This is a genomic window from Leptolyngbya sp. O-77 (assembly GCF_001548395.1).
Taxonomy (GTDB): Bacteria; Cyanobacteriota; Cyanobacteriia; order Elainellales; family Elainellaceae; genus Thermoleptolyngbya.
Window position 1 is genome coordinate 802,765 of record NZ_AP017367.1, and the last position, 56,926, is coordinate 859,690.

At 56.8% G+C, this 56,926-nt stretch carries 51 protein-coding genes (2 of these 51 running past the window's edge); 27 read left to right on the plus strand and 24 right to left on the minus strand.

Going from position 1 to position 56,926, the window contains the following annotated elements:
* The 3 genes from O77CONTIG1_RS03420 to O77CONTIG1_RS03430 form a co-directional block, all read left to right on the plus strand.
* Positions 1-471, plus strand: the final stretch of a protein-coding gene (locus O77CONTIG1_RS03420; protein WP_068508081.1) for a hypothetical protein. The gene continues 762 nt to the left of window position 1, outside the view; only the last 471 of its 1,233 coding nucleotides appear in the window; its start codon lies off the left edge, out of view; its stop codon occupies positions 469-471.
* A 15-nt stretch (positions 472-486) separates the two neighbouring features.
* On the plus strand, positions 487-1,539 hold the full coding sequence (locus O77CONTIG1_RS03425) for a bifunctional heptose 7-phosphate kinase/heptose 1-phosphate adenyltransferase (RefSeq protein ID WP_068508083.1): 1,053 nt from the start codon (positions 487-489) through the stop codon (positions 1,537-1,539).
* 254 nt (positions 1,540-1,793) lie between these two features.
* Positions 1,794-2,381, plus strand: coding sequence for a YdcF family protein (locus O77CONTIG1_RS03430; RefSeq protein ID WP_068508085.1), 588 nt, complete (start codon positions 1,794-1,796; stop codon positions 2,379-2,381).
* A 33-nt stretch (positions 2,382-2,414) separates the two neighbouring features.
* Here the strand turns inward: O77CONTIG1_RS03430 and O77CONTIG1_RS03435 are convergent, their stop codons facing one another.
* From O77CONTIG1_RS03435 to rpaB, 6 genes are all read right to left on the minus strand, one after another.
* Complete coding sequence (locus tag O77CONTIG1_RS03435; protein ID WP_068508087.1) at positions 2,415-2,708, minus strand: DUF2288 domain-containing protein; 294 nt, start codon at positions 2,706-2,708, stop codon at positions 2,415-2,417.
* Between the two features lie 329 nt (positions 2,709-3,037).
* A complete protein-coding gene (locus tag O77CONTIG1_RS03440; protein ID WP_068508089.1) occupies positions 3,038-3,670 on the minus strand; it encodes a lysophospholipid acyltransferase family protein in 633 nt (210 codons plus the stop codon).
* Between the two features lie 45 nt (positions 3,671-3,715).
* Complete coding sequence (gene fabD / locus O77CONTIG1_RS03445; protein ID WP_068508090.1) at positions 3,716-4,606, minus strand: ACP S-malonyltransferase; 891 nt, start codon at positions 4,604-4,606, stop codon at positions 3,716-3,718.
* Between the two features lie 49 nt (positions 4,607-4,655).
* Complete coding sequence (locus O77CONTIG1_RS03450; protein WP_068508091.1) at positions 4,656-5,669, minus strand: beta-ketoacyl-ACP synthase III; 1,014 nt, start codon at positions 5,667-5,669, stop codon at positions 4,656-4,658.
* On the minus strand, positions 5,669-6,742 hold the full coding sequence (gene plsX, locus O77CONTIG1_RS03455; protein WP_084782113.1) for a phosphate acyltransferase PlsX: 1,074 nt from the start codon (positions 6,740-6,742) through the stop codon (positions 5,669-5,671). Before plsX ends, O77CONTIG1_RS03450 begins: the two co-directional genes overlap by 1 nt.
* 199 nt (positions 6,743-6,941) lie before the next feature.
* Positions 6,942-7,673 carry a response regulator transcription factor RpaB gene (gene rpaB, locus O77CONTIG1_RS03460; protein WP_197673308.1) on the minus strand — a complete coding sequence of 244 codons (732 nt, stop codon included), beginning with the start codon at positions 7,671-7,673 and terminating at the stop codon, positions 6,942-6,944.
* A gap of 632 nt (positions 7,674-8,305) precedes the next feature.
* On the opposite strand from rpaB, the gene radA reads away from it, so the two are divergent.
* Both radA and O77CONTIG1_RS03470 read left to right on the plus strand, forming a co-directional pair.
* Positions 8,306-9,820, plus strand: coding sequence for a DNA repair protein RadA (gene radA / locus O77CONTIG1_RS03465; protein WP_068508096.1), 1,515 nt, complete (start codon positions 8,306-8,308; stop codon positions 9,818-9,820).
* Entirely contained in the window at positions 9,810-10,250 is a 441-nt protein-coding gene (locus tag O77CONTIG1_RS03470) for a hypothetical protein (RefSeq protein WP_156434896.1), read from the plus strand. Before radA ends, O77CONTIG1_RS03470 begins: the two co-directional genes overlap by 11 nt.
* A gap of 328 nt (positions 10,251-10,578) precedes the next feature.
* Here O77CONTIG1_RS03470 and O77CONTIG1_RS03480 read toward each other — a convergent pair whose 3' ends face one another.
* Positions 10,579-11,079 (minus strand): GNAT family N-acetyltransferase, encoded by a 501-nt coding sequence (locus tag O77CONTIG1_RS03480; protein WP_068508102.1) that lies wholly within the window; start codon positions 11,077-11,079, stop codon positions 10,579-10,581.
* A gap of 621 nt (positions 11,080-11,700) precedes the next feature.
* On the opposite strand from O77CONTIG1_RS03480, the gene O77CONTIG1_RS03485 reads away from it, so the two are divergent.
* Both O77CONTIG1_RS03485 and O77CONTIG1_RS03490 read left to right on the plus strand, forming a co-directional pair.
* Positions 11,701-12,210, plus strand: coding sequence for a diheme cytochrome c (locus tag O77CONTIG1_RS03485; protein ID WP_225894679.1), 510 nt, complete (start codon positions 11,701-11,703; stop codon positions 12,208-12,210).
* 202 nt (positions 12,211-12,412) lie between these two features.
* The gene (locus O77CONTIG1_RS03490) at positions 12,413-13,186 is read left to right on the plus strand and encodes an HAD family hydrolase (RefSeq protein WP_084782118.1); all 774 of its coding nucleotides are present in this window, start codon (positions 12,413-12,415) and stop codon (positions 13,184-13,186) included.
* On the opposite strand, the gene O77CONTIG1_RS03495 is transcribed toward O77CONTIG1_RS03490, so the two are convergent.
* Positions 13,183-13,788, minus strand: coding sequence for a CPP1-like family protein (locus O77CONTIG1_RS03495; RefSeq protein WP_068508104.1), 606 nt, complete (start codon positions 13,786-13,788; stop codon positions 13,183-13,185). The two genes, O77CONTIG1_RS03490 and O77CONTIG1_RS03495, sit on opposite strands and share 4 nt — an antisense overlap.
* Positions 13,789-14,953: 1,165 nt before the next feature.
* Here O77CONTIG1_RS03495 and O77CONTIG1_RS03500 point away from each other — a divergent pair.
* The 4 genes from O77CONTIG1_RS03500 to O77CONTIG1_RS03520 all read left to right on the plus strand — a co-directional run bounded on the left by O77CONTIG1_RS03500 (position 14,954) and on the right by O77CONTIG1_RS03520 (position 20,736).
* Entirely contained in the window at positions 14,954-15,670 is a 717-nt protein-coding gene (locus tag O77CONTIG1_RS03500) for a response regulator transcription factor (protein ID WP_068508106.1), read from the plus strand.
* 585 nt (positions 15,671-16,255) lie between these two features.
* Entirely contained in the window at positions 16,256-18,178 is a 1,923-nt protein-coding gene (locus tag O77CONTIG1_RS26580) for a PAS domain-containing protein (protein WP_068508109.1), read from the plus strand.
* A 39-nt stretch (positions 18,179-18,217) separates the two neighbouring features.
* A protein-coding gene (locus O77CONTIG1_RS23255; RefSeq protein ID WP_410503486.1) for an IS5 family transposase occupies positions 18,218-18,981 on the plus strand; the annotation gives its coding sequence in 2 pieces (ribosomal slippage) (positions 18,218-18,548 and positions 18,548-18,981; 765 coding nt in all).
* A 15-nt stretch (positions 18,982-18,996) separates the two neighbouring features.
* Positions 18,997-20,736 (plus strand): response regulator, encoded by a 1,740-nt coding sequence (locus O77CONTIG1_RS03520; protein ID WP_068508112.1) that lies wholly within the window; start codon positions 18,997-18,999, stop codon positions 20,734-20,736.
* On the opposite strand, the gene O77CONTIG1_RS03525 is transcribed toward O77CONTIG1_RS03520, so the two are convergent.
* The gene (locus O77CONTIG1_RS03525) at positions 20,690-21,658 is read right to left on the minus strand and encodes a helix-turn-helix domain-containing protein (protein ID WP_068508114.1); all 969 of its coding nucleotides are present in this window, start codon (positions 21,656-21,658) and stop codon (positions 20,690-20,692) included. The genes O77CONTIG1_RS03520 and O77CONTIG1_RS03525 overlap by 47 nt on opposite strands.
* A 312-nt stretch (positions 21,659-21,970) precedes the next feature.
* On the opposite strand from O77CONTIG1_RS03525, the gene O77CONTIG1_RS03530 reads away from it, so the two are divergent.
* The 3 genes from O77CONTIG1_RS03530 to O77CONTIG1_RS23260 all read left to right on the plus strand — a co-directional run bounded on the left by O77CONTIG1_RS03530 (position 21,971) and on the right by O77CONTIG1_RS23260 (position 27,326).
* Complete coding sequence (locus O77CONTIG1_RS03530) at positions 21,971-23,386, plus strand: TPR end-of-group domain-containing protein (RefSeq protein ID WP_068508116.1); 1,416 nt, start codon at positions 21,971-21,973, stop codon at positions 23,384-23,386.
* Positions 23,387-23,526: 140 nt separating this feature from the next.
* Entirely contained in the window at positions 23,527-26,274 is a 2,748-nt protein-coding gene (locus O77CONTIG1_RS03535; RefSeq protein ID WP_172799634.1) for a pre-peptidase C-terminal domain-containing protein, read from the plus strand.
* Between the two features lie 236 nt (positions 26,275-26,510).
* Positions 26,511-27,326, plus strand: a complete 816-nt coding sequence (locus O77CONTIG1_RS23260) for a CAP domain-containing protein (protein WP_225894680.1) — start codon at positions 26,511-26,513, stop codon at positions 27,324-27,326.
* Between the two features lie 49 nt (positions 27,327-27,375).
* Here O77CONTIG1_RS23260 and O77CONTIG1_RS03545 read toward each other — a convergent pair whose 3' ends face one another.
* From O77CONTIG1_RS03545 to O77CONTIG1_RS25340, 3 genes are all read right to left on the minus strand, one after another.
* Complete coding sequence (locus O77CONTIG1_RS03545) at positions 27,376-27,759, minus strand: hypothetical protein (protein ID WP_068508119.1); 384 nt, start codon at positions 27,757-27,759, stop codon at positions 27,376-27,378.
* Positions 27,760-28,039: 280 nt separating this feature from the next.
* Positions 28,040-29,167, minus strand: coding sequence for an AAA-like domain-containing protein (locus O77CONTIG1_RS03550; RefSeq protein ID WP_197673310.1), 1,128 nt, complete (start codon positions 29,165-29,167; stop codon positions 28,040-28,042).
* Entirely contained in the window at positions 29,049-29,507 is a 459-nt protein-coding gene (locus O77CONTIG1_RS25340; RefSeq protein ID WP_197673311.1) for a hypothetical protein, read from the minus strand. Before O77CONTIG1_RS25340 ends, O77CONTIG1_RS03550 begins: the two co-directional genes overlap by 119 nt.
* A 118-nt stretch (positions 29,508-29,625) precedes the next feature.
* Here O77CONTIG1_RS25340 and O77CONTIG1_RS03555 point away from each other — a divergent pair, with 118 nt between their 5' ends.
* Positions 29,626-30,543: a histone deacetylase gene (locus O77CONTIG1_RS03555; RefSeq protein WP_068508121.1), complete on the plus strand. Its 918-nt coding sequence runs from the start codon at positions 29,626-29,628 to the stop codon at positions 30,541-30,543.
* Positions 30,544-30,631: 88 nt separating this feature from the next.
* Here O77CONTIG1_RS03555 and O77CONTIG1_RS03560 read toward each other — a convergent pair whose 3' ends face one another.
* Positions 30,632-32,116 (minus strand): aminobutyraldehyde dehydrogenase, encoded by a 1,485-nt coding sequence (locus tag O77CONTIG1_RS03560; RefSeq protein ID WP_068515962.1) that lies wholly within the window; start codon positions 32,114-32,116, stop codon positions 30,632-30,634.
* Positions 32,117-32,496: 380 nt separating this feature from the next.
* Between O77CONTIG1_RS03560 and O77CONTIG1_RS03565 the strand changes: the two genes are divergently transcribed.
* Entirely contained in the window at positions 32,497-32,736 is a 240-nt protein-coding gene (locus O77CONTIG1_RS03565) for a hypothetical protein (protein ID WP_286132519.1), read from the plus strand.
* Positions 32,737-32,757: 21 nt separating this feature from the next.
* Here O77CONTIG1_RS03565 and O77CONTIG1_RS03570 read toward each other — a convergent pair whose 3' ends face one another.
* Positions 32,758-33,756 carry an ABC transporter ATP-binding protein gene (locus tag O77CONTIG1_RS03570; protein ID WP_068508123.1) on the minus strand — a complete coding sequence of 333 codons (999 nt, stop codon included), beginning with the start codon at positions 33,754-33,756 and terminating at the stop codon, positions 32,758-32,760.
* A 214-nt stretch (positions 33,757-33,970) separates the two neighbouring features.
* On the opposite strand from O77CONTIG1_RS03570, the gene O77CONTIG1_RS26585 reads away from it, so the two are divergent.
* The 3 genes from O77CONTIG1_RS26585 to leuB all read left to right on the plus strand — a co-directional run bounded on the left by O77CONTIG1_RS26585 (position 33,971) and on the right by leuB (position 37,266).
* Positions 33,971-34,105 (plus strand): hypothetical protein, encoded by a 135-nt coding sequence (locus tag O77CONTIG1_RS26585; RefSeq protein WP_286132520.1) that lies wholly within the window; start codon positions 33,971-33,973, stop codon positions 34,103-34,105.
* 54 nt (positions 34,106-34,159) lie between these two features.
* Positions 34,160-35,950 carry an MASE1 domain-containing protein gene (locus tag O77CONTIG1_RS03575; protein WP_068508124.1) on the plus strand — a complete coding sequence of 597 codons (1,791 nt, stop codon included), beginning with the start codon at positions 34,160-34,162 and terminating at the stop codon, positions 35,948-35,950.
* Positions 35,951-36,180: 230 nt separating this feature from the next.
* Positions 36,181-37,266 (plus strand): 3-isopropylmalate dehydrogenase, encoded by a 1,086-nt coding sequence (gene leuB / locus O77CONTIG1_RS03580; protein WP_068508126.1) that lies wholly within the window; start codon positions 36,181-36,183, stop codon positions 37,264-37,266.
* A 153-nt stretch (positions 37,267-37,419) separates the two neighbouring features.
* Here the strand turns inward: leuB and rsmI are convergent, their stop codons facing one another.
* From rsmI to O77CONTIG1_RS25105, 3 genes are all read right to left on the minus strand, one after another.
* Positions 37,420-38,361, minus strand: coding sequence for a 16S rRNA (cytidine(1402)-2'-O)-methyltransferase (rsmI, locus tag O77CONTIG1_RS03585; RefSeq protein ID WP_317134203.1), 942 nt, complete (start codon positions 38,359-38,361; stop codon positions 37,420-37,422).
* On the minus strand, positions 38,294-38,971 hold the full coding sequence (locus O77CONTIG1_RS03590) for a glutathione S-transferase family protein (RefSeq protein WP_068508130.1): 678 nt from the start codon (positions 38,969-38,971) through the stop codon (positions 38,294-38,296). Before O77CONTIG1_RS03590 ends, rsmI begins: the two co-directional genes overlap by 68 nt.
* 232 nt (positions 38,972-39,203) lie before the next feature.
* Positions 39,204-39,347 (minus strand): hypothetical protein, encoded by a 144-nt coding sequence (locus O77CONTIG1_RS25105; RefSeq protein ID WP_172355351.1) that lies wholly within the window; start codon positions 39,345-39,347, stop codon positions 39,204-39,206.
* Between the two features lie 460 nt (positions 39,348-39,807).
* Between O77CONTIG1_RS25105 and O77CONTIG1_RS03595 the strand changes: the two genes are divergently transcribed.
* Positions 39,808-42,882 carry a HEAT repeat domain-containing protein gene (locus O77CONTIG1_RS03595; protein WP_197673312.1) on the plus strand — a complete coding sequence of 1,025 codons (3,075 nt, stop codon included), beginning with the start codon at positions 39,808-39,810 and terminating at the stop codon, positions 42,880-42,882.
* 325 nt (positions 42,883-43,207) lie between these two features.
* A complete protein-coding gene (locus tag O77CONTIG1_RS03600; RefSeq protein WP_068508132.1) occupies positions 43,208-43,696 on the plus strand; it encodes a Crp/Fnr family transcriptional regulator in 489 nt (162 codons plus the stop codon).
* A gap of 224 nt (positions 43,697-43,920) precedes the next feature.
* Here O77CONTIG1_RS03600 and O77CONTIG1_RS26590 read toward each other — a convergent pair whose 3' ends face one another.
* From O77CONTIG1_RS26590 to tmk, 5 genes are all read right to left on the minus strand, one after another.
* Entirely contained in the window at positions 43,921-45,537 is a 1,617-nt protein-coding gene (locus O77CONTIG1_RS26590; RefSeq protein ID WP_084782125.1) for a calcium-binding protein, read from the minus strand.
* Positions 45,443-46,378, minus strand: a complete 936-nt coding sequence (locus O77CONTIG1_RS24140) for a hypothetical protein (protein WP_068508137.1) — start codon at positions 46,376-46,378, stop codon at positions 45,443-45,445. The genes O77CONTIG1_RS26590 and O77CONTIG1_RS24140 overlap by 95 nt, the downstream gene beginning before the upstream one ends.
* Positions 46,379-46,944: 566 nt before the next feature.
* Entirely contained in the window at positions 46,945-48,441 is a 1,497-nt protein-coding gene (locus O77CONTIG1_RS03615; RefSeq protein ID WP_068508139.1) for an MBOAT family O-acyltransferase, read from the minus strand.
* Positions 48,442-48,834: 393 nt separating this feature from the next.
* A complete protein-coding gene (gene holB, locus O77CONTIG1_RS03620) occupies positions 48,835-49,839 on the minus strand; it encodes a DNA polymerase III subunit delta' (protein WP_068508140.1) in 1,005 nt (334 codons plus the stop codon).
* Entirely contained in the window at positions 49,824-50,465 is a 642-nt protein-coding gene (tmk, locus tag O77CONTIG1_RS03625; protein ID WP_084782128.1) for a dTMP kinase, read from the minus strand. The genes holB and tmk overlap by 16 nt, the downstream gene beginning before the upstream one ends.
* 398 nt (positions 50,466-50,863) lie before the next feature.
* On the opposite strand from tmk, the gene O77CONTIG1_RS03630 reads away from it, so the two are divergent.
* The 4 genes from O77CONTIG1_RS03630 (at position 50,864) to O77CONTIG1_RS03645 (ending at position 53,754) form a co-directional block, all read left to right on the plus strand.
* Positions 50,864-51,217 (plus strand): hypothetical protein, encoded by a 354-nt coding sequence (locus O77CONTIG1_RS03630; protein ID WP_068508145.1) that lies wholly within the window; start codon positions 50,864-50,866, stop codon positions 51,215-51,217.
* Positions 51,218-51,220: 3 nt separating this feature from the next.
* Positions 51,221-51,895: a class I SAM-dependent methyltransferase gene (locus O77CONTIG1_RS03635; RefSeq protein ID WP_068508147.1), complete on the plus strand. Its 675-nt coding sequence runs from the start codon at positions 51,221-51,223 to the stop codon at positions 51,893-51,895.
* A 115-nt stretch (positions 51,896-52,010) separates the two neighbouring features.
* Entirely contained in the window at positions 52,011-53,033 is a 1,023-nt protein-coding gene (locus O77CONTIG1_RS03640) for a M42 family metallopeptidase (RefSeq protein ID WP_286132521.1), read from the plus strand.
* Between the two features lie 277 nt (positions 53,034-53,310).
* A complete protein-coding gene (locus O77CONTIG1_RS03645; RefSeq protein ID WP_068508151.1) occupies positions 53,311-53,754 on the plus strand; it encodes a pentapeptide repeat-containing protein in 444 nt (147 codons plus the stop codon).
* A 78-nt stretch (positions 53,755-53,832) separates the two neighbouring features.
* On the opposite strand, the gene O77CONTIG1_RS26595 is transcribed toward O77CONTIG1_RS03645, so the two are convergent.
* The gene (locus O77CONTIG1_RS26595) at positions 53,833-54,231 is read right to left on the minus strand and encodes a hypothetical protein (protein ID WP_286132522.1); all 399 of its coding nucleotides are present in this window, start codon (positions 54,229-54,231) and stop codon (positions 53,833-53,835) included.
* A gap of 294 nt (positions 54,232-54,525) precedes the next feature.
* Between O77CONTIG1_RS26595 and dcd the strand changes: the two genes are divergently transcribed.
* Together dcd and O77CONTIG1_RS03660 are read left to right on the plus strand one after the other, a co-directional pair.
* Positions 54,526-55,107 (plus strand): dCTP deaminase, encoded by a 582-nt coding sequence (gene dcd / locus O77CONTIG1_RS03655; RefSeq protein ID WP_068508153.1) that lies wholly within the window; start codon positions 54,526-54,528, stop codon positions 55,105-55,107.
* Positions 55,108-55,387: 280 nt separating this feature from the next.
* On the plus strand, positions 55,388-56,047 hold the full coding sequence (locus tag O77CONTIG1_RS03660) for a pre-peptidase C-terminal domain-containing protein (protein WP_068508154.1): 660 nt from the start codon (positions 55,388-55,390) through the stop codon (positions 56,045-56,047).
* A 151-nt stretch (positions 56,048-56,198) separates the two neighbouring features.
* Here the strand turns inward: O77CONTIG1_RS03660 and O77CONTIG1_RS03665 are convergent, their stop codons facing one another.
* Positions 56,199-56,926 carry the 3' portion of an NAD-dependent epimerase/dehydratase family protein gene (locus O77CONTIG1_RS03665; RefSeq protein WP_068508156.1) on the minus strand. The gene runs 220 nt beyond the window's last position, so 728 of the gene's 948 nt are visible here — the last part of the coding sequence; the start codon falls outside the window, past its right edge; it ends in the stop codon at positions 56,199-56,201.

The window sequence follows — 56,926 nt, forward strand, 5'->3', positions numbered from 1 at the left end:
CCTGCCCTGTCGCCTGCTCAGCAGCTCGCAGCCCTCCAGCGCGATCGCCCGGAACTGTTTGCCTACAATCCTCAGGGGACGAATCCTGATGAGGCGAATCTAGCCTACATTGCCTGGTTTGATCAGCTTGGTGTGGAAATTCCCGATCCCGACGCGGTGCGTCCCCGCGAGATTGCGGTCGAACTGCCGCTGAATGCCTGCCTGCTTCAGCTAGAGCTAGATGAAGACAAAGTGCCATCGGCAGTGGTTGGCGTGGTGGTAGATGCTGAAGGCAAACAGGTGCAACCGCCGACGCTGCTGCGGAGTTCTGGCTATGGCATCTTGAATGCCGATGCGATCGCCGTCGTGCGGACTCGCCAAATTGAAAACACCACAGGCGAAACTCGTCCCTATCTGTTTGAAGTGAAATACTCGCAGGAGAATGAGCGCTGCCCCGATCTGCCTGCGCCCACTCCGTCGCCTGCCAGCTAGAAGGGAGGCAAGTGCATGGTAGAGGCAGCGTTTTTGGAACACCTGCGGGCGATCGCCCCCCGGCTGAACGCGCTGATGGATCGGTTTACCGAGGCGCGGGTGCTGGTGGTAGGCGACCTGACGCTAGACGAGTTTCTGACGGGGCAGGTGGAGCGACTGTCGCGGGAGGCTCCGGTGCTGATCCTGCGGCATGAGGAAACGCGACAGATTCCGGGCGGCGGCGCAAATGCAGTCTATAACTTGGCGAAACTGGGGGCCCAGGTCAAGTCGGTGGGGCTGGTGGGCAAGGATGAGCAAGGGGCGGTGCTGCGGCGCATTTTTGAGGCGGCAGGTATTGACACAGCCGGTATTTTGCTGGATGGCGATCGCCCCACTGTCACCAAAACGCGCATTTCGGGACACGCCCGCCAGTCGGTGACGCAGCAGATTGTGCGGGTCGATCGCAAGTCCGATGCGCCTGTCGATTCTGACTTGCAGCTTGCGCTGGCGGACTATATTCGGCAGCACCTTAATACCGTAGATGCGGTGGTTTGTTCGGACTATGGCGATGGCGTGCTGAGTGCCCCGGTGATCGAAGCAGCCTTGCAGCACTCGCTCACAGTGGTAGACACCCAAATCGACCTGCACCGCTTTGCTGGAGCCACGGTTTTCACACCCAACCTGCCGGAAGCAGAAAAAGCTGTAGGCTATGGAATTACAGGGGGCGATTCGCGAAGCGCTCCCTCCAGCAATCGCCTTGCCCAGGCAGGAGCCGATCTGTTGCGTCTGACCCGTGCCCAGCACATGCTAATCACTCGCGGCGAGGAGGGCATGAGCCTATTTAGCCAGGACGGTTCCCAGCACCATATCCCTGCGTTTAACCGGACAGATGTGTTCGACGTGACGGGCGCGGGGGATACGGTGGTGGCGGCGCTGACGCTGGGGCTAATCGTCGGCGCAACGCCTGTAGAAGCGGCAATCCTGGGCAACCTGGCCGCCAGCATTGTCGTCCGTCAATTTGGTACAGCTACGACCAGCGTGGCGGAAATGAAAGCTGCCCTCCGGAGCTTGGTGGAAGCCAGCAAGTAACCCGCCGAGAATCGAAAGATTTCTGTAGCCTGTTGGGATCTGCCTTCAAGTGATGCGATAGAGTGTTAGCACTTGAGTCGCCGTCTGCGGAGTCGCCGTCTGCGGAGTCACCGTCTGCGGAGAGGCAATCGCACCCATGAAGTGCGGTGAGGCAAATTCCTGTGCCCATTGGGATTGCGGAAAAAGGTTTAGCTGGTTACCGTTTAAGGGGTTCTCTCAAGTAAGATTGCTTCGGATTCGCACTGCGCTGCATCATGTCTTCTATCTTTCCCACCACTCGTCGTCGCCAGCGGCAATTTGGGTTTGCCAAGCTGCTGGGTGTTGCCCTGGTGCTAGGGCTGGGCTACGTTGCGCTCAAGGAGGTTAGAGCTTTGTTGCGAGAGCCGGAGGCGGTGCTGGTGCTGGGCGGGTCAACAGCGAGAGAACGGTTTGCGGCAGAGTTTGCCCGCAAGCACCCCGACCTGCCCGTTTGGATTTCGTCGGGCAGCAACCCAGAATATGCAGAATGGGTGTTTGAGGAAGCTGGAATTGGGCGCGATCGCCTCCGGTTGGACTATCGAGCAGTCGATACTCTGACCAACTTCACGACGCTGGTAGATGAGTTTGAGTCGCAGGGCATCAGCAGCATTTACCTAATTACGTCTGACTATCATATGCGCCGTGCCTGGGTAATTGGCAAAATCGTTTTGGGCAGCCGGGGCATCGAGTTTAAGCCTGTGGAAGTGCCTTCGACGCAGCCCACCGAGACTACCGATAAGGTGGTGCGCGATGCCGCCAGAGCCGTGCTATGGGTAACAACCGGGCACACAGGCGCTACCCTGGGCCGCTATTTTCGAGACTAGCCTTACTGCATCGCTCAGCCTTGCTGCCAGCGGCTACGCCAACACGTCCTGCACCAGCACGTAGGGCTGCAAAATCAGCGCGTTAAACCGCTTGTTGCGGCTGCTACTCCAGGCTTTGATTTGCTCAGAGCTGGGCTTTTGGATTAGCCCTTCGTCAATCCACCGCTGCACTAGTGTGGTGTGATCCGAGGCGATCGCCACGCCCACATCCAGCAAGTCTAGACCCGCGCCCACCAGCACCAGCGCATTTCGCTCGGCATGGGGCATCAGCCAGTCCCATTCTGCCTCGCCCATCGTGCCCGCCAGTTCTGCCCGCAAATCCTGCATTCCGACAACCCTCGCTACTCAACATGGTTGGTCTAGTCCTATAGACCGCAGTTCGATAAGATTCCCCTAAAATCAGGCGGTTCCCTTACAAAAACTCTATAGACCTTACCGAGATCTGCCGCAAAGTACAAATCATGTCACGTTCGTCGCGCAATATCCCGCAATACAAGGCCACTACACCCTAAAGCTGACGTGGACGCAGAGGCGCAAACCCGCAGCCGCAAGCCAGAAGCCGTTAGGTAATTTAAGCCTTAATTCCTAGCCCTTGATTCCCAGCCCTGACTAATTTTTAGTCCAGTCTAGGTTTATTTATAATTCTTAACATAAATTTACCGCCCCAGGTCATGCATCGCATGAATTGTGTCTACACAGTGCTGCGTGACCCGCTCTAGGGCAGAGCGATCGCCCGCGGGCGGCTGAATAGGCTGTCCTATTCGCACTGTAATGGGAACTGGGCGGGGAAATCGACTGCCCTTGGGGAGAATTGCCTCTGTACCCCAGAGGCTAACGGGCAGCAGGGGCGCCTGCATCTTAGACGCAATCATCGCTGCGCCTAATTTGGCTTCAGGGATTCGTCCGTCGGGGGTGCGCGTGCCAGATAGGAAAATTCCCACCGCCCAGCCCTGCTCAAGCTGACGCATTGCCGCTCGAATCGCGCTGCGGTCCGCCGAACCCCGCTTCACCGGATAGGCTCCGTAGAGGGCGATCGCCTGCTTTAGCACGGGCACGCGAAACAGTTCTTCCTTGGCCATGTAGGAGACGGGCCGCCGCACACAGCACGACAGCAGCGGCGGGTCAAAGTCGCTGGCATGGTTCGCCACCACAACCAGCGGCCCGTGTCGGGGCACGTTCTCTACACCATAGACCCGCCCGCGAAAGTAAAACCGCAGCATCGGGGCTACGACCGACCACTTGAACAGGTGGTAGAGAGCGAGGCTGGCCAGGGGTTCGCGATCGCGCATTTCAGGATGGTTGGGATGGTTGGGATGACGGAGGGTTTAACGGCATCATGCAGCCACGCGCTCGATATCGGCGATCGCCCCCACGTTTTCCAGCGCCACATCCGGGCAGGTGCGCTTGATAATACCCGTCAGCACCTTGCCAGGGCCGACTTCGACAACCCGCTCGATACCTGCCTGGGAAAGCTGGAGGGAGATTTCGCGCCAGCGGACGGAACCCGTCATCTGCCGATCGAGGCGGTCTTTTAGCACCGCAGCATCGGTGGCGGGCGTGGGGTCTACGTTGGACAAGACGGGGACTTGGGCCGTCTGAAACGCCACGCTATCCAGCACGGTGCGAAATTCTGCTGCTGCCTCTGCCATCAGGGGCGAGTGGAACGCGCCGCTGACGTTGAGCTTGATGGCCCGCTTGCACTTGACCCTAGACATAATGGATTCCACGGCGCTCGGCGTTCCCGAAATCACCACCTGACCCTCGTTGTTGTCGTTTGCCAGCACGACATCGGGCGTTTGGGCGATCGCTGCTTCGAGCTGCGCCCGGTCAAACCCCAGCAGCGCCGCCATCATCCCTTCGGACGCGCTATCCATGAGCGCAGCCCGGCGCTTCACCAGCCGCAAGCCCGACTCAAACTCAAACACCTGCGCCGCATACAGCGCCACATATTCACCCAAACTGTGACCCGCCACCAGCGAAGGTTGCAGACCTTTTTCCCGCAGCAAATCTACCAAGATGCTCTCAATTGTGTAGAGGCAGGGCTGGGTATAGAGCGTTTTAGACACCTTGTCGTCTTCGCTCTGACAAATCTCTGGCACCGACCAGCCCAAAATGTCTGCCGCCTGCTCAAACCGCTGCTGAGCGGCGGGCAAGTCAAATAGGTCAGCTCCCATCCCAATTGCCTGCGACCCCTGCCCAGGAAAGACCCACGCTGTCTTTGTCATATTTCAACGCCTAGTGATCAAGACCGTGATCCAAACTGTGATCAAAACTCTAATCGTCTAACCTTGCGCCCCAGCGAAACACCGCCGCGCCCCAGGTCAGTCCTGCGCCAAAGCCCGCTGTGGCGATAATGTCATCAGGCTTGATATCGCCCCGCCGCACGGCCTCATCTAGCGCTAGGGGAATAGACGCAGCGGAGGTGTTGCCGTAGCGGGCCATGTTGCTGATGACCTTTTCGCTAGGAATGCCCAAACGCTCCGCAACGGCATCGAGGATTCGCTGGTTTGCCTGATGCATCACCAGCCAGTCAATCTGATCGACCGTTAGCTCAGCCCGAAATAGCGCCTTCTCGATGACTTCAGGAACCCGCTTGACGGCAAAACGGTACACCTCCTGACCGTTCATCGTGATGGGCTGAAATGTGCCCTGGGCGATCGCCACTCCGTCCACCAGTTCTCTATCCTGACCCTGATAGGCCAGGTTCAGGCAGTGGTTCAGTGTGCCATCGCTGCGGAGTTCAAACCCCAACAGGCGATCGCGCTCACTGGCTTCCATCACCACCGCGCCCGCCCCATCGCCAAACAGAACACAAGTGCGGCGATCGCTCCAATCCACCCAGCGCGACAGCACATCTGCGCCAATAACCAGCGCCCTGCGATACACGCCATTCTGGATAAATTGTGCCGCCGTCACCAGACCAAACACAAAGCCCGAACAGGCCGCCGTCAGGTCAAAGGCTGTCGCCTGCGTTGCGCCCAAGTCGTGCTGAATCTGGCTGGCAGAGCCGAACAGATCATCGGGTGTAGAAGTCGCCAGCACAATCAGATCAATCTCTGAGGCAGAAACGCCTGCCATATCCAACGCATTTTGGGCGGACTGAGTGGCGATCGCCCGCAGAGAGCCTGCCGCATCTGCCAGTCGCCGCTGCCGAATGCCCGTGCGAGAGGCTATCCATTCATCCGAAGTGTCCACCACTCGGCTCAGGGCTTCGTTATCGAGGTAGCGCTCCGGCACAAAAGAGCCGCTGCCCGTAATTGCCACCCCCGCTCCAACTCGTTGCGCCATTATTCAACACTCTCTGGTTGTTCACCGCCGCGCAACAGCGACGATTGCCCATCTGCGACTGCCAGTTCTGGCGATTCATACTGCGCCCGAATCCGGCCCAAAACGCCATGATCGACCGCCTCCTTCGCCATCCGAATCGCATTGAAGATCGAAGGAGACTGAGAACTGCCGTGGCTGATAATGCAGATGCCCGCTACACCTAGCAGCAGTGCCCCCCCATGCTCAGCATGATCCATCCGCTGTTTAATGCGGCGCAGGTTCGGCTTGAGAATTGCAGTACCCAGCTTGCCGTTTAAACCCTGAGGCAATTCCTCGCGGACAATTTGCAGCATGACGCTGCCCACCGCCTCGGCAAACTTTAGCAGCACATTGCCCACAAAGCCGTCGCACACCACTACATCAAAATCGCCCGACAGCACATCGCGGCCTTCTGCGTTGCCAATAAAGGCAATGCGCGAATTTTCTTGCAGCATTTGATGGGCACGAACTGCCAGATCGTTGCCCTTAGAAGACTCTTCGCCAATATTTAGCAGTCCGACCTTGGGTTCTGGAATGCCGAGAACATACTTGGAATAAACCGACCCCATCACGGCAAACTGTTCCAAAAACTTGGGCCGACAGTCCACATTTGCGCCCACGTCCAGAATCAGCACGGGCTTAGCCGTCATCGTTGGCAGCACCGCCCCAATCGCTGGCCGATCAATCCCCGGCAGCCGCCCCAGCCGCAGCAGCGCTGCCGCCATCGCCGCACCCGAATGTCCCGCAGACACCACCGCATCGGCCCTGCCTTGACGCACCAAATCCATCGCCACGTTAATAGAAGCGTTGGGTTTGCGACGAATCGCCGTCAGCGGCTCCTCGTGCATTTCCACCATGTCTTCCGTTGGCACAATTTCCAAACCGGGAGGCACGCTATGGTGCTTGAGTGCTTCCTGAATCTGATCGGGCTTGCCGACCAGCAGAATATCTGCATCTAACTCTGCCTGGGCCCGCAGGGAACCCAAAACAATCTCCACCGGGGCAAAGTCCCCGCCCATTGCATCAACGGCAATCCGTGCTCGAGTTGAACCCATCGATCAACGTTATAGAAACCTCACAAATTTTATCAGATGGACTCTACCGGAAACCGGAGCGAGTCAGCGGAGTGCCCTGAATTCTTTGCCCTGAGTCTTCACACACCTGATCAGCGCATTGGGGTGCATTTAGGATGTGCATTAGTTTCAGGTGTATTAGCTCAAAGATGCGAGAGACAGGCGCAACGGAGACGCAAGATTACTCCACTTCACCCGGCGGCACGATCCGCTGGAACAGGTAGCCCGTTCCGCGTGCCGTGAGGATGAGTTCGGGGTTGCTGGGGTCGTCTTCGAGCTTAGCCCGCAGTCGAGAAATGTGAACATCGACCACGCGGGTATCGACATGGCGCTCTGGCGTGTAGCCCCACACTTCTTGCAGGATTTCAGAGCGGGAGAAGGGTTCGCCCGATCGCCCAACGAGCAGCTCCAACAGGCTGAACTCCATGCCGGTCAGCCGGATGCGCTCGTCGCCCTTGTAGACTTGGCGCTTGTTGGTGTCAATCCGAATCGTGTTGATTTGAATAACACCAGAGCTAGGAATACCCGTCGTACCCGTTTTTTCAACCCGGCGCAGCACCGAGCGGATGCGGGCCTCTAGCTCCTTGGGCGAGAAGGGTTTGACCACGTAGTCGTCTGCACCCAGCTCTAGCCCGGTGATGCGGTCAGCAACGTCGCCCAGGGCCGTCAGCATAATGATCGGTACGTCGGACTCTTTGCGAAGCTCCTGGCAAACCCCGTAGCCGTCGAGCTTGGGCATCATGACATCCAGCACAACCAGATCTGGATCGGAATGGCGGAAGGTTTCTAGCGCTTCTTCGCCATCGGCGGCCGTGACGACATCGTAGCCAATCATGGAGAGACGAGTTTCGAGAATGCGTCGGATGCTGGCTTCGTCGTCAACAACCAGAATTTTTTCTTTGTGATTCTCCAATTTAGTCAACACTCCTTGAAGCGATTATTTTTGATAGTTAATTCTTCCCAGACTATCATTAACAATAGTAGCCTATGCGCCTATCTTGAGCGCGTGAGATTCCCAATCTCCCTACATTTCAGGGTTTTTTAACATTTCTTGCGAATTCTAAGATAGTAATAAATCTATGGAAGATTTCGCCGCGTTTCATATTAAGAAACATTAATCTCAAACGGGTTCAAATTGCCTTTGTGGGGTTTGGGTTGCATCGAAAATTGCTGCATTGGAATGGGTCGGTTAAGATAGCCCCGCCCGGATACAGCGGTTTTGGAGCCAGTGAGGTGTGCGGATGGTTATGGTCAATAAGCCCTCGCCCTGTCAGGGCAGCGCGTGCGTCACCCCGCGAGAAGATGCTGTAAGGCCAAGACAGGAACTCCGATTCCTCTTAAAGATGTCGAGTTGAATGGAGGAGCTTTGATTAGTAGGGGGATTAGTAGGGGCTGGCGATCGCCCTTTTGAAGTAGCCAGAAGTAGCCGGAAGTAGTTCGGAAGTAGCCGGAAGCAAGCGGACAATCCGCTTTCTTCGCTGTATTGATCTAAGTAAATCACTGAATTCACTAAACTTTATTCTTGCGCTGCCTAGGTCTGCCGCTATGCCCAAGCCTCGAACGAGCTACGTCTGTAATGAGTGTGGCGCAGATTCGCCGCAGTATTTTGGCAAGTGTCCCTTTTGCGGAAGCTGGAATTCATTGGTGGAGCAGACGGTTGCACCAGCCAGCAGCGCTAAAACCGCGATGGGAGCCGTGAGCCGATCGCCCAAACGGGCCAGCGCCAATTCTAAAGGAGAGCCAAGGGCGATCGCCGCGCTCACCCTCCCCGAAATTTCCGACCATCCCCAGACCCGCATTGCCTCCGGCTATGGCGAACTGGATCGGGTGCTAGGCGGTGGCATTGTGCCCGGTTCCCTGGTGCTGGTGGGCGGCGACCCCGGCATCGGCAAATCAACGCTGCTGCTGCAAGTCGCCAATCAGCTTGCGACTCAGCACCGCGTACTCTACGTCTGCGCGGAGGAGTCGGGGCAGCAGGTGAAGCTGCGGGCGCAACGGCTGGGCGTGGGGAGCGGGGTGAAAATAGGAGAAGAAAGAAAAGAGAAAACTCAAGACCCTGTCACCCTGTCGCTCCAGCAGTCCAACGCCTCAACATCCCACTCCCTTTATCTTTTGCCGGAAATCGACCTGGAGACGATTCTGTCTGAACTGGAGTCGCTGCGGCCGACGGTGGCGGTGATCGACAGTATCCAGGCGCTCTATTTTGCTACGCTCAATTCGGCTCCGGGGTCGGTGTCGCAGGTGCGGGAGTGTACATCGGCGCTGATGCAACTGGCGAAACGGGAGCATATCACGCTGTTCATTGTGGGGCACGTCACCAAGGAAGGGGCGATCGCCGGGCCGAAGGTGCTGGAGCATCTGGTGGATACGGTGCTGTATTTTGAGGGCGATCGCTTTGCCAGCCACCGCCTGCTGCGCTCGGTGAAAAACCGCTTTGGCGCAACGAATGAGCTGGGCGTGTTTGAAATGGTGGATCGCGGGCTGGAGGAAGTGCAAAATCCCTCGGCGCTGTTTTTGAGCGATCGCGATGCAGAAACCCCCGGCACGGCCACCATTGTCGCCTGTGAGGGCACGCGCCCGCTGGTGGTGGAGCTACAAGCGCTAGCCAGCCCGACGAGCTATCCGTCACCCCGCCGCACCGCCACAGGCATTGAATACAACCGCCTGCTACAAATTCTCGCCGTGCTAGAAAAGCGCGTGGGCATTCCTCTGTCAAAGCTAGATGCCTACGTCGCCTCCTCCGGCGGCATCAACGTGGCCGAACCTGCGGCGGATTTGGGGGTGGCGATCGCCGTGGCCGCCAGTTTCCGCGATCGCGTGGTTGACCCCAGCACGGTGCTGATTGGCGAAGTGGGGCTGGGCGGCCAGGTGCGCCCCGTCTCGCAGATGGAGCTGCGGCTGAAGGAAGCGGCCAAGCTAGGCTTCAAACGGGCGATCGTGCCCGCCAGTCAGGCGGAGCATCCGGGACTGGGACTCGACATTATTCCCGTGGCGCGGGTGGTGGATGCGATCGCCGTAGCGCTGATGAGCGGCAATCGAGGGATGAGAGATGAGGGATGAATGGTTATTCCGCAGTCGATTCCGCCTTCATCCTTCCGCCTTCATCGAGCAATACATTCGCGTGATCGAGATGGAAGCCAAGCTGGTGATTAGCATGACCAAGACGCTGATTTATCCTGCTGTGCTGCGCCATTTGTCAGAGATTGCGGGGGCGATCGCCAGTCTGAAGACCATCGGGCTGCCCTTTGAAACCGCCAACGTCGAGCTAATCTCTGACCTGACCAGCAAAATGATGACCACCGTCGGTGAACTCAGCAGCGCCCTTGCTGTTCATGACTTCGCCACCACCGAGGAGCATATGCAGTATTGCGCTAAAACCCTGCGCCCGATTATGGATCGGGTGCGGAGCTATGCCGATGCGCTGGAGGACGAGGTCGCCGACGACCTGTGGCCCCTGCCCAAGTATCAGGAAATGCTGTTCATCAAGTAGCGCTTTCTCCTGCCCCTGCTGTGCCCGATTCAGCCAGGTGCGAGATGGGCAAGTTGTGGGCAATCCAAGTGCAAGGCGTTTGCCTAGACAACGCCTCCCAGGGGAACCGGGACTTCGACGAGAAGCGCGAGACGACTCCTGACCGAGACAACTCCCGATCGAAATTACTCCTAACAGTGACAAAAGGCGCACTTCTCTTCCAAGAATGTGCGCCTTTTCCCTGAATGTGGTCGAATTTAGTCGCCTACAGCGAGCTTTGGAGTCTCGAACCGCGATCGCCCGAATCCCTGGCTTCGGGAACGCTGGGGACACCTCCCTTAGGATGCCTCTAGGACTCCTCCTTTGAGGCTTCGGCCAGGTAGGCCACAGCAGGCAGCCCCTCCTGCGACACGGGCTGATTAAATAGCACCATCGTCGTCGTCTGGTTTTCCTCGAAACCGATGCGCGAGTAGAAGCGCTGCTCGTTGGTGGTCATTAGGTATACCCGCTCAGCGCGGTTGACGTGGGGATGCATCAGCACCGTTTCCACCATCTTGCGGCCCAGCCCTGCGCCCTGATAGTCGGGGTGAATCACCACGTCCCAAATGGTGGCGCGATATACACCGTCGGAGGTGGCGCGAGAGAACCCGATGAGGCGATCGCCATCCCAGGCCGTCACAACTGGGTTGCTGTGGGCGATCGCCGTGGCCAGGTCTTCGATGCGGCGGTTTTGCGCCCAAAATGCCGTCACGTTAAACAAATCCTGAAGCTGGTGCAGGTCGATTTCGCGGGCCGCAGCAGTCTGGGCAGAGGAGTCGTGTATACAAAACTGAACGTGGCTACAATCCATTTCGGCAAAACTCCTGGATTCCCTTAGGTCAAATTACGTCCAATAACATCCAATTACGTCAAACAGGTCGAGCAGGTGAAGAACGTTGGCAGCATGTCCGGCTGTCTCAAGGTTCCAATAGAACAGGTTAATCAACAGGCTGGCAAAATCAAATCCCAGACAAGTTTCGCAGCGCTTTCTTGCCGGAGTGACATTGCTGCCCATACATTACGGCATGTATCTCAAAACGTGCCTCACCCAGCCAGACGAATGCTACCCGGTAATCCGGTCGTGTAAATGGGCTGAAATGCTTGATAGAAGTGCGATCGCCCCCTTACTGCCCTCTCAAAAATCACCCCAAAAAAGCATCCATTCGTTGGGAATTCATGACAGAATGACCCGTCAGAGGCTTGGGTTCTAGGGATTTGCTTTAAAGATCTATTTTCAGGAATTCCGGTTTCGGGGAGCTATTTCCGCATTTCGTCCGTCTATCTCCACTCAAGTCATATCCCAGCCCTTGGCCAAAACTCCCAAACTTTCAGTTTCTAGTGTTCGAGAGACCTCATGGTAATCCAGCAGCTTCTTCAGTCGATCTCATCCCGCTCTCGCCGTTTCCTGAGCTGGGCCAGGCGGACATCGCTTGTGCTGGCGCTGGTCTTGGGCTGGAGCCTCAGCCTTGGCTGGGGATTGTCGCAGGTGGGTGAGGAAACGGAGCGGGCGATCGCCGCTACCCCTCCGGCAAACACGGTCGAAATTGGCACCGTCGATGTCGTGCCCACCCAACTCCAGCTTGGACAGCGACTCTATTTCCAGAACTGCTCCGGCTGCCATTTCGCCCCGCCGCCGGAGGTGATGCCGCTGCAATCCTGGGCGGCCATTCTGCAAACGCCCCAGCACTATGGCGTGGTGATTACCCCATTGCAAGACCCCGCCCGTCGCATCATGTGGAACTATGTGCGTGCATCTTCGCGCTCCATCGTGCAAAACGAAACCGTTCCCTCTCGGTTTGCCCAGTCCCGCTATATGAGAGCGCTCCATCCCGGCGTAGAGCTGCCCGAACCCCTCTCCTTTGGCTCATGCATCAGTTGCCATCCCGCCGCCATCGATTTCAACTTCCGTCGCCTCAGCCCAGAATGGCAGGCAAGGGAATAGTCCCCTGCTTTATCTGCCTTGATAACCAAGGGTGAACCTCTTACAAGAGCCTCTTACAAAAGGCCAGTCTCCAAACTACGCGAAGACTGACCCTTTTGATTGTTTTTGATTAGGATTGAGCAAGAGAGTATAAATACTCAAAAAGATTACCGATTCCCTCTTCTTCGGGCTAATCTGTAATTAAAGTTCATAAAACAGAGCAATGGTTCAAAAAAAATTACGAATCATCACAGATTTTGATGGGCCTATCATGGACGTGTCGGAGCGCTACTACCAGGTCTATCAGGTTTGCCTGGAGCAGGTGCGCCGTCCGGGGCAGACGGTCAAGCGATTGTCTAAGGCGGAGTTTTGGCAACTCAAGCGATCGCAGGTGCCAGAGCGCCAAATTGGTCAAATGTCTGGGCTGGACGAGCTACAGGCTCAAGACTTTGCCCGGATGCGGAGAAACACGGTTCACACGCCTCCCTACCTGAGTTACGACACGCCCATTCCAGGTGCAGTAGAAACTCTGGAGCGCATTCAGCAGGCGGGCATTGATCTGGCGGTGATGACCATGCGACGCACCAGCGAGCTAGACGAGGCGTTTCAGCGGTGCAATTTGGGACGATTCTTTGGGGGCGATCGCCGCTACTGTCTCAGCGATGATTACGTCAAAACGACCGATGTACAAGACAAGCCCCTGCTGATGCAGCGGGCCCTCAACGAGCTGCCTCCCGCAGAAAACTGGATGGTCGGCGATACAGAAGCCGACATTGCGGCTGCAAAATCCCACGGCATTCCCGTTGTGTCAGTCCTTAGCGGCATCCGCGATCGCACTCAGCTCAGCAAACACCAGCCCGACTGGATTGTCCACAACTTCGCCGAGGCACTCGAAATAATTTTGCAACATGCAGGTCGGGAAAGCGCGGGTCGGGAAAGTGCAGCCTGGCAAAATATAGGCAGTAGCGACACCTACTTTAATGCTGGAAATCGCTAGCGCAGGAAGCTGCTGATCAGCCAAAGGATAAGCAAGGCAATGAGCGCAGCGGCGCTGGACTCACCCAGGCTAATTTGGGCGAGCTGAGGGGCGATCGCCTGCACCAGCGCCATCCCCAGCAGCACGCCCAACAACAGCCCCGCCAGCGACAGCAGAAACGCCCGCCCAAACTTATGCTCTTTGCGGTTCAAAAAGAAAATACTAATGCCCACGCCCAGTGCCAGCGCCAGAGACGGTGAGCTCATGCCGAGCAGCCCTGCCCCTAGCAGCAATCCGCCTGGCCAAAGAATATCGGCGCGGCTGGGTGTGTCAATCCATTGCTGAAGCCAGTTGGGAGAAGGGTTGGGCGCAGCAGGCGCGAAATCTGGCGGTGGCTCTGCCGTCCGCTCAGGAAAGCGAATGCGATCGGGCACCTTGATCTTGCCCTCCTGTCGCTGTCGCAGCCGATCCATCAGGATTGCATCGTAGGATGCTTCAATCGCCTCTAGTGTGCGTGAGTCGCCCTCGTGCTCCTGGGTCAAACGCGCCTTTGCCGCCTGAATCTCTTCAAACGTCGCCGTCTCGTCTACGCCCAGTCTTTCGTAGTGGCTCATGTCCTCCATTCGTGCCCTCCAGCCGAATCCCCACGATAAATTGATTATGAATCGTCGTTTATGATGAATCGTATCAGTCGCAGCCTTAGTGCAAAAAATTGACGGAGCTTAATATTACAATCAGTTTCGTCTCAGAAATGATTAGCAACGAGGTTCAGGCAGCAGTCAACAGCAGACAAAAGGATCAAGTCGAGAACTTGCACTCAGCCAGTTCTTCTTCATCCAGTTTCCAAATCTCAGGCTGAGGTACAGTTCGATCATGATCGTTTGACCTTGAATACTGAACGCTAGGTTTAGTCAAGCACTCCTGCTGAGTCTATGCTGCTGACGAACACTTGGGTTGCTCCAGCGCTAACAATTCCCAGTCATCTATTCAGTTACCGATTACAGGCTGCCTGTCCCAGAGCCACTCGTTGAAGTCAAGCATCCAATAGTCAAACACACGAGTCAAACACACGAGTCAAACACAATGGTCAAACAATGGTCAAACAATTGTGGTCTACCACCTATGGTCTAACACTAGAGTTTCAGGATGTCACTGAACTTCGAGATGCCACTTAAATTACTTAAACTATAGCGCTTGAATCCACTGCTCCTGAGTTCACTAGTGCTAAACTCGCACTGCCTTCAGCTTCTGAGTTGAACACTTCTGATTCGAACAGCAGCGCTCCGACTGGCGATCGCCCCGATTTTTGTGCTTAAACTGATCAGGTCAGGTTTAAATTCTACCTGCATCTCCCTTCCCTCGTTCCACCCTCATGATTCCTCAGTGTAGCCACCCGGTTCTACCTGGCAAATGCATCTACAATACCAGCTCCTTCTAATACAAGCCCCTTCTCTCCGAGACAATCTCTAGCAAGCCCGCGCCTATCCAGAGCAGACCTTTGATGTCCTCACAATAATCCCTCACATAATCAACAAAATTTGTTTTACGCTTAAGTGCAACTATTTGCGACTATTACAGATTTCTATGCGGATACGGTTTTTGGGGTCTGCTTAATGTAAGTAGGGGCATGGCGGAGACTGGCGCTGGGGCTAGCCAGTAGGCTACCAGAATCTACCTACCCCCTCTGGCTTATTCTTTAATTCGCTCTTGATCCAAAAGTTCCAATCTAGAGTTTACATTTACAATTTCACTCAACGTCCCTCTATTCATCGACTCAAGGTTACAGTCATGGCTTCAGCCAAGATTCTTGTCGTTGACGATGACCGTCACATTCGTACGCTGGTGCATCGTTTTCTCTCCACCCACAGCTATCAGGTCGAATCCGCCGAAGATGGCAAAGGGGCAATGGCGATTTTTGAACAGTTCAATCCCGACCTGGTGATCTTGGATGTCAACCTGCCAGACGCAACAGGCTACACGCTTTGTCAGGAGATGCAGAGCCGGACGGGTGTGTTTGTGTTGATGCTGACGAGTCGCGCTGATGAGGCGGATAAAATCCACGGATTTTCTAAAGGCGCGGATGACTATCTCACCAAGCCGTTTGGTTTGGCGGAGCTAGAGGTGCGTGTAAAGGCGATTCTGAAACGACAGCGCCCGGTCACAGCGGCAGAGCAGCAGTGCCTCACGTTTAATGGGCTATCTATCGATCCAGTGCGGCGTGAAGTGACGCTCAACAACGAAATGGTGCCGCTGACGGCGCTGGAGTTTGATTTGCTGCATTTTTTAGCGAGTCATCCCGGTCGCGTATGGCGACGAGCGGAACTGATCCAAAAAGTGTGGGATTATGAGTATGTGGGTGATCAACGGGTGGTTGACGTTCACATCGGGCAAATCCGCAAGAAAATCGAAATTGACACTCAGCAACCCAATCTAATTCAAACTGTGCGTGGAGTGGGCTATAAGTTTGAGGCCCCTGACACCGCCGGGGAAGAGGCTGCTTCCTAGCCTTTGTCTGAGTCGCTTTTTTCGTGAAGTCGCAGAGTTAGAATTGCAGGGCTTGGGGAGAGTGTGGGGCGATCGCCCTACACTCTTCGCGCTTGCGTAGGGGATAGGGAAGAGGGAAGAATTCTACAGTATTTTCTGGACTGTGGAGGTATGGACTAGCTTGGGAAAGTTTAAGGGTTTCCTGGCTCCTATTCGTGTCTAAAATGCTGGATAGTCTTTACTTTCAGCTTTCTTTAATGAAGAAGCGATGAGTAGGAGTTAATCCGAAAGTGTTTTGTGGAACTCTAAAGAAGTCTAGAATTGTCTATCGTTAGCGGGATTCAGGGAAAATTGGCTGGTATTGGGGCAGGAACGTTAGTATTTACTTTTTTGACTTTTTTAGGGTCTTGTTTAACCCATGCCTAAACGTGTCTGGTTAAGGGTCGGATTATGAAAATCTCCGCTGGTGATAAGGCTGGAGATAGTCGAGGCGTATAATCACCAGCGGGTTTGAATGGCTGAGAAGTCATTGTGGATATTGCGTGAGGGCGATCGCCCCTGGCGTGCCGAAACTTTATGCAAAGGAGATGAGTGGTAAGGAACCGAATGCCAGACTATCCGGAACCCAGGAAGCCGCTGCCAGATGGGGATGTAGAGTCTCCTCAAGCTGATCCGGGGCTAACCGCACCTCAGCAAATGCATCAGCAAATGCATCAGCAAATGGCAGATCTGCTGGCCGAGAACAGACGGCTGCGGCAAGAGCTAGTCGAGCGGGAGTGCAGTTTGCGGCAGCGTCAGCAGGCCGATGCCACCCAACAGGAGAATCAGCGGTTTATTCAGCAGATTTTGGAAACTACGCCCAATCTGCTCTATCTCTACGCAGTAGACGCGCAACGGGTTCGATTTATCAACCGCCGGGTTTCCGAGATGCTGGGCTACCCTGCCCATCAGATTTATGAAATGGATTTGGAAGCATTGCGATCGCTCGTCCATCCATCAGACTTGCCCTTGCTCCGCAGCAGCATCCAGGAATTGCAGCAAGATTCTGTTGGACAAGGCGTAGAGGTGACATTTCGGCTGCGTCATGCCGGTGGCGAGTGGCGCTGGCTGCAATCTCGCCAGACCGTCTTTAGCCGAGATGAAGCGGGTAACCTGGTGCAACTGCTGGGCACGGCGCAGGATATTACCAGCCGCAAACAGACTCAGGAAGCGCTCGCCCAGAGCGAACAGCGGTTTCGCTCCCTGGTTTCGCATTTGCCGGGAGTGGTGTTTCGCTCCCGCTATGACCCTCAGCGCGAGGCAGAGTTTGGCTGGGTCATTGAGTTTATGAGCGAGGCGATCGCCGACTTGACGGGCTACCCCGCAGCAGATTTTTTGAACAACCAGAGGCGGCACTATGGTAGCATCGTGCATCCCGAAGACCGCGATCGCCTGTTTCAACTTGTATTCAACCATGCTCATGCAGGCCAGCCCTACACCCTGGAATATCGGCTAACTCACCGAGACGGCAGCCTTCGCTGGATCTACGAAAAAACGCAGGTGGTTGAAGAGGCTCAGGGACTAGTCATAGAAGGCGTACTGTTGGACATTACTGAGCGCCACCTGGCCGAAGCCGCGCTGGAGCGACAGCTCCAAAAAACCCTCTTGCTCCAGAAAATTACCGAGGAAATCCGCCAAAGTCTCGATCCGCAGCAGATTTTCCAGACTGCTGCTACCCAGGCAGGACAGACGTTTCGCGTCAGCCGGGTGCTAATTCATACCTATGTGGCAGCGCCAGAGCCAGAAATTCCCATCGTGGCCACCTATCTAGAGCCAGAGTATGAGTTTGAGCATGTGATGAAATCTGTACCTGTTACAGGCAACCTCCACGTTCAAACCATGATGGCGCAGGATCAGGCAGTGGCTTCTGGGGATGTATTGTGTGAACCGCTGCTGAGCAATCTGCATCCGCTGCTGCAAGCGCTGAAGATCCGCTCCATGCTGGCAGTTCGCACCTCCTACAAAGGCGAACCCAACGGCGCGATTTGCCTGCATCAGTGCGATCGCCTGCGCCGCTGGAGCGAAGACGAAATCGACCTGCTGGAGGCAGTTGCAGCCCAACTGGGCATTGCCTTGGCCCAAGCCCAGTTGTTGAAACAGGAAACCCAGCAGCGCCAGGAACTAATGCTGAAAAACAAGGCGCTAGATCAGGCCCGGCGCGATGCCGAAACCGCAAACCGCGCCAAGAGTGAGTTTCTAGCCACCATGAGTCATGAGATTCGCACGCCAATGAATGCAGTCATTGGTATGTCGTCCCTGCTACTGAGTACGCCTCTCACGCCGCAGCAAGAGGAATTTGCCCAGACCATTAGCAGCAGCGGTGAGACGCTTCTGAAAATCATCAACGACATCCTGGATTTTTCCAAGATTGAATCGGGTAGGCTGGAGCTAGAGCAAGAAGCCTTCAGCCTACGCCAGTGTGTAGAGTGTGCCATTGACTTGATCATGCCAAAGGCGCTGGAAAAAGACCTAGGGAGTGTAATCAATTAAGTAAGCTGTAATTAGCAGTGATTCAGCTATCTGATGATTATGACAACCCGCCGCTACGCCCTGCGCGATGACCAATGGGAACGGCTCCAAGATTTGCTCCCTGGACGAGCAGGGGCGGTGGGAGTCACAGCAAAGGATAATCGTCTGTTTGTCGAGGCAGTGCTATATCGATATCGAGCCGGCATTCCCTGGCGAGACTTGCCAGAGCGGTTTGGTCATTTTCGCAAGGTTCACACCCGCTTTCGGCGCTGGGCAAAGACGGGCGTATGGCAACGGGTGTTTCAGGTGCTGTCTAAAGATGCAGACAACGAATACGCCCTGATCGACACCACGATTGTGCGTGCTCATCAGCATAGTGCTGGGGCAAAGGGGGGGATGCCAATGCCCAAGCCATTGGTCGTCGTAAAGGGGGATTGAGCACCAAGATTCATGCGACTGTCGATGCACTGGGCAATCCGACAGGCTTTCACCTCACACCCGGGCAGACCTGTGACCTTGATGGGGCTGATGTGCTGCTAGAGAACATTCAAGCTGATACAGTCCTGGCTGACAAAGGATATGACGCAGACCAACGGGTGATTGAGCGACTCCAACAACAGGGCAAGGCTGCTGTGATTCCGCCCAAGCGAAACCGCAAGACACCGCGTGATTACGACAAGGAGCTATACAAAGCGCGGCATCTGATTGAGAACTTCTTTGCCAAACTCAAGCAGTATCGAGCGATTGCGACACGCTATGACAAGTTAGCCGAGACGTTTCTGAGTGCAATTTACATGGCGGCTGCCCTTATTTGGCTTAATTGATGACACGCCCTAGAGGTGGGCTGCCTGTTTGAGCCGGAGGTGCCCGATCTGGTGATTGGTGACTCGACCCGTGTGCAGCAAGTGCTGGTCAACCTGCTCAGCAATGCGGTGAAGTTTACGCCCCAGGGTGAGGTGACGGTGACGGTCAGTGCCCGCTGCATCCACCTGGACACCGCACCTGGAGATGCTGACCAGCCGACCTGCACGATTCGGCTGGCGGTTAGGGATACGGGCATTGGCGTTCCTGCCGACCGGCTCGATCGTCTATTTCAGCCCTTTTTGCAGGGTGATTCTTCTATCAACCGCACCTACGGCGGAACGGGGCTGGGGTTGGCTATCAGCCAGCGGCTTGCAGAACGGATGGGCGGTCGGCTGTGGCTGGAGAGCGAAGTAGGCGTTGGCTCGACGTTTTATTTTTCGTTTGCCACCCGAGCCTCTATCAGGGCTAGCGTGTCGGTTGACCATCGCAGCCCGTTTGAGGGGCGATCGCTCTTATTGGTAGACAGCCAGACCATTCACCGCGAAAATTTAGTTCATCAGGCAGAGTTTTTAGGGCTGCGGGTCGTGGCGGTGGGCAGCAGCGATGCAGCGCTCTATTATCTCCAGCAAAATGCACCGCAGGGCGATCGCCCAGACCTGATTGTGTTAGAAGCCCATCTTTCTACCGATTCTGGCAGGGCGCTGGCCGATGAGATCGCACAACTGCCGGGCTGCGAAACCATTCCACTTGTATTCCTGACTCGTCTCGACCGTTCTCTTCAGTTGGTTCCCTGTGTCCGGACTCATCCCACCGGGGCAATGGCTATCCCCCGTTTGGCCAAGCCCGTTAAACAGTCTCAGTTTTATGCCATGTTGAGCCACTATCTTGACACTCCGCCCTTTGACACTCCGCCCTTCGCCGCCTCAGCACATTCTGGCGATGATTCCAGCACCGCCAGCGCAACACCAAATGCCGCGTCAGAACCGAGTCTGGATCGTGGCCCTCATTCAGAAAAAACAGATGGACTGCGAATTCTCATTGCAGAAGACAATCTGGTCAACCAGAAAGTGCTGCTGAGAATGCTTCAGCAGTTGGGCCATAACGCAGATGTGGTGTCTAACGGAACCGAAGTGGTCGAAGCTGTTTTACGCCAAGCCTACGATGTCGTGCTGATGGATGTGCAAATGCCGGAAGTGGATGGCATTATGGCAACCCGCATGTTGCGCGATCGCCTCTCATCGCAGGAGTTGCCCTACATTGTGGCAGTGACGGCGAATGCCATGATGGGCGATCGCGAAGATTGTCTGATTGCTGGCATGGACGACTACATCAGTAAGCCGATTCGGCTCGATCAGCTCTCAGCCCTGCTGAAGAAATGTCCGCGACGGGCGATCGCCCGGCCCACGCCCCAGTCCACTCCGCTGGATGTACGCTTTATCAACAGCTTCATCGCAGACATGGGCGATCAAGCCGCTGCCATCTTTACAGAACTGATCGACTGCTACCTCACCGAAGCGCCCAAGATGGTCGCCAGCATTCAAAACGCAGGGGCAATGCTCGACACTGCCGCCATCATGCGGACGGCCCATACCCTCAAGTCTAGCAGCGCCGTTGTCGGAGCCACCCGACTTTCAAAGCTATGTCGCTATCTAGAAGACACCGCTCACCAAAGCAGCCCCAATGAACTCAATGCTCAGATCGACAAGCTGGTTGCAGAATATGAGCGGGTCAGCGCGGCGCTGCGGGCAGAACGTCAACGCCTAACACCGGGCTAAAGTGCGGGCCCACGTACATCCACGCCAGCCCGTCGGGGTCGAGGCTCTGCGTCCAAGCAGAGAAGTCTTCTTGATACTTGCGACGACTGAGGGTAGTGCGACTGGTGCCAAGTCGCCGGGCCAGCGCCGTTGCCGTCCAGCCCGATTTCTGGTTCGCTGGATCAGTCGTCAAATCTATGTAAAGTTGCCAGATAATTACCGCAATCAAATAGGCAACGAAAATGACTGCTTCCGGCCGCTGCCACAAATTAGATTGATTCTCCTCATCTGGAGGCACCGCTGAAGGCACTGCCACAGGGGACGCAGCGGGGGACGCACCCAAGTCTACTTCAACCCCCTCTTCAAATAGAGGTTCACCCGGCGGCGGAAAGATGTTCAAGCTTTCATCCAGATTGACGGAATCAGTTGAAGAGTCGGGATGCCCCTGAGAGTCAGGCGTTTGAATCGCAGACATGGGGGAAGGTACTGGGGAAAGAGCGGCGGGCTGGGGCGGAACATCAGCAGTGAATTCAGTCGTGAATTCAGCAATGGATTCAGGATTAGCAATGGATTCAGAGACAGATATTCCGTCCTCATCTTGCCTCCATGCTACCGAGTTATGGGTCGCAGGTTGCGTCCAATTTCTCTGCGCGTCCTGAGACAACATGGTTTCTGGCGAAGAATGCTGGGGCGAGGCCGGTGCAGGGGCGATCGCCACGGTTGGGATGTAGGGAATATTGAGCTGGCGGATCACCTGAAGCACCAACTGAGTCACGGTCGGTTCCTCCACAGGGCGCGATGCCACAAGCTGAATCTCCAGCCGAATTTCGTGCCGCACCACAGTTGCCGTCACGCCGTAAGGTTTCAGCACATGGTTGAGCAGACTGGTTAAGACGGTTGGGTCGCCAGATCGGGCTAATCGCAAGATTTCCTCAGAAGCCATAGGGAGGGGTGGGAGCGGGAAGGGGGAAGAGGGAAGAACGAAGAGGGAAAAGGAAAAAGGGAAAAGGGAAGGGGGAAGAGGGAAGAACGAAGAGGGAAAAGGGAAAAGGGAAGGGGGGATTTGCTGACGACTTCTAGATTTATCACATTCGGAGCGATGCTCAGTGTGTCCTGCGCTGACCCCAATGCCTGAGACCTCCTCTCGTCTGCGCTGTGATGCAGCAACCTCCGCTTTCTAAACTAGGGCATCCTAGATAGGGAGGCGATGCCGTTATACTCTATCCCCCTTACCACCTATACCCTGTAATTTCTCATGTTAATTGTCGCGCTATTCGTCTTTGTGGTGTGGATTGCGTCGGTGTGTCTGCATGAGTTTGGGCACGCGCTGGTGGCCTACTGGGGGGGCGATCGCTCGGTCAAAGACAAGGGCTATCTGACGCTCAACCCACTAAAGTATACCGACGTGGGCACCAGCTTGGTGATGCCGCTGATTTTTTTGATGCTGGGCGGCATTCCCCTCCCTGGCGCAGCGGTATATATCGACTCGTCCAAATTGCGGGGCCGGCTTTGGAAAAGTGCGGTATCGCTCGCGGGGCCGCTGATGACGGCGCTGGTAGCGCTGGTGCTGGCGACTCCATTTTGGCTGGACTGGGCACCCGCCAGCCCGACGGGTGGCTGGAGTCTGCCTGGCCTGCTGCGATCGCCCCTCCAATTCAGTTGGCTCTGGCCCGCTCTGGCGTTTTTGGTCACGCTAGAAGTTGCAGGGGTGCTGATCAACCTGCTGCCCGTACCGCCGCTGGATGGCTACGGCATTTTAGAACCCTGGCTGCCCGAAACCCTGCGTCACCAGGTCAATCGCTGGAGTCGATATAGCATGATTGCGCTGTTTGGGATTTTGTGGACCGTGCCAGCGGCAAACCGGGCGCTGTGGAGTGTTGTGGATGCGATCGCCATGACGCTCGGCGTGCCGTCGGATCTCTCCTGGCTGGGCTATTCGCTGTTTCGCCAGTGGGGCACGATTTTGCTGCTGGGGGCACTGGCTGTTGCTGCGATCGTCATGCGGCGATCGCCCCAGCTTCAAAATTCGGCTCAATATTGGGGCGGCGGCCTAGGAAAACGCGACCCCAGCCTGGATCGATTTCACGCCTCAGCCCAATATTTGAATTATTTGGTCGAGCAGCAGCGCTACGACTCGGCCATCGCCCTCTGCGACCAAGCTATCAAAAGTGCGCCCCACCGCTATGAACCGTGGCAGACCAAGGGCAATATCTTCCTAAAGGCAGAGCGCTACGCCGAAGCCCTCGCCGCCTACGACCAGGCGATCGCCCTAGAGCCGGACTTCTATGGCGGATACCACGGGCGGGCACTGGCCCTCAAACAGTTGCAACAGCCGCAAGACGCACTGGACTCTTTTGACGAAGCGCTGCGACGATACGAGGCTGACCCCAGCCTGTGGAGCGATCGCGGCTCTCTGCTCTACGAGCTTCAGCGCTATGAAGACACGATCGACTGCTATATTCACGCGATCGCCCTAGAGCCAGACAATGCCCTGTTTCACTACAATCTGGCCTGCTGCCATGCGCTGTTGGGACGCTCTGAAACGGCGTTGGACTGGTTAAAACAAGCGATCGCGCTGAATGACCTGTATCGGGCGATCGCCAAAACCGATCCCGACTTCAACACCCTCCACCAAAACCCAACCTTCCAAGCCCTGATGCTCGGCACCTAGCAAAACCACCCAAAAATCCAAAATCCAAACCCTAAAATCCAAAACCTCAACTTTTCTTGTTTTCACCTTTTAAGATTCAATGATGCATTCCGGGAATGATCTGGGCAACCTAGTGGCGTGTAATGCTAGCTGGAAAGACCATGGCAAGAGATGCAGGCAACACCCGGAGAACCGCTCGTCGAATTAACGTAGGGCCAAACCCCAGAGTCTTCCGAGATTCACTGAGCAGCAGCGATCGCAATGACTTCTTCCGCTTCGTGGTTCGAGCGCGAAGCAGCTTTGATGGCGAAGTCTTTAACATTCCCAGAAACGCCAACTTCAACTTTCAGCTTCAAAACGCCAACGGTCGAGTCATCGCCCGCTCAACCCGTCCCAATCGGCAGCCTGAAAACATCAACCTAAACCTCGATCCAGGCACCTACTTTGCCCGCGTCTTCTGGCGCAAGGGGCAGGGAGCCTATCGGATGCGCCTCAGCCTCACGCCCGATACAGCCGGAGAAACCCTGGACACCGCCCGCGACCTCGGCAACCTCACGAGTTCCACAGGCGTTGATGAATACATTGGACGCTCCGACCCTGCGGACATCTACCGCTTTACGATAGATGAGCGATTGACCGTCGGCGCAACCCTCACCCCCGTCAGCGCTGGGGCCGAAATTTCTCTGCTAGATGCCAGCGGCAACGTGCTTACGGGCACCTCTGGCAGCGGCACAGAAGCCCGCAGCCTCCAACGCGTGCTTGATCCAGGCACCTACTTTGTCCGAGCCACCCCCGTTCCAGGCGGTGACACCCGCTATAACCTGACGCTGAACGCCGGCCCCGCCCCCGACCAAGGCGGCAACGACTTTGGCAGCGCCTCGGCATTTCCTGGGTTTGGCTTCTTTCCAGCGTCGATTCAGGAGTATGTGGGCAACAGCGACCCGGTTGACTACTACACCTTTACAACGACCATTGCAGGCGATCTGAAGATCGACCTCACCAACCTTGCCCCGACCGCCAACCTCGACATTACCCTGTTTGACCAGTTTCAGCAGCCGCTTGCAGTTCAGGGCGGTGCTGGGCCCGGCGGCAACGAGCAGATTATCTTGAACGACGCTCTACCCGGTCAGTATTTTGTGTCGGTGCAGACCGCCGGGCCAGGCAATAACTCCACCTACAGGCTGACAGCCGTCCTCACGCCCGAAGACAAATTCGGCGACGACTTTGCGGATGCAACCTCCATTACCGACCCGCTCTCACCAGGCATCCTGACCCCGCTGAGTAATGACCTGGGAGATCCCAGCATCTATCAGGACTTTGTGGGGGCAGGCGATGTCGATGTGTTCCGGTTTACGCTGACTGAGCCAAAGAACTTCTTTGAGACCCGCCTCAAGGACTTTACCGGCAACATCATCTTGCAGCTTTTCCAGGCAGGAAACCCAACCCCGCTCTCCGGCGGCAGTTCGGCCCTGCGGGGGGCGCTTGGCCCAGGCACCTACTTCCTGCGCGTTTTGGCCGGTAGCCCCACCGATGCCTCGACCTACACCCTGGAGGCTGCCTTCGGCGAGCGTACGAGCGGTATTATCGTCCGCGACGTGAACCCAGGGGCGCTCGATGCCAATGCTAACTTCCTAACCGACGTGAATGGCGTGCTGTTCTTCGCGGGAACCGACGGGACTCCGGGCGCACCCGTCGGGCTATGGCGCAGTGAAGGCACGTTGAATACAACCGTCAAAGTTGGCTCGTTTACTAGCATTACTGGCATCGCAAACGTCAACGGTACAGTCTACATTGCAGGTAGCACAGTCCAGACAGGTAATGAATTGTGGAAGTGGCAGCCGACGGGCGGTCCGTTGGGTACGCTGTCGCTGGTGGCAGACATTGCTCCTGGTTCAGGGCTGTCGTCGTCTCCAACTAATCTGACCGCAGCTGGAAACAACCTCTTCTTCTTGGCGACTCCTACAGGTGACATCTTTGCTCAACAACTCTACTTCACCAATGGTGGTGCACCCGTGTCGCTTCCAAATTCAGGTGGCAGTCCTAGAGACTTGGTCTACGTACAGGCGACAGACACAATCTACTACACTGCGGATGTGCAAGGGGTTCCTGGCAGACTCTTGTTCCGTGTCAGCAATGCTTCGACGGCTAACCCTGTTGCAGAATCGCTTCAGACCTTGGGTAGTGGGTCTTCAGCTTTTGCCCCGCGCTTTGTACGCAGCCTGAAAGTAGTGGGCAGTGATGTATTCTTTGTTTCGAGTGAAGCTGCCAGCACTGATAACGTGGAACTGCGGAGGATTGCTGCGAATGGTAATGTATTTACGTATGACGTAGATGGTGATCCAAGCAATGGCTCGCTGGGTTCCGGAGACATAGATGTAGCAGTTGTAACATCTGGCGGGCAAAGCTACGCTTACTTCACTGCTTTTGATGTTGGTGCGGTTGCTGACCAGTTGCTCCGTGTGAACCTGGCTACTAGCGTTATTGAGCGAGTTTCAACCAACATTTCTGAGTCATTTGTTGCTAGCAACCTGACGGTGTTTAACGACAAGGTGTACTTCGTTGCAGAGACTTCCAGCGAAGGGACGGAACTGTGGGTGACTGACCCAGCAGCGACGTTACAGGTGACTGCGCTAGAGTTAGTTCCTGGAGCAGGTAGTTCGTCGCCTGCTAGCCTGGTAGTGGCTGGCGGTACGCTGTACTTTACGGCAGACGATGGCACGACGGGCACCGAACTCTATCGCCTGAACGAAACGACTGGCTTGCCAGAACTGGCGCTGGACATCAACCCTGGGCCTACATCGTCGAACCCCGACAACCTGATTGCAGCAGGAAGCTTGGCATCGGGTCTGGGGCAACTGTTCTTTGTGGCAGACGATGGCGTGAATGGACGGGAAGTGTGGACGGTGTAGGAACCTGGCTCGACCGTTTGCTTGATTTGCTGGGTCTGCTTGGTAACTAGAGACAAGGGGTTTCGGCCCCTTGTTTTTTTGTCTTTTTTGGTGGAAGCCAGTTGATGGGCCGGAATTCAGTCCGCACAAGCACCGAGCCGATTGTGAGCGGCTGATAAAGTTCAACAAAATCACCGAACACTCCAGGCTGTGCTGAAGGCAACACTGGTCGTTGGCAGTGCATCAGGAGTCTCGGAGTGACTAGCTACCCTCAACGAACGGACAGATTTCGTGAAGTCGGGCCGACTCCCTTTCGCAGTCGGGAGTCCGGTAGAACGGTGTATTCCGGGCGGCTGGGTGGCAGGAACCCGCTGGATATCATTCCGCTGCGGGTTGTTCATCGCAGCCGGGTGATGCTGGATCTGTCTGAACTGAGCGCGGGCGTGACTGCCCAGTGGTTAGATGGGAAAGGAAAAGCAGTGGGGCGATCGCACGTCCTATCCACCCCTGACTCGGTTGCGCCCAAAGTCACCTTCAAACCTGGAACCTATTACCTGAAGCTGTCGGTCAGATCGGGCGTTTCGTCCTATCGGCTGAGTCTGGCGATCGCCTCTCGTCCCCGTTCTGCCCAAAAGTCCCTGCGATCTTTTTCAGACCATGCGGGCGATCGCTTTGCGCTGAAAGTGTTGACGCTGACCAACGACTATCGCCGCCAATACGGGCTGCCTCCACTGCGGCTGAATCCGGTATTGAGTGCGATCGCCCAAGCCCACAGCCAGGACATGGCCAGCAACGACTTTTTTGACCATCGCGGGTCCAATGGCTCCACCGTTTTTGACCGCTTTTTGCAGGGGGGCTATGCCTACCGCAGCGGCGGCGAAAACATTGCCGCAGGTTTCAGCACACCAAAAAGCGTGGTGAACGCCTGGATCAAGAGTCCGGGCCACCGAGCCAATTTGCTCACGCCGTTCTTCCAGGAGATGGGTGTCGGCTTTGTGCATTTGCCCAGCGACCCCGGCAAGATCAAGCTGCGCTATTACTGGACGCAGGATTTTGGCGTGCCTGCAAACTGAGGATCAGCGATATGAACACTTCGAGCGCGTTGCGTAGAAACAGCCGACGCTACACTGTGCCATCGCCCTGGCTAGTAAAAATGGCAAACAGTCGATAGAACAGGTTCATGCTGACAATCAGCAGGGGAAACGCAACCCCTGCCAGCGCAACCCAGTTCACCAAACGCCCAGACAGCATTCCCGTCCAGCGCTTGGCCTTGCTGGTGCTAGCTCTGGAAGCTCCCACCAGGCGACTGGCAGAGGCAAGCAAGAACGAGCCACCCATTCCCAGGACGACGCTTGCCCAAAACCAGGGATTGGTGTGGGAGAAGGAGATGTGATTAAACCCAATGGCGGGCATCAGCCCAAAGGCAATGAGTTCCAGCGTCAGCCAGATGCCCAGACAGGTGAAAAAGTCGCGCCGTGCGCCTTCGCTCAGGGATAGGTGTTGCATAGGTCAAGTCGGGGAGGTCGGAACGGGCTTGATTTTGCAGGGAATTTTGGATGCCTAGATGGGGGGGTATGGGGTTGCCCAGCCGAGGTTGGTGACGCTGTTTCTGACTGTACGCCACTGCGAGAAAATAATCTAGTGCAGTGTCACGGTTTAGTTTTAGGGTGATGCCTTGGCTCGTAGTCAGCGCTTCAGCGCTAAAGCGCTGACTACCAACCTAAGTTCTAGCTGTGACATAAGCAGGGGAGCGTTGTGGAGGCCGATCTGGCTAACCTTGCTAACCTTATGGAGCTATATCGCCAAAATAGCGCCGATATATCCCGTAGCTCAGCGCCACCCGGTTGCCGTGTAAATGCACCAGTCCCATGCTGCGGAGCTTGAAGGCCTGCATCTGTTCCACTTCGATGGGCGCAGAGGCTCTGGTCACCTGATCGAACGTTGCCGCCAGGTCGGGATGTTCCTGCAACTGCCGCAGCAGGCGATGCAGGTGGTTGGCGTAAATGCCCGAATCGGTCGGAGCAGTTTGCCAAAACTCGTCCAGGGTCAAGTCTTGCCGCGCCAGGTGGTAGAGCGCGCGATGCACCAGATAGGGATGCCCACCGACCAGTTCTTGCAACTGTTGCAGGTCGGCTGCTGCAAGCGATAGCCCGTATCGCTGTGCCAAATCCATCACCTGCACCGGAGTGAATTCTTGTAGCTCCACCGCCAGCCCTACGTTGAAGGGCGACTGATTAATATCCAGCGGCAAATAGACCTCGGTGGAATGCACAATCACCAGCCGCAGGTGTTGCCAGAGGGGGTTGCCGCTGTCGCCGTAGGCCGCCTCTTCATACCAGGCCCGCAGCAGCGAAAAAAAGTCGTGGGCAATTTGCGGATGCAGAAACACATCATCCACCCGATCGAGCGCCAGCACCAGCGGCGCATTCAGGTCTGGCAGCAGGCAGTCTTCAAAATAGGCGGTGCAGTTGCCCTTGCTGCCAAAGGTGGGACTCCAGTATTCATCGACCCGATGGGGCAGGCGCAGCTTGCGGGTGATCAGCGCACAAAACCAGCGGAGAAATCCGTCCAGGTCGTTCAGCGCCTGACTGTCGGCCTGCTGCAAGCTGAGGGCGACAGTGTGAATCGGGCTGTTGCCCCCTTCCGACAAGCGCCGTGCCTGATCTAGCAGGCGCACCATGAGCGAGGTTTTGCCCATCTGGCTGGGGGCTTTAATGCGAATTAGGGCACCGGGCCGGGCGATCTCGTCGTAGCAGCGGGTTTCCGACGGGGGGCGATCGACATAGACGGGGGAATTAAGCGCGACGAGGCCGACGGGCGGGTCGAGGTCTTGCGCGGGCGGACGGTGGCAGGGTGATTGGCAGGGGGCGATCGCCCCGCTGTTCTGTCGTGCCTGTGTTGGGAGTCGCGCCATTTCGCGACGGGGACGAACTGGGCGGCTGAGCAGCCCGCTGCGACAGCACCGCCACCAGATTCGTCTTGCTGACCCGCTCTCCCAGGCTAGAGGACAGCAATTGCCACAGCTTTGGGCCAACGTCGTGTTTGATGTATTCAGGCGTATAGCCCGTTTCTTCGGCAATTTCGTCATATTTGAATCCGTGCCACGCACCTTTTAGCACCGCCACCTCAATATTTTTGAGATGGCGAGCCGCGGTCGCCAACACTGCCGCATCGGCAGCCTGAAGCGCCGCCTCAAAGAGTATCGGCTGATCGCCGCTGGATGCTCGGCTGGCATCTGGCAATGGCTCATTCATGGGCGTTTTGGTTCACGGCTTCCCGGCTCTGAGCCTAGCCTAATGCAAGAATAGAAACTCAGAGGCTCACGATTGAGATCGTCTACACAAGTTCGTTTATTTTACTCTTTCCCGCTGCGTGGATTTGCCCCTGGTATACCATCCGGATTACGTCGCGCCGCTGCCCGACAGCCATCGCTTTCCGATGGAGAAGTTTCGGCGGCTTTCTGAAATTTTGGTAGAAGATGGCGTGGCGCATCCCAGCCAGTTTCACACGCCAGAACTGCCGCCTGTGGACTGGCTGGAGCTGGTGCATACGCCGGACTATGTGCAGCAGTATCGCGCGGGCACGCTGGAGGCGCGGGCGCAGCGGCGGATCGGGCTGCCCTGGAGTCCGGCGCTGGCCCATCGCACCTGCATTGCTGTGGGCGGCACCGTGCTGACGGCAAAGCTGGCGCTGGAGTGTGGGCTGGCGTGTAATACGGCCGGTGGCACGCACCATGCCTTTCCCAGCTTTGGGTCGGGGTTTTGCATTTTCAACGATATGGCGATCGCCACTCGCGTCTTGCAACACCTGGGGCTAGTGAAAAAGGTGCTGATCGTCGATCTAGACGTGCATCAGGGCGACGGCACGGCGGTCATTTTTCAAAACGACCCCAGCGTGTTCACCTTTTCCATGCACTGCGAAGTGAACTTTCCTGGCACCAAGCAGCAGAGCGACCTGGACGTGCCGCTGCCGGAGGGCATGGAAGACGGCGACTATCTGCGGACGCTGGCAGAATACCTGCCCGATTTGCTGTCGCAGGTGCGGCCTGATCTGGTGCTGTTTGACGCAGGCGTGGATACCCATGTGGGCGATCGCCTCGGCAAGCTAGCCCTGACGGATAGCGGCCTCTATCGCCGCGAAATGCAGGTACTCAGCACTTGCGTCGCCCAGGGCTATCCGGTCGCCTGCGTCATCGGCGGCGGCTATGCCAATGATTTCAACGCGCTGGTGTATCGCCACTCGCTGGTGCATCGCGCCGCTAGCGAGGTGTTTCGGCAATATCGGCTGTGATCCCCCTAAATCCCCCTTAGTAAGGGGGACTTCCGGAGAGCGGATCGTTTTCCCCCTTGCTAAGGGGGGGCGAGGGGGGGATCGACCGTTACGCCTCGCCAAAGGTGGTGAAGTGCCATCCCTTGCGCTGGTCGCCTGTGATGTCAAACACGACATGCTTGACGATGGTGTATTCCTCCAGGGCGTAGTGCGACATGTCTTTGCCAAAGCCGCTCTGCTTGAAGCCGCCGTGGGGCATTTCGCTGGCGATGGGCAGGTGGTCGTTAATCCATACGGTTCCGGCTTGCAGCGCCTTGGCCATTCGCATGGCTCGCTGCACGTTCAGCGTCCAGCAGCTTGCGGCCAGTCCATAGGGCGTGTCGTTGGCCAGGGCGATCGCCTCTTCCTCTGTCGAAAAGCGCTTCACCACCGCCACCGGGCCAAAGATTTCCTCACAGACGCAGTTGGCAGTTTGCGGCGGGTCAACAATAATCGTCGGCGGAAAGTAGAACCCTTTGTCAGGCACGTCGCCGCAGGTGATTACCTCAAAGCCCTGCTGCTTGGCCTCTTCGACATAGCCCTTCACTTTGCTGAGCTGGGCCTGGCTAGAGAGCGGGCCAATGTCCGTTCCCTCGGCAAACGGATCGCCGACTTTGACCTGCTTCGACAGTTCCGTAAACCGCGCCAGGAATGCGTCGAAGACCGACTCGTGGACATACATCCGGGTGGCGGCGGTGCAGTCTTGCCCGGAGTTGACGTAGGCTCCGACGACCGCGCCGTGGGCGGCGGCTTCGATGTCGGCATCGTCAAATACGACAAACGGCGCTTTGCCGCCGAGTTCCAGGGTGACGCGCTTGATCATGGGGCTGGCCAGTTCCGCGATGCGCTTGCCGGTGCGGGTGCTGCCCGTAAAGCTGATCATGCCGATATCGGGGTGGGTGCAGATGGCTTCGCCGACCTCTACGCCGCCTGTGACGATGTTGATCAGTCCGGCGGGCAGTCCCGCTTCCAGGGCGATTTTGGCCAGTTCAATGGTGGTCGTGGGCGTGTTGGGGGCGGGCTTGAGGACGATCGCATTGCCAGCGGCGATCGCCGGAGCAATTTTCCACACCGCCATCATCAGCGGATAGTTCCACGGGGTGATCGCGCCTACCACGCCGATCGGCTCCCGCCGCAGCAGGCTGGTGTAGCCGCCGACGTATTCCCCAGCGGCCGCACCCTCTTGCCGCCGCACCACTGACGCAAAATAGCGAATATTGTCAATCGAGAAGGGAATATCGCCGTTGATCGTCAGCTTCAGCGCCTTGCCTGCATTTTTGCTTTCCAGGTGGGAGAGTTCTTCGCTTTTGGCTTCCAGCAGGTCGGCAAATTTCATCATGGCGGCGCAGCGCTCACCATAGGACAGCGCGGCCCAACCCGGTTGGGCGGCTTTGGCCGCTGCCACCGCCCGGTCTACGTCTGCGGCGGTGCCCATCGCCACGGTTGCAAAGGCTTCGCCCGTGGCGGGGTCAATCAAGTCCTGTCTGCCGCTGCCGACCAGCTCATTGCCAATCACCATCGGGTAGTGGATTAACTTTTCTGTCGTAGAAACCATAAAAACCTCGGTTCGGGGTAAAAATCCCACAAGCTTGTCAATTGCGTTGCGTTGGCCATCTTGCGCGATCGGGACAGGGCGCGATCGCCCCCTTGGTCGAGCAATCGCCCCATTGAATCCTTCCGCCAGCTTCGCCAATCTGTTCTGCCAATCTGTTCTGCCAATCTGTACAGATAAACGATTGCGACTCGCGGCGGAGTCTAGCTGTATACCACCCTAATATTTGTGGGCAAAAGTGGGGGGCGAACGTCATATTTTTTGAGGCGCTGATTTCATCCCAGAGCAGTTCCTTTGCTTGTGTTCTTTGAAGCAGGCTCCTGATTTCGTCCCGCGATAGAATGCGCTGACATCTTTGAACGTGCAGGAGCCGATCAAGCAGTATGGCAGCCAACCCTTCAAAAGCTGAATCCCAGCGGCTAGAGGCGGCAAACGCAAAAACCGCTGCCTGGAAAAAATGGGGCCCCTATCTCAGCGAGCGGCAGTGGGGCACGGTCCGCGAAGACTATAGCCAGACGGGCGATGCTTGGGGCTACTTTAGCCACGACCCGGCGCGATCGCGGGCCTATCGCTGGGGCGAAGACGGGCTGGGCGGCATTTCCGACGATGCACTACTTGCATAGCACCACTTGGGAGATATGAGATTACGGCTTGAGCTGGGTTGACTCGCCATTGAGATTGCGCTGGCTCACCTGCTCGACGAAAAACTCTTCGAGCGATCGCCGCGCCAGGTTCATCCCCACCAACTGCCCGCGCATTAGCTCCAGGCTGGCGATAAAGTCCTGCGGGTGGCCGTGCAAATGTCCCTGCCACAGTCCTTCTTTGAATTCCAGGTCGGGAATCCACTGCTGCAAAACGTTGGGCGTGCTGCCGCTGACTTTGACGAAATAGCGGTCGGCGGTGCCCAGCAGTTCTGTCAGCGTGCCGATGGCAATGAGTTCGCCCTGGCACAGGATGGCAATGCGATCGCACACCTTTTCCACATCCGACAAGACGTGGCTATTGAAAAAGATCGTCTTGCCCTGGTCTTTGAGCAGTTGGATAATCTCGCGGATCTGGTATCGGCCGAGCGGGTCTAGCCCAGACATCGGCTCATCTAAAAACACCACTTCGGGATTGTTGATCAGCGCTTGGGCCATGCCGACACGCTGCAACATGCCCTTGGAATATTGCCGGAGTTGCTTTTTCTCCGCAGCAGCCCGCGATAGCCCCACCAGGTCAATCAGTTCGGGAATACGCTTGCGCTGCACGTCGGCGGGAATCTGGAATAGCCCGGCGGCATATTGCAAAAACTCGCGCCCGGTCAGGTAGTCATAGAAATAGGGATTTTCCGGCAGATAGCCGACTCGCTGCTTGACGGCGCGATCGCCCAGCGGCTTGCCCAACAGCAGCCCGCGCCCTGCCGTAGGGCGAATAATGCCCAGCAAAATTTTCAGCAGCGTGGTTTTGCCTGCGCCATTTTGCCCCAGCAGCCCAAAGGTCTCCCCTTCGTAAATTTGTAGCGAACAGTCTTTGAGCGTGGAGATTTTTTGGTTGAGCCAGAAGCCTGTGCGATAGACCTTTCGCAGATGAGAAGTCAGCACCACGGCGGGGCGCTCGGCAGCGGATGAAGGTAAGGCGGGAGGAGGTGGGGACGAGTCCATTGGGAGAGCTGAAGCGCAAAATCCAGCAGAGGCTGTACACAATCTTAGAACAGGACAGGGCTTAAAGACGGCTGAAAGTGCTGATCTTTCGTATGCGCCTGGCGAAAAAATTTTGCCGGGTGGCTGTGCGTCTTCATGGAATTTGAGGCATTTTCCACAATTTTTGCGAAAAAGCTTGTAGCTTAAGCAGATTTAAATCCCTCCCTGGAGTATCTTGCAAACATCGACGCTACTGGCCAAGTCAACGTGGCGATGGATAGCGACCGATGGCGACGGAGGGCGATCGCCCTTATCTCCCTTCGAGTCTGCGGCTGATCTGCCCCTTGCTCATCTGCGGCTTGCGGAATAAGCAACAAACGACAAAGTCTATATTTTAATCTGCGACTTTTTTTCTGCCCGATCGGTGATTTCCCCCCGCCCTCTCCGACTTGCACTGCCCAGCCTCGCTCAACTTTGGAAGCAGGCTGCGGTTGCCCTGGCGTACTATGCTGCGGCTCAGTTTTCGATTGCCTATGCCACGCTGCCCGAAGCCGCTTCCACGCCCGTCTGGTTTGCAGGTGGTGTGGCGGTGGGGGCGATGCTGTCCTTTGGGGTAGACCTCTGGCTGGCAGTTTTTATCAGCATTCTGGTGCTGGAGTTTGTCTTTTTTAAGGGCTGGCTGGGGCTGGAAAACCTGATGCTGGCGATCGCCATCACGTTTATGGCCACGCTGGGAAAGGTGCTGGCGGCGGTGTGGAGCGATCGCCTCACCCAGTCCCGCTCTCCGCTCGATTCTCCGGGTGACGTGGTGCGCTTTATCCTGGCGGCGTTTCTTAGCCACCTGCCTATCGGGATGCTCTGCGCCGCGCTGGTTTGCACCTTTGGCAAAGCGCCCTGGGTAGCCTATCGTCAGGTGTTTATCACCTGGTGGCTGAGCGATGCCTTTGGCATTGTGCTGGTGGCTCCGCTACTGCTGGCCTGGAGCAGCACGCGATCGCTCGATCTGTTCCAGTTTCGTACTGCCATTCGGCAGCACTGGCTAGAGGCAGCGGCAATGGTGGCGTTGGTGATTGGCATCAGCGAGGTGGCGCTGGTGGGCGACTATCCGGTGGAATATCTGCTGATTCCAGTCATTGTGTGGGCAGCGTTTCGGTTTCGCTCACCGGGGGCGACGCTGATAATGGTGCTGCTGTCGCTGCTGGCAGTGATCAGCACGGCACAGGGTCGGGGTTCTTTTGCCCGCGCCTCGATGAATGAGTCGCTGCTGCTGCTCCAGTCTTGCATTGCGGTCATTGCTCTAACTACGCTGCTGCTCTGCGCCGTGTTGCACCAAAACGACCAATCCAAACAAGCCCTGCGAGACGCGAATCAAAGCCTAGAAGACCGTGTACAGCAGCGCACCGCAGAGCTGGCCGAGGCCAATGCAGCAATTGTGGACTTGAACGAACGGCTGAAGCAAGAAAATCTGCGAATGGCCGCCGAACTGGACGTAGTGCGCCAGATCCAAGACATGATCCTGCCTACGCCGGAGGATCTGAGCGCGATTCAAACGCTAGATGTGTCCGCCTTTAGTGACCTGGCCGATGAAGACAGTACCGACTACTTTGACGTGCTGGAAACCGATGGCATTATCACGCTCAGCGTGGGTATCGTGGGCGGGCGCGGGCTGGAAAGTGGCGTGCTGATGCTGATGGTGCAAACGGCCGTGCGGACGCTGGCAGAACTGCGCGATCGCAACTCGGTGCGCTTTTTGCAAACCCTCAACCGCACGCTGTACAAGAACATCGAGCGCATGAGTACCCAGCAGCGCCTGACCCTGGCCGTGCTGAATTATCTCAATGGCAGCCTCAGCATCAGCGGACAGCATGAGGATCTGGTCGTGGTGCGGGCATCGGGGCGCGTGGAGCGGGTCAGCATGACGGATCTAATCCTGCCGCTGGGGCTGGAGTTTGACATCACCGCTTTCACCAAACGCGCCTCCGTCGAGTTGCAACCTGGCGACGGCATCGTGCTGTATACCAGCAGCCTGCCCAGCGCCGTGGATGAAAACGGCATCATGTATGGGCTAGATCGGCTGTATAAAGTCATCGCCCAAACCTGGACACAGCCAGCAGTCTTCGTCCGTCGGGCGGTGATTCAAGACGTGCGCCAGCACATGGGCCAGGAAAACGTCCTGGACAACCTCTCGCTGCTCGTCCTCAAGCGCCGTCTGTGAAGTTAACGCAATGCCCCTTCAACGGTAAAATAGGCGATCGCTCAAGAATATTGTCAATCCTAAGTAGGTAGACCAAATTAAAAACCAGATCTTAAACCCTGCGCCGCCTGCTGCGCGGGCAGCGCAGGGTTTATAGTTTTATGTTTATTCACGTCTATCCACTCATCAATGGTTTTGGGTTTGTTCTAACCCCTAACCCCCAACCCCTAACCCCTGATCCTTAGCACGCTATGACCAAAACCTACCGCATCACCCTCCTCCCTGGCGACGGCATTGGCCCCGAAATCATTGCCGTATCCGTTGATCTGTTGAAAAAAGTGGGGCAGCAGTTGGATCTCAGCTTCGAGTTTCAGGAGGCGCTGCTGGGCGGGGCGGCGATCGACGCGACGGGTAGCCCGCTGCCCGCCGACACGCTGGAACTCTGCAAAAACAGCGATGCGGTTCTCCTGGCGGCGATTGGCGGCTACAAATGGGACACCCTGCCCAACGACCAGCGGCCAGAGCGCGGCTTGCTGGGGCTGCGGGCCGGGCTGGAGCTATTTGCCAACCTGCGCCCCGCCAGCATTTTGCCGCAGTTGGTCGATTCTTCCAGCCTCAAGCGCGAGGTGGTGGACGGCGTGGATATTATGGTAGTGCGCGAGCTGACAGGCGGCATTTACTTTGGGCAGCCACGCGGCATCTTCACCAGCGAAACGGGCGAACGGCGCGGCGTGAACACGATGGTCTACACCGAGTCGGAAGTGGAGCGGATTGGGCGCGTCGCCTTTGAAGCTGCCCGCAAGCGTCGCAAAAAACTCTGCTCCGTAGATAAATCCAACGTGCTGGAGGTGTCGCAATTGTGGCGCGACTCTATGACCAAACTCGCGGCCGATTATCCCGATGTGGAGCTGACCCACATGTACGTGGACAACGCCGCCATGCAGCTTTTGCGAAATCCCAAGCAGTTCGACACGATCGTCACGGGCAACCTGTTTGGCGACATTCTCTCCGACGCAGCGGCTATGTTGACGGGCAGCATCGGTATGTTGCCCTCCGCCAGCCTTGGCTCCTCCGGGCCAGGCCTGTTTGAACCCGTCCACGGCTCTGCCCCCGACATTGCGGGCCAAGACAAAGCCAATCCGCTGGCGCAAGTGCTGAGCGCGGCGATGATGCTGCGCTATGGGCTGAACGAACCCGAAGCGGGCGATCGCCTCGAACGGGCCGTCCTCAAAGTCCTCGACCAGGGCTACCGCACAGGCGATATCATGTCCGACGGGATGACCCTGGTGGGCTGCAAAGCGATGGGCGAGGCGCTGCTGGCGGCGCTGGAAGACTAGCAGGTTGCCCTCATCCCCCAACCCCTTTTCCCAAGTCGGGAGCAGGGGAGCAAGAGAGGCTTGAAGTCCCTCTCCTAGAGCGGGAGAAGGCTTAAAGCCTTCGGGATACCAGAAAAGGGTGAGGGGAATCAGCAACGTTGCACATCCCGTCGCTTAATCTGGCAGCGTCAGGGCCAACTGGTAGAGGTCGCGGCGGGGGAGTTGGGTCTGCTGGGCAAGCTGGCGGCTGGCCTGGGAGCGGGAGAGTCCCTGCTTGAGAAGCGCGGTCAGTTCAGCTTTCAGGGCAGATTCCGACAACACCACAGGGGCGGCTATGCTGCCTGCCAGCAGGACAGTGTATTCGCCCTGGGGGTCGCGGGTTTCGTAGTGGGCGATCGCCTCCTGCACGGTGCCGCGCCAAAATTCTTCGTGCAGCTTGGTCAGTTCCCGTGCCAGCACAATAGGGCGATCGCCGCCAAAGGTGTCCGAAAAATCCGCCAGAGTCTGCCGCAGGCGGTGGGGTGATTCGTAAAACACCAGCGTCCGCGATTCAGCCTGGAGCGCATCGAGGCGATCGCGCCGCTCTTTGCCCTTGGCGGGGAGAAATCCTTCAAACACAAAGCGGTCGGTGGGCAGACCAGCGGCGCTGAGGGCCGTCACCACGGCGCTGGCTCCCGGAATCGGCACGACGGGAATCCCCGCCTCGACGCAAGCCTGCACCAGCTCATAGCCCGGATCAGAAATTCCGGGCATTCCCGCATCGCTGACCAGCGCAATGGACTGTCCCTGCGTTAGGCGGGCAAGCAGTTCCGGCAGGCGACTGGTGCGGTTGTGGTCGTGATAGCTGATCTGAGGCGTGGTGATCTGAAAATGCTGGAGTAGCTTGCCCGTGTGGCGCGTGTCCTCAGCGGCGATCGCCTCCACCTCCCGCAAAATCCGCACTGCCCGAAAGGTCATGTCTTCCAGATTACCGATGGGCGTAGCGACGACGTAGAGCATTTTAGAAATTTCAAAGGCAATCTGGGTCAGCGACTCGCACTTGGCTAGCTTAAATGTAAGCCAACCCCGGCGGCAGGGGTTCTCCACAGCGCTGATGCACAGCGGCGATTTTTTCAAGTAGCCAGGGATGCGCGTCTCGATAGTGGGGCAGCAGCGCCAGCGGGCTGAGCAGGGCGGCGGCGGCGAGGTCGGCGGCGGTGAACTGGGTTCCCACGAGATATTCGCAGTCTTTCCAGTGCTGCTGGAGGTAGGTGAGCGCGTCAGTCAGGCGATCGCCCGCCAGCTTGACCCGCGCCGCGTTCATGCCGTATTGTCGGCGCACGATGGCAATCACAGCCTGGCTCATCAGCGAGGGGTCGATAGCTTTGCCCTCGCCAGCGCGATAGTCGTAGTAAACAAAGCGCGTAGCAACACCAACGCTCTCGTCGAGCCAGTCTTCAAGCTGTTTCACCTGGCTGCGCTGAACCGGATCGGCAGGATAGAGCGGTGGGTCGGGCTGGTGCTGGTCGAGAAATTCAAAAATGTGGCTAGAGTCGGCGATCGCCCCTGGCTGCCCCTCTAGCTCTGGCAGCAGCACAGGCACGGTGGTAGTCCCCGTCAGCGGCTTCAGCTTCAGGGCGTGCAGCCCCGGGGTCAGATTTTCCACCGTGAATGGCAGTTGCTTATAGCCCAGCGCCAACCGAGCTTTGCGGCAATAGTGGGAGGTGCTGAATTGCAGCAGGTGCATGGGTCTTGACCAATAAAAATCCACGGCAGAGGCCTCTCTCAGCATACGCGCATTGGAATACCCGTATTGCCAGAATTCCAGAGGGGCGATCGCCGTGGATAGCTGATCGAGATGAAACGTCAGGTGAATGAAGCTAGAACACGAGAATGAACTGAGTTAGCCAATACCAGCGATAGGCAGACAAGCGATGAGTAGACGGTGAATGCGAAACGGCAGGCTAACTCCCAACAAACTACGGCGTGGTCGTGGGCGAAGGAGCGGGCGACTCGGTGCCAGCGGGCGACTCGGTGCCAGCAGGCTCACTGCCACCACCGCAAGCGCCCAGCATGGCTGCCAAACCCAGCGTGCAGACCAAAGCAACTAGCTTCTTGTACATTCTTAGATCCTCATTTCGTAGGGGTTAGGTGTAAAGAAAAGCATCCGAGATGCTCGAAAGCAAGGCACTGCCTACGTTTCAGACAGTCGGCACTTTACCACAGGTAAATGAACAAAAACGAACCAAATCAGTTCTATCAGATCCCGTGAATAATGTGTCTCAGCCAACAATCAGAGGTTTTAATCGGTCGCAGGGTGTAACTTTGGGTTGCCCCATCACTAGAAAATTTCAGGTTGTGTTTTGCTGGATCGGTTCCAGCCCGTTTTGGGAACGCTGAAGGCAGTCCCTAGCAACCGAGTGACCCATGTTCAAATTCTGCTTCAAGCTTTTTCTGTCTGGCCAGCCAGACTCCAGCAAACAAGCTTCAGAAAATGGGGAAAACGGCTCCAGACTTTCCCAGCTTGCATAAGATGTAAGGCAGATATCAGGCATCGCTTCTTTCACAAGTTCCCTGGGCAGCATGGCAAGGACGGGTGGATCATCGCGCACAACCTCAGCAAAGAAATCCCGGCTTCCCTCCGGACGGATGCTGCTGCAATGGCTCAACCTGCGGCCAGAGGAAAGCGAACGCACCTTTTTGATGTTCGCCTTCTACACCGCTACGTCGATTGGCGTGCTGTGGCTAGAGGTCAGCATTGCCGCTCTATTTTTGGATGAATATGGTGCAAACTCGCTGCCGTGGATCTATATCGTCAGCGCGGGCATTGGCACAGTTCTGGGCTTCTTTTACTCGCTGTTGCAAAAGTTTTTGCCCCTGCGCCAGGTGATCGTGGTGATTGCGGTGCTGATGGCGCTGCCGCTGCCGCTGTTTCGGCTGGGGCTGGCAATGCCGCTGATGATGGGCTACAGCGTGTTTCTGATGCGGCTGTGGATGGAGGCGATTTATGTCCTGAATGAGCTGACGACTTCAATTACTGCCAATCAGCTTTTTAATATCCGTGAGATCAAACGGGCCTATCCCATGATTAGCAGCGGCGTGCTGCTGGCAGATGTACTGAGCGGACTGTCGCTACCATTGCTGCGATCGCTCGTCGGGCTAAATAACGTGGTGCTGCTGGCAGGGGTCATGCTGATGATCGGCGCAGGCATTCTCTTTCGCCTCAGCCGCTCCTACAGCCAGTTTTTCCCTGATTCACCTCGGCGACTGCTGCAAGAGCGCCAGCCTGACTTCACTACGCGCCGACTGCGGCGACCGCTCCAGCGTTATGTGATTTTGCTGGTGGCGTTTTTTGTAATGGCGCAGGTGCTGTGGCTGCTGCTGGATTTTCAATATCTGGCGCAGCTAGAGCGGCGGGTTAGCGGCGAGGAGCTTGCCGACTTTTTGGCATTTTTTAGCGCGATTTTGGGGACGTTTGAGCTACTCGTGCAGTGGTTTGTCTCCAGTCGGGCGATCGAGCGGCTGGGCGTGTTCGTGGTGACGATGGCCCTGCCTGCACTGATCTTCATTATCAGCCTGGTGTCGATGATGGGCTGGCTCAGCCTGTTTATCGGCATGGTGATTTTGAAATTTGCCGATGAACTGCTGCGCTATACCGTGCTGGCCAGTACCGGCCCAATTCTGTTTCAGCCTGTGCCGGATAACGTTCGCAGCCGTGTGCAGTCCATTGTGCGGGGCATTGCCGAGCCGTTTTCCTCTGGGCTGACGGGCGTGGGTATGTTGACGACGCTGTGGCTGTGTCAGCGCATTTTTAACGGCAGCGACGCGGCTGCGCTGCAAGATGCCGAAAGTCTGGTGTTCATGTTCCAGATTATGCTGTGCGGGGCGCTGTGGTTTTTGACGGTGTGGCTGCTGCGATCGCGCTATGTCGATCTGCTCGTCATTAGCGCTGATCGGGGCGAACTCAGCCTGTCAGATGTAGATCTGCGGACGTTTAAGCGGGCGGTGATCGATGCGCTGGGCAGAGGAACCGATGCCGACAAGCAATCCTGCATTGAGCTACTTGCCCATATTGATCCCAAGGGCGTGGGCGAGGTGCTGGCTCCCATGCTGTCCGACTTTTCGCCCGCGCTCCAGCGCCAGAGTCTGCTGGTGATGACGGAAAATCCCAACCCACTGTTTTTGCCGCTGGTGCGATCGCTGATTGAGCAACCATTGCCACCAGACGTACTTTCCATCGCCCTGCGCTATATCTGGCTGACCGACCCTGAGCCTGATATCGAGCGGCTACGTCCCTACCTCAACCCGTCTGCTGATCCTGAAGTGCGGGGCACGGCGGCATCGCTGATGCTGCGGCGCGGCACCCCCGAACAGCGGGCCGAGGCCACCGACACGCTGCGGCGAATGCTGACCCACAAACGCGAACGAGAGCGGGTAATGGGCTGTCGGGCGCTGGGCGAGGCATTGTACCTGCAAGCGCTGCGGATCTACATCGAGCCGCTATTGCGGGATGAGTCGCTGCGGGTGCGCTGTGCCCTGCTAGAGGCGATCGCCGCCACGCGCACCGAGGAATACTACCCTTCGCTGCTGCGGGCCCTGCAATTCAAGTCCACCCGCGAAGCCGCGATGCAGGCGCTGACTCGCCTGGGCGACGACGCGATTCCCCTGCTAGTAACCCTGGGCAAAGATACCTACAAACCCGAAATCATTCGCACTTGTGCCTGGAAAACTCTGGGGCGTATTGGCACCCCCGACGCGGTTCTCGCTCTGGTTCGCAACCTGGAAACCGCTTGGGGGCCTAGCCGCCGCACGATTCTACGAACCCTGCTAAAAATTCCCAATGAAATTGGCATTGACGCAGTCGCCGACGAATTGGGGCGGAGCGGCGTAGAGGAACTGATCAACCTGGAGCTAATGCTGATTGGGCAGGTTTATGCCTGTCTGCTGGATATGCCGCCGGAGCGGGTGCCAGGGCAAGCGGCCAATCTGCTGCGCCGCGCCCTCAGCGATTTGCAAGAAGATGCCCGACAGCGCCTTTTTTTGTTGATGCGGCTGCTGTATCCCTCCAGTGCAATTCAGGCCGCCGCGTTTAATCTACAATCCCATTCCTCGGAAAGCGTGGCGCGGGGGCTAGAAATTCTGGATAACACGCTCGACATCCAGAGCAAACGGGCGCTGCTGAGCATTCTTGATAGCCGCCCTGATCTGGAAAAGCTGGAAAGCCTGGATGAGTTTGTGGACTATCAACCCCTGTCGCCGAGCGATCGCCTCCGACACCTGCTCGATCTGCGGCATTTTCTGTCCGACTGGGGGTTGGCTTGCAGCGTCCACGTGGCCCGCGAACAGCGGTGGAGTCTCACGCCCGCTCAGATTATTGCCTGTTTGCACCATCCTACGGGGTTTGTGCGGGAGGCGGCAGTGGCTTACTTAGAAGTCGCTTCGCCGCGCACCCTGCGGGAGTTGCTGCCCATGCTCCGCCGTGACCCCAATCGACTCGTCGCTGCCCAAGTCGAGCAACTGCTGCAGAAGTACAGTGCTGCTTCAACTCACAACGGCAACGGCAAGATCCTCGCCCATCCTGCAAAACCGCCCGACCCGCCGCCGCGTTTCAACCCACCCCGCCCGCCAGATTTGCCGATGGGCTGGGAGCCAACGTGATCCCTTTTTTAGGCAGACTTCATTCGTAAACTCAGCGAGTTCAGCGAATTCAGCGAGTGCAACATCGGTTCAATGCGGTTCGATAGACGTTCACATCGATCTTCCTTCAATGGACAACTCAGCCGGGAACCACTCCGGCTGGTGTCGGCTGTAAATTTTCCTTTCGGTCGTGATTCAGCGAAATTTCTGGACAAAAGATGAATAGAATTCTCTGCATGGGCAACCTACGGATGGAACAGACAACACGCAGCAGCCCACCCACAGAGTATGGGGCATTTCTGAATGGATGCTAGGTGGTTTGGGTTGATGCAGGGTTTAAGTTGGTATGCTGACGAGCGTTGATCGCCTCCTGTTTGTGCGCGGGGTCCCCATTTTCAAAGAACTGCGGGACGATTTTTTGGTGCGCCTGGCTTCCATTATGGATGAGCAGGAATTTCCGCCGCAGCATACTATTGTCAGCCAGGGGCAGGAAGGGCGATCGCTCTACATTCTGGTCAAAGGCAGCGTGCGCGTTCACCTGGCTGATCGGGAAATTACCCGACTCGAAAAGGGCGCGTGCTTTGGGGAAATGTCAGTGTTTGATGCGGAGCCGCGCTCTGCCTCTGTCACTACGATCGACCGCTGCGAGTGTCTGACGCTGACCCAGCAGCAGCTTTATGAGGCGATCGAAGAAACTCCCAGCATTGCCGTCAACATCATTCGCCTCCTGTCGCGCCGCATCCGTGAACAAAATAAAAAAATCGACGAACTCCAGAATGGCAGCGGGAACCGTCGCCTGCCGACCGCGATTTATCAACGGTTGACAGGCGTATGAGACGCGACCCATGATGGCCCCATGATTCTGGGATGGAAGTTCCGCCCCTGGCTTATAATGCAGGCTTTGTTTGTAGTGCAGGCTTTAGCCTGCTTCTGAGGGGCTAGCCGTGAATAGGGCGACTGAAGTCGCCACTACAAACGTCCGTGAATAGGGCGACTGAAGTCGCTACAAACGGCTAGCTTATTTAAGCAGCCTTGCATTAGACCGACGTTAAATGACCGTCAGATTACAAAGTTCAGCGTGCTGAGGCTGTTGATCGACGTGTTGTTGAGTTGGGCGATCGCCACGAAATCTTTGTTAGCACCATTGCCGTCTGAGTCGATTAGCACCTGAGTCGTGGTGCCGACCTGCGCCAGCTTCACAAACTCGCGCAGCCGCTGGAACGGCGTGCCGCTGCCGCCAAATGCAGGCTGTTTGAAAATGCCGCGCAGGTCGATCACATCCAGTTGGCTAAAGCCCAGAATCGTGTCGATGCCTTCGCTGAGGTTGTTAAACACGTACATATTCTTGCCGCCGCCGCCGCTCAACGTGTCATTGCCCACCCCACCAATCAGCACATCGTCGCCAGCCTGCCCAAAGAGGCGATCGTTGCCCACGCCACCCACAAGCTGATCGCCGCCGTTGCCGCCGCGCAGCAGATCATTCCCTGCGCCCCCGCTGATTAAGTCGTTGCCGCCCAGCGCCTTGGCGGTATCGTTGCCGCCACGAGCCAAAATGCGATCGCTCTTATTGGTTCCCTTAAGGCGATCGGCGCGGTTTGTCCCCTTAATTTGCTGTGGCCGCTTGCCCAGTCGGAACAGGACGGGCGTGCCTAATTCCCCATTCGGCGCGGGTGGAATATCCTCAGGTTGAGGAATGTTCGGGTCATCGAAGGACATTTGCCAGGTGTCGAAGGCGGACTGAGCCAGCGGATTGCCCACCAGGTCGGTAATGTCGTTGACATCCAGCGTCAGTTGATAGCTGCCTGTGCGCCCCGTTGAAAACTGTAGCCCGCGCAGGGTAAAGGTCTGGTTGTCGATGGTGGATAGGGTTGCGGCGACCAGTGGGGCGATCGCCCCATTGCGGCTGAGCAGCAGGTCAGACAGGTCAAAATTGCGGACGACTTCACTAAACCGGATCGTGATGGTATCCACTGCAATGCCGGGGCGTGGATCGGGCGTAACGTCAACAATATCGGCTGTTGGTGCAGTTTTATCAATGGTGTAGACGGTCGTTCCGGTAAACGGAGCCAGCAGCACGCCATCGTCTGCATCTTTGATTGTCTTGTCGTTTAGCACTGTCAGCCCTAGCGTGCCGCTGCCGGTGCCCGTGCTGACGGCAACGGTGAATGTATTGCCACCGCCCGTCACGCTGGTAATGGACGCATTGGCGATCGCCCCTGTTGTCACCAGTTCAAAGTCCGTCACATCTACGCCAGTTACAGGCTTGCTGAACGTCACAGTGAATGAGACGCTGCTGGCGTTGGTCAGCGCGGGTGGGGCGATCGCCACCGACAGCACCTCCGGCGGCACTCGAAAGACCACGTCGCTGTTGCCGTAAATATTATTGGTGCTGGGGTTACTGCTGGCGCTATTGCCCCGTGCAAACAGTCCCGACGCAGTAATGGTGGGTAGTGTGCTGGGCATATTGGCGTTGTTGCCGTTGGCGTTTGTCGTTTGATCCAGCGCAAAAATTGCGCCGCCCAGTCCGCTGCCGTTGCCACCGGGCCCGGTGCCGCCCTGAGCGCGGTTATCCAAAAACAGGCTATCGGTAATCGTGAGCGAACCAGAGCGAATGAAGATCGCGCCGCCAAAGCCGGCCCCGCCGCCACCGCCCCCCAAACCCGCCGCCGCCGCCAAAGCCGCCTGCGCTATTCAACGAACCGCCGCCGCCTGCCGCAAAGCCGCCCGCGCCGCCCTGACTGCTGTTGTTGCCGCTTGCCGGAGAAGCCGCGCCGCCGCCCCCGCCAAAGCCGCCGCTGCCGCCGTTGCCGCCGTTGTTGGTAGTGGAGCCGCCGCCGCCGCCACCCCCCGCGCCGAAGCCGCCATTAGCTCCTGAGCCACCGCCCCCGCCCGTCAAGCCTGCACTGTCGCCGCCACGTCCGCCGCTAGCGCTGCTGAGGGAACCACTGGCTCCGGTGCTGGGGCCACCTTCACCGCCTTCGCCCGCTGCACCGCCATTGCCACCGGGGCCGCCAAAGCCGCCGCCGCCCCCCGCGCCGCCAGCCGCCGACGCAATGCCACCATTGCCGCCCATGCCGCCGCCGCCGCGCCCAGCGCCCGCCAGCCCGTTGCCGCCGATCGCCTGGTTGTTGCTAAAGGTGACATTGTTGACTGTGACATTGCCGTCATAAATCAGCAGTGCGCCGCCCAGTCCTGCGCCGCCGCCGCCCCCATCGCCGCCCTGGGCCCGGCCATTTGTCAGTGTTAAGTTTGCCAGCGTTATCTGACCGCTTTCGATGAAGAAAATGCGGACATCGCCTTCATCGTTAATGCCGTTGCCATTGGCATCGCCGCTAAGCGTAATGCCCTCGCCGATGCCTCGAATCGTCAGGCTGACATCTTCTCGAATAAAAGGCAGGGCGCTGGTTAAAACAATGTTTTGCGTAATTTTGATTTCGTCTGCCTGGCCGTTGGAATTGGTGGAGTTAATGGCGGCAAGCAGTTTCTCAAAGGTGTCTACGTTATCAATAACAGCCATGACTACTCTTAATTCCCAAAAATGAGTTGACGTGGAAGGGGTGAGAAAATTGCAGATATGGGTAGATACCGTCGATGCTCTAAGTCCGTCAATCAGGGTCAAATAATTGCCCACACGCACTTTTTAATAAGGTATTTGTGAGCCTTAATAAGGCGTTTGTAAGGCTTTTCCAAGATTTATCCATGAGAAATAACCCCTCTATCTTGAAGATGGATGGGGCTATTTCATTTCAAGTGTTCAGCGCTGGATTTTCGTCAGAAACTAACGCCGAGAAAGGCGATCGCCCCTCGAAAACGAGCGGATCTTAAAAATTAGAATTGGCAGGAGGCATCAACAGGGAGAAACCTTTACACGTTCTGATCTGTGAAGCATTTTCTTACGTCTAAGCGTAAGCCGAAGCGCTCAACAGATTTACCGAAATCACTGCCAATTCATACTGTCTAGAATGGCAGGGGCGATCGCCCTTTTTCTAGCGGAAACCCCTAGCTTTTACAAAGCCTTTAGATTTTTGATAAAAAGTATGCGGCTTTTGACTTTTCTCAAAAACTATCCGGATTTTCTAAACGTTAAAAATCGAAATAAATGTAAGGCGGGCTTTCGTTGGGAGCCAGCAGCCAGGCCGCAAGCAGGCACAGCGGCACCAGCAGCAACTTAACAGGCCAGTTGAGCCGCAGCTTGAGCCAGCGGTTGACGGCATACACCAGCGTCATTCCGCCGAATAGCGCCAGCAGGAGCAGAGAGAGATGGAGGCGATCGCTCTGAAAGGTTTCGACGTAAATCTTTTGGGCAAACTGCACATCGGCGGGATGTCCCCACAGCCGCTGCACCACCAGCAGCGACTCTTGCAGGTTAGGAAGCCGGAAGAAAATCCAGGCAAAAAACACCGAAAACTGCGTCAGCACCCAGCCCAGCAGCGTTCCTGGTACACTCTTCCAACCTGCCCTCAGCCAACCCCACCGCTCGCTCAGCGCGTCTGTCAGGCGATGCACCACCAGAAATAGCCCGTGCAGCGCCCCCCACACGATGAAGCCCCAGCCCGCATCGTGCCACAGTCCGGCAATGATCATCACCATCATTAGATTCAGGCAGGTTCGCATCAGGCCCTGACGCGACCCGCCCAGCGGAAAGTAGAGATAATTTCGCAGCCAGTCGCCCAGCGTCATGTGCCAGCGTCGCCAAAAGTCCGCAATGCTGGCGCTGAAGTAGGGAAAGTTGAAATTTTGCGGCAGGGTGATGCCCAGCAGCGCAGAAAGGCCTCGCGCTACGTCTACGTAGCCGCTGAAGTCGAAATAAAGCTGGAACCCGTAGGCGGCGATCGCCAGCCACAGGTCGCCGCTACCCGCCCGCGCTATGTTGTCGAAACTGAGGTTGACCAGCGTGGCCAGATGGTCGGCAATCAGCAGCTTTTTCACTGCGCCACAGGCAATCAGCCACAGACCTTCGGCGACTTGGGGCGTAGTCAGCGACGGCTGCGCCTGAAACTGCGCCGCCAGCGGGTGAAACCGGGTAATCGGGCCCGACAGCAGCTTGGGAAAAAACAGCTTGTAGGTTGAAAACTTGAGCCAGTCAAAGGTTGCGGGCGCACCGCGATACACATCCACCAGATAGGCAATGCACTCAAAGCAAAAATAGCTGATGCCCAGCGGCGCGATGAGGGTTTGCCCAAGGGTGGCCGCCCCCGTCGTTAGCGCAGGCAGCTTGAGCCAGTTGCCCAACACTGCCCCAAAAAACGGAATGTACTTGAACCCCAGCAGCAGCAGCACATTCAGCCCAATGCCAATGATCAGCAGCCGCAGCCGCCGACGGTTCCAGTCGTGTTGGGCAAACTGCCAGTTTTCGTTCTCAATCCGCCAGTCGATGGGCGCACTCAGCCCGATGCCGATGCGATAGGTGATGATGATCATCACCAGCAGTAGCGGCACATATTGAAATTGCAGCGAGCTGTAAAACACCAGGCTGGCCGCCAGCAGCACCCACAGCTTGAGCGATCGCCCTGGCGCTGACCAATACAGCCCCAGCACGCTGAGGAAGAATAGCCCGAAGAGAATCGAGAGCAAAGTCATGGCGGCGGGATTCGTTTCAAGGGGCAGATTTCGAGTTACCAACCGAAACTGGGCAGGCAGGGATACTGAGTCGGGAGTCTAAATTTAAGACATTAATTTGGAACACTTGTTGGAACACTTGTTGGAACACTTAACTGTATCTCAGGTTTGCAGAATTCAGACGCAGTTTTTGAACAAGCGCCCCCACATCTCCACATCTAGCGTGTGTTTTCTCTAGTGCTATGTCATAGCTAGGACTTAGGTTGGTAGTCAGTGCTTTAGCGCTCGTGGCAAACAAAACCGTATTCCAAATCCTAGTTGATAGCTGGAACTTAGGTTAGTAGTCAGTGCTTTAGCGCTGAAGCGCTTACTACGAGCCAAGGCATCACCCTGAAGCTAAACCATGACACTGCACTAGGGTGGGGATTCAGCGGCGGCGATGTCCATCAGCGTCACTTCCCACACCAGGCGCGGCTGCACGTAGCCCAGTAGGTGGCGGCGGGCGGTTTCCAAACGTTCCAGGTGGGTGGCGGGCTGCTGCGATCGCCAGTAGGCTTGCTGTAAATAGTCCACCAGCCAGAGTTGCGCTTCCAGATCCAGATTTTGGTCGATGTGGCGGGCGAGTTCTAGCGCGGCGCGGAGCGTCGTTGGAACTTGGAGTGCAGTTTGCAATAGGTCGGGCGGCACGGACTGGAGCTGCTGCCACTGGGCGATCGCCTCGCCGGGGCTGCCCTGGGCCAGCGCCAAAATTTCGGGATGCTGCAAAATTTCGTCGTGCCCCAATTGCTGCAACACTTGCGCCAGATCTTCGGCGCTGAGGCGGCGAAAGGGAATCCGCTGGCAGCGCGACACCAGCGTTGGCAGGAGCGATTCCACGCTGGGCGCAATCAGAATCAGCGTGGCGCGGCCAGGTTCCTCCAGCGTTTTCAGCAGTCCATTGGCGGCGGCTTCGGCCATCGTGTGGGCATCGTCCAGCACCACCACAGCACGGGATGCTTCTAGCGGCGGACGGCTGAGGAAGGTAGCAATCTCGCGAATTTGCTCCAGGCGAATCTGCGGGGGCGATCGCCGCTTGATGCCCTGTTCTGCCGCCTCGGCCGCCGACAGTCGCTTGCCCTGGTGCAAATAGGTCGGCTCTACCCAGAGAAAATCGGGATGGTTGCGCTGGGCGATGCGCTGCTGGCGAGCGGCTGAAAATGGCTCCTGGGGATGACGCGCCAGCAGCCGCTCGGCAAAGCCCAGTGCCGCCAAGCTGCGCCCCACGCCTGCTGGCCCAGCAAACAGATAGCCCGGCGCAATGCGATCGCGCTGGAGGGCGCTTTGCAATAACTCGACGGCCTGCGGCTGGCCGACGAGATTTGCAAATGCCCTGGTTGTATTACTAGTTGGATCAACGGAACCCGTTAGGGGCTGCACCATTGGGCGATCGCCTCTTGCAAAATCTGCTGCACGTCCTGAAACACCTCGTCGGCGCTGCGGTTTGCGTCTACCCGCCGAATTCGCTGGGGGTGCGCCGCCGCCAGTTCGCAAAATCCCTGCCGCACCCGCTGATGAAATTCCACTTGGTTTTGTTCCATGCGGTCGGCGCTGCCCCGCCGCTGGGCCCGGCCGAGGCCCGTGGTCACGTCTACATCTAGCCACAGCGTTAGGTCTGGCTCTAGCCCACCTGTCGCAATCTGGTTGAGCTGATGAATCAGCGCCAGATCGAGTCCGCGCCCATAGCCCTGATAGGCCACGGTGGAATCGGTAAAGCGATCGCATAGCACTAGCGCCCCCTGCTGCAACGCCGGCCGCAAAAAGCCCTCCACATGCTGCGCCCGATCGGCCGCAAACAGCAGCAATTCTGCCCGATCCTGCGTTGGCTCTGCCAGATCGGGATGCAACAGCAGTTTCCGAATCTGCTGCCCCAGTTCTGTACCGCCTGGCTCTCGCGTTTTTACAACCGTAAAGGAACTGCCATCAAACTGGTTCATGAGCCAATCGTGCGATCGCCCCAGTTGCGTCGTTTTGCCGCTGCCTTCGCCTCCTTCAAATACGATGAGCATCCCTTTGTTAGGCAGAGGAGAGGGCTGTAATTTCAGCAAATCTAGTAAATTTTGCATTGATCAAGGGATACTTTTCAGCCGAAACTGGGCGACGGAGCAACAGCACTCAAATCAGAGACAAAGAATTGCTGAATTCTGTACAGCAGAACCGTTTTTTTCAAAAAAGGGCATGGTAGAATGCGCCAATAACTCGCTATGTTAATTTCTTTATCAACAGCCGCCGCACTCGGCACAGTCTGCCGCTCACTGCGTTTCGCTTTAGGGCATTGCGTTCTGGATTGTCCGGCAAAGTGTAACGCTCTGCAAGCCCGCTAGGCGACTGCCCTCGCTGTCGTTTGACAGTTGGCTGAATGGGTTTGCTATCATTTTTTAATTGCACTTGCGTGTCCGAGGTTACTATGGCTCGCTATACCCAGTTGTTCACGATTGCAACGCCGCTCGATCGCTTTCGGCATTTGCTAGAGGACGTACTCCAATCCTGCAACTGCGCAGTGATCTACGACGGTGAGGACTACATGGTGGCCCGCGAGAAACCCGGTGGCGTTACCTATGCCCAACTCGTCACGGTGGAAGTGCTGATCGATAAAACGGCGATCGCCTCTCCAGAGGACGAAGTACGCATGAATGTAGTTGTCAAGAATGAAGAACTGCCGCTAAAGAGTGATAATCACTGCTGGCGGATGTTTAGCCTGGTAAACCGGGCTGTTGCCGAGAATAATCACTGGAATCTGCTGAGCAGCACGGCGGGGTAAGGTTTGGCAACGCTCCTGCGAGATCTGAGCTATCGTCACCAGTGGCTCTACGACAGCATTTCCCGTCTGGCCACGGTGGCAGTCGGCGGTGAGGGCCGATTTCGGCAGCTTGCGCTGGCAGGGCTAACGTTTGACAAAAACACCCAGGTTCTTGATCTCTGCTGTGGCAGCGGGCAGACGACTCGATTTCTCGTGGAGCGATTTCCGCAGTCCGCTGATGAGCAAGCTCTGCCGGTCACTGGGCTGGATGCGTCTCCGCTGTCCATTCGCCGCGCCCAGCAGAATGTTCCCCAGGCAACCTTTGTAGAGGCCTGGGCAGAAGACATGCCCTTTCCCGATGCTCAGTTTGACCTCGTTCATACTAGTGCAGCGCTGCACGAGATGCGGCCCAACCAGCTTCGGCAAATTCTCAAAGAATGCTATCGCGTGCTAAAACCTGGTGGCATTTTTGCTGCGATCGACGTGCATAAACCGATGAATCCGCTGTATATGCCGGGTCTGGCAGTTTTTTTCTGGCTGTTTGAAACTGAGACTGCCTGGCAGCTAATTCAGACTGACTTGCCTAAGCTGCTCTCGGAGGTGGGCTTTCAGGCTGTGACCCAGACGCTTTATGCAGGGGGGAGTTTGCAGGTTTTGCGGGGGGGTAAAGCGGGAAAGCGATGCGTCGTAGCGGGATGAGGGATTGCGGTGCTGAGAGTGCTGACCTTCCATCACACCCTTGCTCCTAAGTTCCAACTTGTACCCTCGAACCATGCCCTACGACGACCTGTTTCAACAAATTTCGGATCTTGTTATGCGCCATTCGCCAAGTGGAGTGGAGGGCGAGATAGATGCCTATTTGCTGGAGCGGTTTCGGGCGCTAGGGCTGGAGGCGTGGTTAGATGAAGCAGGCAATGCGATCGCCAAAATTCCAGGACGCAACTCTGAAAAACGACCGAACGATGCAGCGCGTTCTGGGATTGCGATTACTGGTCACAAGGACGAAATTGGCGGCATCGTGAAATCAATCGGCGAGGCGGGGCGGGTGCAGGTGCGAAAGCTGGGTGGCGCGTTTCCCTGGGTCTATGGCGAGGGCGTGGTGGACTTGCTGGGCGATCGCACGACGCTGAGCGGTATCCTCAGCTTTGGGTCGCGCCACGTCTCGCACGAGTCGCCCCAAAAGGCTCAGCAAGAAGATCAGCCTGTGCGCTGGGAAGATGCCTGGATAGAAACCAAATGCACAACTGAAGAGTTGGAGGCGGCGGGCGTTCGTCCAGGTACACGCATGGTGGTGGGCAAGCACCGCAAGCGCCCCTTCCGACTGGGCGACTTTATCGCCAGCTACACACTCGACAACAAAGCCTCGATCGCCATTTTGCTAGAGCTGGCCAGCGTTCTGAAGGAACCTGCGCTGGACACCTATCTCGTCGCTTCTGCCAAAGAAGAAGTCGGCGCGGTCGGTGCGCTCTACTTCAGCCGCAATCGATCGCTGGCCGCGCTGATCGCCCTGGAGATTTGCCCGCTGTCGTCGGAATATCCGATCGTCGATGGCGAAGCACCCGTGCTGCTGTCGCAAGATGGCTACGGACTCTATGACGAAGGGCTAAATCGAGAATTGCGCCAGGCCGCAGAGCAGGCGGGCATTCCGCTCCAGCTTGCTGCTATCAGCGGCTTTGGCAGCGACGCTTCCATCGCCATGAAGATGGGCCACGCTGCTCGCGCTGCCTGCCTCAGCTTTCCCACCCAAAATACGCATGGTTACGAGATTGCTCATCTGGGGGCGATCGCCAACTGCGTTCCCGTTTTGAAAGCCTACTGCGAGACAGATTGGCAATGAGAAACGTAGCAGGGGTTGGGGGTTGGGGGTTAGGGGTTAGGGGTGCATTAAAAGTGTCTAGAAGGGTTAAGAGAGATGCCAGATGGTGTCTCTTTTACAGTTTGAGGTTTCAGACTCAATCTATAATTCCTCGCCTTTGCTATACCCATCGAGAGAGCGAAAGCACCGATCGCATCATCCACTTGCATGAGGGCAGTTTCGCTGGCCAGTGACATCGTAGAAGTAGGGGTGTATGACTCGACTTTTACGTATTGTCTATTGTCTTGGGAGGTCACTGATGACCCGCAACAAGCGCAATCGATGGCTGGCGATCGCCCTCTTCTCCACGCCATTCCTCATCACAACCCCTGCACGGGCCGAAAACCCAGATCACGTCTTGCAACTGCTGTCTACCGGAGCTTGTGCCCGCTGCGACTTGCAAGGAGCCAACTTGCAAGGGGCCCATTTGATTGGGGCTGATCTGCGCGAAGCCAATTTGCAGGGCGCAAACCTGCAAAGCGCCAATCTGGAAGGGGCAGACCTGGAAGGCGCAAACCTGACCTCGGCAAACCTGACGGATGCCTATGCCACCAACGCCAGCTTTATCAAGGCTAACCTCACCAACGCAAATCTGACCAACGCCACGGTCTTTCATGCACAAACCACTGGCGCAACGCTGCGAGGCATTAACCTGGCGGGTGCGGAAACTGCGGGCAGCAATCTGAGCGTCGGCGGTGACTAAGCCTCTGGTCTCGCAACAAAGCGCAGCCCAGCACCAAACGCGCTGAATCAAACGCGCTGAATCGTAAATAACCAAACCCTATCGCCTCAGCACCGACGTGACAATCACCGTCAGCGTTGCTGAGGCGATCAGCGTAAAGGCAAGCTGCACCACCCACTGGGTCGCCCGCTGATAGTCATTAAAGCGATCGTTAAAGCGCTCTTGCTCGTTTTCCAGTTTTGTAAAGCCTTTAGACAATTGTTCAACATCGGTCGAGAGCGTATCCACCCGCGTCGAGAGCGTATCCACCCGCGTCGAGAGCGTATCGACCTGTGTGGACAGCGTATCCATTCGGGTTGAGAGCGTATCCACCCGATTGGTCAATGAGTTGAACTGCGTTGACAGCCCTATGACCCCGGTCGAAAGCTGCTCTAGCCGGGTCAAGACCTGCTGCTCAAAACTGCTGCTATTTTCGGATTTGTCTGGATCAGTCGTCATGCCACCATCCTATCAGGTGCGTCTGCCCAGTAAAGGGCGTTCGAGGAGCCTAAAGCTATGGTGTCCAAAATATAGTGTCCAGAATATAGTGCCCAAAATGTAGTGTCCAGAATATAGTGCCCAGAATATAGTGCCCAAGATGTAGATATAGTGCCCAAAATGTAGTGTCCAAAAACTCCCAAAAATATCCTGAAGTAAGGGCGGACATGACGCTAGATATGGGATGATCTTGATTTACTTACGCTACGGGCTGTTTTATAAGGAGCTATCCTCCAAAGGACTGGGCAAGTGGCAATGATTAAGAACGACACCTGGATCAAAGAACAGGCAGCCGCCGGGATGATTAAACCCTTCGAGCCAAAACTCGTGCGATCGCTCGATGGGTTTCCGGTCATTTCCTACGGCCTTAGCAGCTTTGGCTACGACGTGCGGCTCTCGCCTGTGGAGTTTCGCATCTTCCGCCATGTGCCAGGAACCGTGGTCGATCCCAAGCATTTCAACCCCGCCAATCTGGAAAGCACTGAACTGCACGAAGACGAATCGGGCCAATATTTTGTGCTGCCGGCCCACAGCTATGGGCTGGGCGTGGCGCTAGAACGGCTGGAAGTGCCCGACTACATTACCGTCATCTGCATGGGCAAAAGCACCTATGCCCGCTGCGGCATTATCGCCAACATCACGCCTGCCGAAGCCTCCTGGCGCGGACACTTGACGCTTGAATTTTCCAATTCCTCCAGCGCTGACTGCCGCATCTATGCCAATGAAGGCGTGGTGCAGCTTCTCTTTTTGGAAGGGGAACCCTGTGCTGTGAGTTATGAGACGCGACAAGGGAAATATCAAGATCAGTCTGAGGTGGTAACGCTGGCGCGAGTATAGGTTCCTGCTCTGCTCGTCCTGCGTGTTGCTTTTTTAACCCTTTCTGCCAAGATTTGTCAGGAAACTCCACCGCTAGGGCTGAAGTCTATGAGAGTCAACATGCAAAGCCTATTGGCAAATTTGCAAGATCATTAACAAGGTCAGTCAAGAGACACGACGTTTCAGGAATCAGGGCCATGCCTTTGCCATCGGTGTCTTGTATGTGTCTTGTATATGCCTTGTACGTGGCTTGTAGATGATCGAGCAGTCAAGTAACTCAGTCGAGGATATTGTGAGAACCATGCTGAAACGATTTGAAAAGGCGAGTGTGGTATTGGCGACGGTGTTGGTTTTGGGCGGTGGGTCTTGGGTGGCGACGACTCGCCCGGCCGCTGCACAGGTGCTATTTGAGGAGCGGGGCAGCCTGGCCCCAATGCAGAATGAATACACCTTTGCGGGCAAGGCCGGCGACACGGTGACGATCTCTATGACCAGCACCGACTTTGACACGTTTTTGGTGTTGCAGTCGCCCTCAGGGCAAGAAATCGCCAGCAATGACGACTACGCCCGCAGCCTGAATTCGACCATTGTGATTACGCTGCCTTCTAACGGCACGTACAAGGTGCTGGCTCGCTCCTTTTCGGGGCAGGGCGGCAACTATCTAGTGACAGTGCGCCCCGCAACGCCATACGACCAGGCGTATTCTCGCGCTACCGAGGTGTATCGGACAGGGGACATGAACGCAGCGCTGACCGCGTTTAACGAAGCGATTCGTCTGGATTCCAGCCGTCCCGAAGCCTACCTCGATCGCGCTGATGTGCATTATGTCCAGGGCAACCTGAACGGTACGCGGGCAGACTATCAGCGGGCGATCGCCCTCTACGAGCAGCAGGGCAACAGCGACATGGCTCAGATGCTCCGCGAACAGTTGACCTACCTGGACGAAGTTCCCCCGCAGTAGGGACTTGCCCAGTTCGATATGGTTTTCTGAGGTTTGGCGATGGCTTCTCGTGGGCGCAACTCGCGAGAAGTCATTCAACTGCACCAGCCCCGACCCAATAGTCCTGGCCCAGTAATCCAGATCCAATAATCCAGCTTCAGTAATCCTGACCCTAATAAAGCGCCTGAATCCACTCCCACTCCTGCGCCAGCCCTTCTTTTAGAGAAACCTGGGGGGCGTAGCCAAGGAGTTGTCTCGCCTTAGACACGTCGGCGGCGGTGTGGCGGGCATCTCCGGCGGCGTTGCCAACGTGCTTGCGGCGCAGCGGTTTTCCGGTGATTTGCTCGATCGTGTCTAGCACGTCCGTCAGCACAACTCGGCTACCGCCGCCAATGTTAAAGGTTTCGCCGATGGCAGCCTCTACGCTGGCAGCAGCGAGATTGGCGGCGATCGCATCGCTGACAAAGGTAAAATCCCGCGTCTGCTGCCCGTCGCCGTAGATTGAAATCTCGCGGTCTTCCAGCACCGCCTTAAAGAACTTGTGAAACGCCATGTCGCTTCGTTGGCGCGGTCCATAGACCGTGAAATAGCGCAGAATGCTGACGGGCACATTGAAATTTTGGTAATAAAGCTGACACAGATGTTCGCCTGCCAGTTTGGTAATGCCGTAGGGCGAAACAGGCTGTGGACAGAGCGTTTCAGCCGTCGGTAGGGTTTCTGCATTGCCGTAGATCGAAGACGACGAAGCAAACACCAGCCGCTTTAAACTGGGAGCTTGCTTGGCGGCCTCTAGCAAAATCTGCGTGGCGTTGACATTGCGCTCGGTATAGAGGCGAAAGCCCTCGCCCCAGCTTGCCCGCACGCCGGCCTGCGCCGCCTGGTGAAACACCACATCCACGC

Bases quoted from the DNA above. Each gene is read 5' to 3' on its own strand.
- O77CONTIG1_RS03425 (WP_068508083.1), top strand. From the start codon at position 487: ATGGTAGAGGCAGCGTTTTTGGAACACCTGCGGGCGATCGCCCCCCGG.
- O77CONTIG1_RS03430 (WP_068508085.1), top strand. From the start codon at position 1,794: ATGTCTTCTATCTTTCCCACCACTCGTCGTCGCCAGCGGCAATTTGGG.
- O77CONTIG1_RS03435 (WP_068508087.1), bottom strand. From the start codon at position 2,708: ATGCAGGATTTGCGGGCAGAACTGGCGGGCACGATGGGCGAGGCAGAA.
- O77CONTIG1_RS03440 (WP_068508089.1), bottom strand. From the start codon at position 3,670: ATGCGCGATCGCGAACCCCTGGCCAGCCTCGCTCTCTACCACCTGTTC.
- fabD (WP_068508090.1), bottom strand. From the start codon at position 4,606: ATGACAAAGACAGCGTGGGTCTTTCCTGGGCAGGGGTCGCAGGCAATT.
- O77CONTIG1_RS03450 (WP_068508091.1), bottom strand. From the start codon at position 5,669: ATGGCGCAACGAGTTGGAGCGGGGGTGGCAATTACGGGCAGCGGCTCT.
- plsX (WP_084782113.1), bottom strand. From the start codon at position 6,742: ATGGGTTCAACTCGAGCACGGATTGCCGTTGATGCAATGGGCGGGGAC.
- radA (WP_068508096.1), top strand. From the start codon at position 8,306: ATGCCCAAGCCTCGAACGAGCTACGTCTGTAATGAGTGTGGCGCAGAT.
- O77CONTIG1_RS03470 (WP_156434896.1), top strand. From the start codon at position 9,810: ATGAGGGATGAATGGTTATTCCGCAGTCGATTCCGCCTTCATCCTTCC.
- O77CONTIG1_RS03480 (WP_068508102.1), bottom strand. From the start codon at position 11,079: ATGGATTGTAGCCACGTTCAGTTTTGTATACACGACTCCTCTGCCCAG.
- O77CONTIG1_RS03490 (WP_084782118.1), top strand. From the start codon at position 12,413: ATGGTTCAAAAAAAATTACGAATCATCACAGATTTTGATGGGCCTATC.
- O77CONTIG1_RS03495 (WP_068508104.1), bottom strand. From the start codon at position 13,788: ATGGAGGACATGAGCCACTACGAAAGACTGGGCGTAGACGAGACGGCG.
- O77CONTIG1_RS03500 (WP_068508106.1), top strand. From the start codon at position 14,954: ATGGCTTCAGCCAAGATTCTTGTCGTTGACGATGACCGTCACATTCGT.
- O77CONTIG1_RS26580 (WP_068508109.1), top strand. From the start codon at position 16,256: ATGCCAGACTATCCGGAACCCAGGAAGCCGCTGCCAGATGGGGATGTA.
- O77CONTIG1_RS03525 (WP_068508114.1), bottom strand. From the start codon at position 21,658: ATGGCTTCTGAGGAAATCTTGCGATTAGCCCGATCTGGCGACCCAACC.
- O77CONTIG1_RS03530 (WP_068508116.1), top strand. From the start codon at position 21,971: ATGTTAATTGTCGCGCTATTCGTCTTTGTGGTGTGGATTGCGTCGGTG.
- O77CONTIG1_RS03535 (WP_172799634.1), top strand. From the start codon at position 23,527: ATGGCAAGAGATGCAGGCAACACCCGGAGAACCGCTCGTCGAATTAAC.
- O77CONTIG1_RS03545 (WP_068508119.1), bottom strand. From the start codon at position 27,759: ATGCAACACCTATCCCTGAGCGAAGGCGCACGGCGCGACTTTTTCACC.
- O77CONTIG1_RS03550 (WP_197673310.1), bottom strand. From the start codon at position 29,167: ATGGCGCGACTCCCAACACAGGCACGACAGAACAGCGGGGCGATCGCC.
- O77CONTIG1_RS25340 (WP_197673311.1), bottom strand. From the start codon at position 29,507: ATGAATGAGCCATTGCCAGATGCCAGCCGAGCATCCAGCGGCGATCAG.
- O77CONTIG1_RS03560 (WP_068515962.1), bottom strand. From the start codon at position 32,116: ATGGTTTCTACGACAGAAAAGTTAATCCACTACCCGATGGTGATTGGC.
- O77CONTIG1_RS03565 (WP_286132519.1), top strand. From the start codon at position 32,497: ATGGCAGCCAACCCTTCAAAAGCTGAATCCCAGCGGCTAGAGGCGGCA.
- O77CONTIG1_RS03570 (WP_068508123.1), bottom strand. From the start codon at position 33,756: ATGGACTCGTCCCCACCTCCTCCCGCCTTACCTTCATCCGCTGCCGAG.
- leuB (WP_068508126.1), top strand. From the start codon at position 36,181: ATGACCAAAACCTACCGCATCACCCTCCTCCCTGGCGACGGCATTGGC.
- O77CONTIG1_RS03590 (WP_068508130.1), bottom strand. From the start codon at position 38,971: ATGCACCTGCTGCAATTCAGCACCTCCCACTATTGCCGCAAAGCTCGG.
- O77CONTIG1_RS25105 (WP_172355351.1), bottom strand. From the start codon at position 39,347: ATGTACAAGAAGCTAGTTGCTTTGGTCTGCACGCTGGGTTTGGCAGCC.
- O77CONTIG1_RS03595 (WP_197673312.1), top strand. From the start codon at position 39,808: ATGGCAAGGACGGGTGGATCATCGCGCACAACCTCAGCAAAGAAATCC.
- O77CONTIG1_RS03600 (WP_068508132.1), top strand. From the start codon at position 43,208: ATGCTGACGAGCGTTGATCGCCTCCTGTTTGTGCGCGGGGTCCCCATT.
- O77CONTIG1_RS24140 (WP_068508137.1), bottom strand. From the start codon at position 46,378: ATGGCTGTTATTGATAACGTAGACACCTTTGAGAAACTGCTTGCCGCC.
- O77CONTIG1_RS03615 (WP_068508139.1), bottom strand. From the start codon at position 48,441: ATGACTTTGCTCTCGATTCTCTTCGGGCTATTCTTCCTCAGCGTGCTG.
- holB (WP_068508140.1), bottom strand. From the start codon at position 49,839: ATGGTGCAGCCCCTAACGGGTTCCGTTGATCCAACTAGTAATACAACC.
- tmk (WP_084782128.1), bottom strand. From the start codon at position 50,465: ATGCTCATCGTATTTGAAGGAGGCGAAGGCAGCGGCAAAACGACGCAA.
- O77CONTIG1_RS03630 (WP_068508145.1), top strand. From the start codon at position 50,864: ATGGCTCGCTATACCCAGTTGTTCACGATTGCAACGCCGCTCGATCGC.
- O77CONTIG1_RS03640 (WP_286132521.1), top strand. From the start codon at position 52,011: ATGCGCCATTCGCCAAGTGGAGTGGAGGGCGAGATAGATGCCTATTTG.
- O77CONTIG1_RS03645 (WP_068508151.1), top strand. From the start codon at position 53,311: ATGACCCGCAACAAGCGCAATCGATGGCTGGCGATCGCCCTCTTCTCC.
- O77CONTIG1_RS26595 (WP_286132522.1), bottom strand. From the start codon at position 54,231: ATGACGACTGATCCAGACAAATCCGAAAATAGCAGCAGTTTTGAGCAG.
- dcd (WP_068508153.1), top strand. From the start codon at position 54,526: ATGATTAAGAACGACACCTGGATCAAAGAACAGGCAGCCGCCGGGATG.
- O77CONTIG1_RS03660 (WP_068508154.1), top strand. From the start codon at position 55,388: ATGCTGAAACGATTTGAAAAGGCGAGTGTGGTATTGGCGACGGTGTTG.